Origin of the sequence: Vibrio hannami (assembly GCF_029589055.1) — a bacterium.
Classification (GTDB): Bacteria; Pseudomonadota; Gammaproteobacteria; order Enterobacterales; family Vibrionaceae; genus Vibrio; species Vibrio hannami.
In genome coordinates this window covers 576715-634385 of sequence record NZ_JARQZP010000006.1, presented here as the reverse complement: position 1 = coordinate 634385, position 57671 = coordinate 576715, and the positions used below count along the sequence as shown (strand labels likewise).

Genomic DNA, 57671 nt, shown 5'->3' with positions numbered 1-57671 from the left:
TTCATCTGGTGTCATAAGCATAGTCAGCAACATTTCGTGTTGTTCACTTTCAGCAGCTTTCTCCACCAAATCCAATACTTGTTGCCAATCATCATAGTCAGGCTTTAAAGACATAAACTAAGCTCGGTAATTAATCCTATCAGGCATTGTATACTCAACTTAGTCAGTTATGCGAGAGCCAGACACATTCAGCATCAGTATTTTGTTAACAGCTCATTTGATTTTAGAAACTCACCATCCACATCCATCAAATCTCGATAGTAGGTTTCAAACATCAAAATGTTTTGTACATATCCGCGGGTTTCCTTGAATGGAATCGCTTCAATAAATGCAAATGCATCTAGCTTGCCATCAGACCTTTCTCGCCAGGTTTTGACACGGTTTGGCCCGGCATTGTAGGCCGCAAAGGCAAAGATTCGATTGTTGTCGTACTGACTCAACAAACTATTCAGGTACTTACTGCCAATCTCGATATTCTTACCAACATCATAAAGCTGACCTGCGCCTTTGTAAGACAGCTTATATTTCTTAGCCGTATATTTTGCGGTGTTTGGCATGATCTGCATAATGCCCCTGGCTCCTACCGGAGAGCGAGCTTCAACGTCGAGAGCACTCTCCTGACGTGCAACCGACATCAGGGTAATCGGATTAACCTTATGCTTATCACCGTAGAAGTTAAACCACCATTGGTGTGCTACCGGGAATCTGAGCGCGGTATCGTCCCACATCTTAGCCTGTATCGTTGCTTTAACTGTTAGGTGGTGCCAGTCCTTCTCTGCAGCATAAACAGCAAGCGCCTTTTGCTCTTCTTTACCAACTTGCCAAAGCAACCAGTTCCATTCGCTTTTAGCCGCCTGGATTTTATCGACATCAATAAGTTCATTTATTCGGACAAGAGATTCATTATAAGGCTTCAGAAGCTCTGTATTGGCATGAGTTTTTTGTGTCTGATAATGAAACGGTTTATCCAGAGACTTAGCTGCCGCTACACTGTAGAAGTTTCGCTGTCCAAGAAGCCCCTGCATCCTCTTAATGCCTTGCTCTCTATCTCCCAGAGCAAGCTCAGATCTGGCTCGCCAATACTGCCATCGCATGGAATCCTGACTGGTCTGCGGTAGCAGCGTTATCCAGTAAGCCGTCATTGGCCAATCTGCCTGACGTATAGAAAGGCGAATTCGACTTTCAAGAGCTTTAACGTTCTCGCTGTCCATCAATACAGAATCGCGCCAGGCTGCAAGATAGTTTTCTTTTGTATTCATCAACCTAACAGCAATATACTCGGAAACTTTCTGAGCCTGTTCTTTTTGGAAGTTCTGAGCATCAAGCACTATTTCAAGATTACGCTGAGCAAGCTGAATATCTTTTCGGGCTAACTTCTTAAGCGCAATCTCTGACTGCCTGCGATTAAAATCGCTTGGTGGATACTTTTGCGAAAACTCGACAACATACCTAGGATCCCTCGCCAGTTTCTTCATCTCTTTTGCCTGAAGACGACTCTTGTTACTTTCTGTCATTTTGGCGAGATAGTTCACCATATTGTTACTACTACTTTCATAGCTCAGCAACATTCGGCGAAGCACCAAATCGTCGGTTCGCAAACCTGCATCCTTCCAGGCATCAAACAGTGGTGAACAGTTGTCCGATACACTTTTACCACTTAGCCAAAGCTTCTCTGCCCCTTTAAACGCTTCAGACGTATCCCCGTTTACGTATTTGGAGTAATAATAGCTACACTGATATTTCTCCATTTTGGGTTCATAGGTTTGGTATTGATAGAAGGTTTGCCATTTCTTCTGTTTGATCAGTGCATCCAGATATGCTGCGCGAACACGGTTAGAAAAAGGGAAAGAGTTGTGCTGCTCAATAAAAGCCGCCACCTCTTCAGGCGTACGATCTCCAATTCCGATCAGAAAAGTACGGTAATCTACATAAGGAGTTAAAGGATAATCCGCAATCTGATCGCGGATCTCCATGTATTCATCTACTTGCTTTTTATCCAAATAGTCTTGTGCTTTTTGGTAAATAACTCGCTGCTGTGCAAGAGACGCTGGTGCAGAATAAGCACCAGAAGAGATAGCCAATAATGGCAGAACAGCAGAAACAAGTTTAGCTAGCCTTTGCATTTGTATTGTTTCCAAATTTTAATTTTGTGTAACCTGAGCCACATCTTTACGCAATCGATTACTTCAATAAACACGCTACACTATATAGCCTATAAGATATTGCTGTATGTAAAACTAATGTTAGAAATATTCTGCATAAATTTTCAAGTTAAAATGCGATTAATTTGCATACCTGTCTCATGATGTGATGAGTATATGAGTGCAACTTGTGGTTAAAGTGCCAGTTATATAAAATGCAGCTTTCCCTTTTCTGAATACAGGAACGATCGGCAATGGCTGAATACGTCTATACCATGTCGCGGGTGAGCAAAATCGTGCCACCAAAGCGTCAAATTCTTAAGGACATCTCTCTAAGCTTTTCCCTGGCGCCAAAATTGGTGTTTTAGGTCTGAACGGTGCAGGTAAATCTACACTTCTTCGTATCATGGCTGGTATTGATACCGATATCGATGGTGAAGCACGCCCACAACCAGGTCTGAATGTTGGTTACCTTCCACAGGAACCACAGCTTGATGAATCTAAAACAGTTCGTGAAGTTGTTGAAGAAGCTGTTGCAGATGTTGCTGACGCACTTAAGCGACTGGATGCGGTATACGCAGCTTATGCCGAAGAAGATGCAGACTTCGATGCGCTTGCTAAAGAACAAGGTGAACTGGAAGCTCTGATTCAGGCAAAAGATGGTCACAATCTGGAAAACTCCCTAGAGCGTGCTGCTGACGCACTTCGCCTTCCTGAGTGGGATCAGAAGATTGAACACCTTTCTGGTGGTGAGCGTCGTCGTGTTGCTATCTGTCGTCTTCTTCTGGAAAAACCAGATATGCTACTTCTCGACGAACCAACCAACCACCTGGATGCAGAATCTGTAGCCTGGCTGGAACGCTTCCTTGTCGATTACACAGGTACTGTTGTGGCGATTACCCACGACCGTTACTTCCTGGATAACGCTGCAGGCTGGATTCTGGAACTGGACCGTGGTGAAGGTATCCCATGGGAAGGTAACTATACTTCATGGCTTGAGCAGAAAGATGCTCGTCTTAAGCAGGAAGCTGCTCAAGAGAAAGCTCGCCAGAAGACTATCGAGAAAGAACTTGAGTGGGTTCGCCAGAATCCAAAAGGTCGTCAGGCGAAATCAAAAGCTCGTATGGCTCGCTTTGAAGAGCTTAACAACTCCGATCACCAGAAGCGTAACGAAACCAATGAACTGTTCATCCCGCCAGGTGAGCGTCTAGGTGACAAGGTTATTGAAGTAAATAACCTGACTAAATCGTTTGGTGACCGCGTTCTTATCGATGATCTATCGTTCACCATGCCTAAGGGTGCGATCGTTGGTATTATCGGTGCTAACGGTGCAGGTAAATCAACACTATTCAAGATGCTAAGCGGCACAGAGCAACCAGACTCAGGTACTATTGATCTGGGCGATACTGTTCAGCTAGCTTCTGTTGATCAGTTCCGTGACAGCATGGATGACAGTAAAACTGTATTCCAGGAGATCTCTGAAGGCGCTGATATCATCAAGATCAACAACTTCGAAATCCCTGCTCGCGCATATTGTTCACGCTTTAACTTTAAAGGCGTTGATCAACAGAAGATCATCGGTGAGCTTTCTGGTGGTGAGCGTAACCGTGTACACCTTGCTAAGCTTCTTAAAGCTGGCGGTAACGTACTGTTACTCGATGAACCAACCAACGACCTGGACGTAGAAACACTTCGTGCACTTGAAGAAGCGCTTCTTGAGTTCCCTGGCTGTGCAATGGTTATCTCGCACGACCGTTGGTTCCTGGACCGTATCGCAACTCATATTCTTGATTACCGCGACGAAGGTCAGGTGAACTTCTACGAAGGCAACTATACTGAGTATACAGAGTGGTTAAAACAGACTCTTGGCGCTCAGGCTGCAGAGCCTCATCGTATCAAGTACAAGCGAATCGCTAAGTAAAGCCTTTTGCGAATGTTAAGAGCCGCTAAGTTCAGCGGCTCTATTATTCCCGAAGTGAGAGCATTCCTGCAATTTCGGTGACCGAGCCTCAAGATAACCTTCTGTTTATACTTAAACTGATGTAAATCTAGCTTTAGGCTATCAACGAAACTGTAAGTGAGGAAACATGAGTGAACGACGTAGATTTTCGCGAATCCTTTATCAAGCTCCGGCAGAACTGCATCAAGGTTCAGTGAAAGCCACATGTACGATTAAGGATCTGTCGTTGCACGGCTTGCTACTCTCTTCTCCAAGCGAAACATTAGACATTAACCGTCCTACCGATGTTTTTTCCATATTCCGGAAAGTGACATCATTATTTCGCTTCAGGCCGAGATAGTGGAATCCACGGACTCATTATTGCGTGTAAAAATCCAGCATATTGATATCGACAGCATCAGCCACTTAAAACGTTTGGTAGAATTAAACGTTGGTGATGAACAGTTGTTACATAGAGAAATTGAGCAACTGTCGGATCTAGAAATAAACTCTTAAGCTATATATGTCCAAAATTACAATTACAATTCCTTCTTCCGAGGGGGATAAGCACTTTTTTGTTGGCCGAAAAACAGTATTAGCGACACTCACTACATTGGTAGTGTCGCCATTAGTCGCAGGCTACTTCGTTTATCAGAATCAGGCTCAGCAAACTCAGTCGCAAGAAACGTTTTCCCATTTGATGGCCGAGTTAGGCGATAAAGAAAACTCAATAGTTCAACTCAACTCCAACATTGAACAGTTATCTACCGACAAGCTGCATCTAAACAGAGAATTAGAAGCAAGAGATAGCCAACTTCTTGTGCTTAATAAACGCGTTTATGATGTTGAAAAGGTATTAGGCATATCCGATATGAATCCAGAACATAGTTCGGTTAGTACGGAAGAGAAACAGCTGGAAGAACGGGTTGATGCTGCGGCTATTAACTCTGCTGTTCGTGCAACTATGTTTCGGCTAATTCCGAATGATGCTCCACTTTCCTACAACAGAGTATCTTCATCGTTTGGTCGCAGACTGAACCCGATTACTAATAAACGCCACTTCCATACAGGTATCGATTTAACCTGCAAGAAGGGTGAGCCAATTTATGCACCGGCAGACGGAGTGATTGAAACCGTTCGACCAAGTAAAAAAGGTTTTGGCAACTTCTTGATTGTCAGGCACTCATTTGGTTTCTCAACCTCTTACGCTCACCTTCATGGCTTCAAAGCAAAACAAGGACAGTTTGTAACAAAAGGCGATGAAATAGCTACATGTGGCAATTCAGGTAATTCAACCGGAGCTCATCTTCATTATGAAATTCGCTTTCTGGGTCGCTACCTGAATCCAAAAACATTGATGGACTGGACACCTGAAAATTTCGAAAAAGTGTTTGAAAAAGAAAAGAAAGTAAAGTGGGCTAGTCTGGTAAATGTTATTGATAACGTGGTTCGTCTACAGGTTAATCTGACTAACAATCCGTATGTCGATACCTCAATAAGCACCGCTAGCTCAACCGGGCTTGAAGAAGAGTCTAAAGCTCAATAGCCTTGACAGTATTGATTCCCACGAGACACCGTGGGAATCAAATCTTCGTTTAACTACTCGTTTCTTCCACTAACTCCGGCGCTTTGCTCTTTCTCCCTAACATCAGCAGGCAAGGAGTCAGAACCAGGGTTAACATGGTAGCAAAAGCCAATCCACCAGCTACTGCGGTTGCCAACTGTGACCACCATTGAGTACTAGGTGCTCCAAATTCTATCTTCTGGTTCATCAGATCGATATTCATCTCCAGCACCATTGGCAACAAACCAAGAATTGTGGTCACTGTGGTTAACAGAACCGGACGCAAACGCTGAACCCCAGTTCTTAGAATTGCCTCTTCCTTACTCATCCCACGTTGAACAAGCTGGTTAAAGGTATCAATCAAAACAATATTGTTGTTTACGACAATACCGGCCAGAGAAATAACACCAATACCAGACATAACAATACCAAAAGGCTTCTGGAAAATAAGCAGACCAGCAAATACACCGACCGTAGAGAATAGCACTGCACTTAAGATCAGGAATGCCTGGTAGAAGCTATTGAACTGAGTAATCAGAATTAGCCCCATCACTGCCAGAGCAACCAGGAATGCGTTACCGAGGAAAGCTGAAGATTTCTCCTGATCCTCGTTTTTTCCTCTTAGAGTAAACTCTATTCCATCCAATCCAAGAGCCTTGAGCTCCGCTTCTACTTTAGGTAGTTCCAGTGCCAGGTTGTAGCCTTCCTTCATATCAGCCATAACTTGAATGACGCGCTTCCCATCAATCCGATGGATGGTATCCTGCTTCGGCTCTGGTTTAATGCTAGCGAAGTTAGTAATAGGTACAAGGCCTGCAGCTGTTTTCACTCGTAGCTCATCGAAGCGACCAATATCCCTCTGTTCCTCTGGGAATCGAACCAATATATCGACCTCTTCGGACGCATCATCAGGCAGGTAGTCTCCAATTTTTAATCCATTGGTAACGAATTGCACCGTGTTACCAACCAATGTTGCATCTGCTCCAAACCGTCCAGCATCATCACGCTTAATATCTATTTGCCAATCAATACCTGGCTTGCTGGAGTTATCACTAAGGTTGGTAAAGGCTGGATAACTATCAGCCCAATGCCGAACATACTTAGCGGCATCGTCAAGCTTGCTTGCATCTCTGGATGACAACTCGATAATCATGTCATGATCTATCGGAGGACCCGCTTCTGGCTTTTTAAACTCAATTTCAACACCAGCAAATCCGTCTAACTTGCCTTGAAGTTCTTCGATTATCTCTTTCACAGAACGGCGATACTGCCAGTCCACAGGGGTTACCTGTATTTGACCGATTGTGTCATCGCCACCTGTTCTGGTATAGACACTTTCAAACTCATCACCACCAAGCACAACGGATTCAATATCACGCATGATGTTATCTTTCTCATTAATCGAAAGATCCCCATACGAACGAACCTTAATAGTAAAAGATGGCGGATCAACTTCAGGGAAAAACTCCATACCCAATCCAGCTTTTACATAAGCAAAGCCAACACCTACTGACAGCAATACTGCTGCAATGAAAATCTTCAGTGGATGTTTTATCGCAAAAGAAAGTGTGGAGAAATAAAGCTTAGTTATACCTGAAGCTTTTGAAAAATCACCATTCTGGAGAGCGACCATCTCAGCTCTGTATTCTGGTTTTATATATTGCTCTTTACCGATCAAGCTCCCCAGAACAGGGACAAATATCAAAGCCATAAGAAGAGATGCACTCAGAGTCGCGATCAAAGTCATTGGCAGATATTTCATAAACTCGCCAGTAACATCTGGCCAGAATAGGAGTGGAGCAAAAGCAGCCAACGTAGTAGCCGTTGAAGCAGTTATTGGCCATGCCATTCGTTTGGCTGCGTCCTGATACGCCTGTCGACGTCCCATCCCTTCATGCATCCGCCTGTCGGCAAACTCTGTGACAACTATTGCACCATCGACCAGCATGCCTACCGCCATGATTAGGGCAAACAGAACGATGATGTTAACGGTCAATCCAAACACAGAGAGTACGAGCAAGCCCGTAAGAAATGATCCTGGAATAGAAATACCGACAAGAAGCGCGGTTCTTACCCCCAATATAGCGATAATGACAATCACAACCAGAATGATCGCTGACAGAATATTGTTCTGAAGATCATTCAGCATCATTTTTACGTCTTCGGATTCATCCCAGGTGTATTTCACCATCAGGTTATTTGGCCACTCTTCTGTTTTCTGAGCTTCTGCCATTACCGCTCTGACGAGATCTACCGTTTCAATGATGTTTTCACCAGCGCGTTTTTTAACGTCAAGCACTACAGCTGATTCACCATCGAGCCTGGCGTAACTCTCAGGATCTCTGAATGAACGTCTTACTGTGGCTATATCTCCAAAGGTGATAACCTGCTTGCCATCTACCTTAATTGGCATTTCAAGCACATCTTTAAGAGACTCAAAAACAGATGGGACTTTTACTGAAAAACGTCCATACCCTGTATCAACAAACCCGGCAGCTACCACACGATTGTTAAGCGAGATCAGGTTATATATATCGCCCTGATCTAGGTTGTAGCTCTCCATAAGAAGAGGATCGACAAGAATTTCTACGATGTCTTCCCGATCACCAGCAATATCAACTTCAAGAACCTGTTTATAGCTTTCAAGCTTATCTCTTAGTTCTCTGGCAACCTGTACAATAGTCCTCTCAGGAACCGTACCATAAAGCACGACAGAGAGGACTGGCTGGAAGGATGCTAATGTTACTTCGTGTACCGCGGGCTCATCACTATCGGCAGGAAGCTTAGGCTTTGCCTGATCGACGGCATCCCGCACATCGGCCATCGCCTTGTCGAGATCCACACCAACATTAAACTCAAGTGTGACTGAAGCATGGCCTTCCGCAGCCGTTGCCGTCATCTCTTTCACACCTTCAATTGAACGTAACTCTTGTTCAATCGGGCGAGCCAATAAACGCTCTGCATCTCCGGGCGAAATTCCCTCATGACCGACGCTGACATAGATTACAGGAATAGTAATATCCGGGCTGGACTCTTTAGGGATAGCGACATATGTCAAAGCTCCGGCAACCAAGATTAGCACCAGCAGCGTCATCATGGTTCTTGAACGAGAGAGCGCCGCATCAATAATTGCAAACATATCTGCCTCCCAATTATTGCGCTTCTGAGTCGCGTTTCAACGCCACAACTGTATCACCATCACGCACAAAACCTTGTCCAACCGTAATAATATCCACTGAGTCTTTGAAACCGGATAGCCAGACGCCATCTTGTTCTGCTTTCACCAGTTTAATCGGCACAAAACGGACAATATTATCTTCAAGTGTTTTAACCCCAAGGTTGCCAGCTTCATCTAATGCTAGCATTGCTGGTGTTACCTTAATTGCCGTGGTGCTTTCTAGTTCAAGTTCTACTTCAGCACTAATACCAGCAGGTACCTTGCCTTCAATATTCTCGATTTCGATTTCTATTGGAAAAGTATTAGTAGAAGCAGAAGAGACCCGGGAAATGTACCGAAGTGTTCCCTGAACAGTCTCACCATTAATGAGACGAATTTTTGCTTGCTGGTTAACTTGCAGCGCCTGAACATGCCTTTCACTCACGTCAGCTTCAATAACCAGCTTTTTGAGGTCGATAAATTCTGCAACCGGATCGCCAACGCCAATAAAATCACCAAGGTCGACAATGATATCGTCAACAATGCCATCAAATGGTGCTTTTACCAGAGAGTTTCGTAGCGCTGTCTGAGCATCTTTGACTGCAGCTTTTGCCTCTGTCAGAGCGGTCTGAGCCTGAGTGTATGCAACTTCTCCCTGAAGACCTCTACTCTTCAGAGATTGAGCAGCTTTATACTCTTTCTCTCTCAGTTTAAGAGCTGCTTTAGCCCTTTCAAGCTGTGTTTCAAGGCTTGTTTTATCTATCTGGACAATGCCCTGCCCCTTTTTGACAAAGTCGCCTTTTTTAACGATTAGCCTGGTAATTTTTCCTGCAACCTCTGCACCAAGATTAGCCTGGCGATCAGGGGCTGTTCTGCCATAAAGATCAACCTTTTTAGCAGTGGGCTGAGAAAGAAATGTTTCGTACACCACTTTAGCTATTGGTGCGTCAACTGTTTCACTCTTATGAGTATCAACAGGGCCTTCTTGCGCCTTCAACATTCCCATACCTAACCAGGTAGAGAGTGCCACAATAATAATCAGCGATATAAGCCAGGGACGATGAGAAAAAAAGGCCAGAGGCCGAACTCTTGGCATAACTAAATCCTTGTATATATAAAAAGCCTTGCATAACAACAAGTAATGCAAGGCTCTAATTTTATCTCATCCGGATTTTTAGTGACGTATTAAATGCCACATTTCTCAACTATTAATCAAACACTGAAAGATGCGCCGCATCCACATGTTGTTGTTGCATTCGGGTTATTCACAAAAAGCGAGATCCCTCTAAACCATCCGTAAAATCGACGACACCGCCCACAAGATACTGTAGGCTCATTGGATCAACCACCAGAGTCACACCACTGTTCTCTACTGTCGTATCACCATCATTTACTTTCTCATCGAAGGTGAAACCATACTGAAAGCCACTACAACCACCACCCGTAATATACACGCGTAGCTTTAGCTCTGGATTTTCTTCTTCTGCAATCAGCGTTTTTACTCTCAATGCAGCAGCATCAGAAAATGTAATTGGTACGTTTAATTCGCTCACAAGGGCCTCTCTAAAATTGCAGTGCGGACAGAATCTTTCTTATATTTACGCACATGTCTGCCTTTATATTGTCCTGATTATCTAATACCTGAGTGAATCGTTCAAGTATTCAAAACAATTCAAAGATGCCCCCACATGTTTTATCTCTCTTTTTTAGACATTTAGAGAAAAAAACCGCACAGCATCTGATGCAAAAAAAACACTACTGGTTACAATGCCTCTACTTGGTCCAGGTAACATAACGAGGATGATTTAATGACCAAATCAGCGGAACTTTATCAAAAGGCTCAGGAAAAAATTCCAGGTGGTGTTAACTCACCAGTACGGGCATTTAACGGTGTTGGCGGTTCGCCTATCTTTATCGAGAAAGCCGATGGCCCACTGATTACCGATGCCGATGGTAAAGAGTACATCGACTATGTTGGTTCCTGGGGACCGATGATTCTGGGCCATAACCATCCAGCTATTCGTGATGCTGTTATCGAAGCAGCACACCGAGGCCTAAGCTTTGGAGCTCCAACAGCAATGGAGATCGAGATGGCAGAGCTGGTTTCAGAGCTAGTACCATCAATGGAACAAGTCAGGATGGTAAGTTCTGGAACAGAAGCGACCATGAGTGCAATTCGCCTGGCTCGTGGTTTTACTGGTCGCGATAAACTACTGAAGTTTGAAGGTTGTTATCATGGTCATGCTGACAGCCTCCTGGTTAAAGCTGGCTCAGGTGCTCTAACTCTTGGTCAACCAAGCTCTCCAGGTGTACCAGCAGACTTTGCGAAACACACTTTAACAGCAACATTTAATGATCTGGAATCTGTGCAAGCTCTTTTCGATGCAAATAAAGGCGATATCGCATGTATTATCGTTGAGCCTGTTGCTGGCAACATGAACTGTATTCCACCAGTTGATGGCTTCCTTGAAGGGCTGCGCGAGATTTGTGACAAAGAAGGCGCGCTTCTAATTTTTGATGAAGTAATGACTGGTTTCCGTGTTGCTCAGGGTTGTGCTCAGGCTTATTACAACATCAAACCTGATCTGACCACTCTAGGTAAAGTCATTGGTGGCGGTATGCCAGTAGGTGCTTTCGGTGGCCGTAAAGATGTAATGCAGTACATCGCTCCAACAGGTCCGGTATATCAGGCAGGCACATTATCTGGTAACCCGATTGCTATGGCTGCTGGATTTGCATGTCTGAATGAACTGAAAAAAGAGGGCAACGAAGCTCGTCTGGCGGAAATTACCAAAAGGCTAGCAGAAGGCTTCAAAGCAAATGCTGATAAACATGGTATTCCACTTCTTGTTAGCCAGGTTGGTGGTATGTTTGGTTTCTTCTTTACTGAACAGGACAAAGTGACCACATTTGCTGAAGTAAGCCAGTGTGATATCGAGCGCTTTAAGAAGTTCTTCCACTATATGATTGAAGAAGGCGTATACCTAGCACCTTCCGCATTTGAAGCTAGCTTTACCTCTTTGGCTCATACTGATGAGCATATCGCGAAGACACTTGAAGCTGCGAATAAGTGTTTTGCGAGACTTGCGGCGGAGTAATAGGAACCTTACATATTTAGATACAAATAACTGGCGATAGCGTTATCGCCAGTTAACAAGCACCAGAATCAAAAGTCCCGCCAGCATTAATCTAAACCATGGAATCTTCTGAGAAAAAGCTCTCTTGCCACTGGCTTTCTTGCTGACACAATTTTGATTGTCATTGCAGCATCCCATACATCCCCCTAAAAATTATTACATTAGATTGATAACACATGAATTTAACGCCATCATACTAAGCGACAATTTTGCAGACCGAAAAGGATCCTCTTGTGTCAATTAAATTGAAGGTGTCTTCCAGCCACTGGGTATTAATTATAGCATTGCTAGCAGCTGCATATGCTTGCTACCTGCTTGTTCAACCTTATGTCAATTCCATCGTAATGGCATTTATCATCTCTATGCTGATGTTTCCCATACATGAGAGAATTCAAAGCAAAATGCCTACACATAAAAACTTTGCTTCGTTTCTCTCTTGCCTGGTTCTTACCTTCATCATTGTTATTCCGCTTTTAACAGTATTCGGAGCCATTGTTCAACAAGGCTCGGTCGCTTCACAAGGTGTTTTTCACTGGGTTACAAATGGCGGTATCCAGCAACTATTTGATCTGCCATGGGTTGTAAAAATCGTTTCTCTGGCAAATGAGTACCTGCCATTTGATGAAATTAACCCTCAGGATATTGCACAAAAAATTGGGCAGTTTGCTACCTCATTTGGTACTAACCTTGTTGCGATAAGTGCGAAGATATTAGGAGATGCAACCAACTTCCTGATGGATTTCTTCCTGATGCTGTTTGTTCTGTTCTTTTTGCTTCGAGATAACGAAAAGATCATCAAGGCTCTACGTCATATCCTTCCTCTGTCCCGAAGTCAGGAAGACAAGCTATTAAGCGAAGTAGAAAAAGTTTCTAAATCAGCGGTATTAGGTTCGTTTCTTACTGCTATCGCGCAGGGTCTCGCTGGCGGTATAGGCATGTGGATTGTCGGATTCCCAGGATTATTCTGGGGTACCATGTTCGGATTTGCATCATTCATTCCGGTTGTAGGCACAGCGCTAATCTGGATTCCTACAACCCTATACCTCATCATTATTGGCGATATCAACTGGGCAATCTTCCTGGCTGTCTGGAGTGCCGTTGTTGTAGGTTCGATTGATAACGTATTGAGACCTCTGCTGATGCAGGGAAGTGCTGGCATGAATACACTGATGATATTCTTCTCACTTCTTGGTGGTATTCAATTGTTTGGTTTGATAGGACTTATCTACGGACCTCTTATTTTCGCAGTCACGATTGTTCTGTTTAACATCTATGAAGAGGAGTTTCATAACTTCCTGCATGATCAGGACAATAGTTAAAAGCGCTTCTTAATTACAAACAAACCACTTCATGAGTTGGGCAGATTGTGCGAAAATCTGCCCACTTTTTTTATCAGAGTATACCCATGTCTACGTATATCGCTCCAAGCCAAATTGCACAGCGTCAACTAGCCTACTTTGAAGGCAAAAATGTCCTCGTTGCAGGTGAAGCTGAAGACCTATTTCCTGTTGAGCTGGCAAAGCACTGTAATTCAGTCACTGTCTTCACTACTAACTACAGCTATTTCAGGCAACTGGAAAGATATTCTGAGATAAAACGTATATTCGATGTAGAGCTATCTGAAGAGACTGGTTCTGACATGATTCTGCTCTACTGGCCAAAAGCCAAGGCAGAGGCCGAGTACCTACTAACAATGTTACTGAGCAAACTAGGCAAAGATACCGAAATTTGTGTTGTGGGTGAAAATCGTTCTGGTGTTAAGAGCATCGAAAAGATGTTCAAACCTTTTGGCCCTATCAACAAATATGACTCTGCTCGTCGTTGTTCTTTCTATTGGGGGCAAGCAACTTCAGAAGCACCTGAATTTAACCTTAATGACTGGTACAAGACCTATTCCTTGAATATCTCAGGCAATGAGTTAACCATCAAGAGCCTTCCAGGTGTATTTAGCCACGGACAACTGGACGTTGGTAGCCAATTACTAATAGATTCATTACCTTCTCTAAAGGGCAAGGTACTCGATTTTGGTTGTGGAGCAGGTGTGCTTGGCGCTGTTATGGCAACTCAGAACCCTAACATTGAGCTGGAGATGTGCGACATAAGTGCGTTTGCTATCGCCTCAAGCAGAGAGACACTTAAAGCAAATGGTTTACAGGGCAATGTATTTGCATCTGACATCTACTCTGATACCAATGATGATTATGATTTCATCGTTAGCAACCCACCGTTTCATTCCGGATTAGATACAAGTTATGTTGCTGCAGAGACTTTGTTAGACAAAGCACCAAAGCACCTAAAGAGAACTGGCGAATTATACATCGTAGCGAATAGCTTCCTGAAATATCAGCCAATACTGCAAACCGCATTTTCTGATTACAACACGATAAATAAGACCAATAAATTCGCCATTTATCATGCACAAAAGTAGTTAAATCCAATATTCACACCCACGTAACCGTATGATAGTCGGATAAAATTTATTTATCTGACTATTTTTTGCGCTCGCATCCACGGAACATAAAAAACTTTCTTGTCGAAACGAAATAAGATAGTACATTTATATTATCCGTAAGTTGTCAGCGTAGAAGAATGCTAAAGAAACATTTCCCATTCAAACGCCTCCGTAACACATTAATGGTGGCATTTCTGATTTTGAGCCTGGTGCCGCTCACCGTTATTGCGCTCTTTTTTCTGCATTCTCACAGTAAAGACCTGCAAGAACAGAGCCACTCTTATCTGATTTCGGTAAGAGATACCAAGCGACAACAATTACAAGATTACGTTAACGCTAAAGAATCTGAAGTGATTGGCTTTGTTCGCTCCGAACTAGCATATGCCAGTGGTGGTCGGTTTTATGGACTAGTGAATGCCTTCCGAAGCTTAGGACTAAATATTGAAGACGCTCGAAAAAATGCTCAAGATCGATATGTTGAGGGCTCGGGGAACAAGATTAAAAACTTGATTGCTCGTGACTCTGATGACTATGTGGGCAGTGAACGATACCGTCTGCTTCATAAACGTTATCACAGAACCTATGTCGAGCTACTGAAACGCTCCGACTTTGATGATGTGCTCCTTGTGGATAGGGAAGGTAATGTCACCTATTCAGTCCTGAAGAACGGCTACTATGGAACAAATCTACTCGACGGGAGATATAAGGATACTAACCTTGGGAAAACATTTCATTACATCAAGCAGCAGCTAAGCTCACAACAGTACGAACCCGACGCCCCCATTCCAGTTGAGATATCGGACTTCGCTCAAGAAGGCGATAACCTATATGCCTGGTTAGCAGCTCCAATTATGCAGCAAGGTTTCCTTCATAGTTATGCTCTACTTCGCCTACCGATTGATGGAGTATCAAAGCTGATTGAAGACAACAATACGTCTGCACAAATACTGCTTGTTGGCCCAGATATGACCCCCCGCTCTTTGAACCTTACACAAGAGGTCATCGATAGCAACGCCAGCATATTAAAGTCAGCAGTTGACGGCCTTACCGAAGTTGAAAACTACGAAAACCAGAGCGGTCAACATATCATTGCAGCAATAACTCCGGTTCCTTTGAACGGCGTGCACTGGGGCCTTTCAGTACAACTGGCTGAAGATGTGGCACATGCACGTATTCATAATTTAGAGAAGGTCTTTGTACTTGCGATGCTATTTGCATCAGCCCTGGTGATCATCGCTTCTCACATATTCTCGAATTTCATCACAGCTCCATTATTAAAGCTTACCTGGGCGGCAGAAAAGGTCTCAGCAGGAGACCTTGATGAATCGGTTATCAATACAAATCGAAAAGATGAAATTGGCAGACTTGCCGTCAGTTTTGAAAGGATGCAACGCTCCATTAGAGAAAAAATCCTGACCATTCGAAAACAAAATGAGGAGCTTGAAAACAACCTTCAAATCATTCAGCAACAAAATAACGAGTTGCAGCTAACTGATAAACTGAAAGATGAGTTTCTGGCAACCACCTCCCACGAATTGCGTACCCCTCTGCATGGCATGATTGGTATTGCAGAAGCACTTGGTGCTGGCGCAAGTGGAACAATTCCAGCAAATCAAAAGTATCAGCTGGATATCATTATCAATAGCGGACAAAGATTGGCTAATCTAGTCGACGATCTTCTCGATTACCATAAGATGCGATACGGCAATCTTAAGATTAGTAAAAAAGCAACGGATCTGTTTCACGCTACCAGTATCGTTCTGCAGCTTTCAACCCACCTTCTGGGCAAAAAAAGAATACGAATTATCAACCAGATACCTATTGATATGCCCCTTGTAGTTTCCGATCCACAACGACTAGAGCAGGTTCTTTACAACCTGATTGGTAACGCAATTAAATATACCGACGAAGGAAAAATCATTATCTCAGCTGAAAATTTGCAGAATCAGATGAGAGTGCAGATCGTCGATACTGGACAGGGGATTCCAGCTGAGTTTCTTGAACATATATTCGAGCCACTAGTACAGGGCAACGGAAAAAGTGTTCGCTATAAACAAGGTGCCGGACTAGGGCTCTCAATCAGCAGACAGTTAATTGAGTTAATGGGCGGTTCATTATATGTCAGCAGTCAGCAAGACGTAGGTACTACGTTCAGTTTTACTCTGCCTTTAGCTAAAGAAGACATTGAGAAATATGAACCTGTAGAGGCTGATTATAGCTATCAGTTATCACCTGTGCAGGAGTTACCTGATATCGATACATTGTCAGTTAATGAGAATTTTGACGGACCATTAGTTATAGCCGCAGATGATGAATCCGTGAATCTTAGTGTTTTGAAAAATTTCCTTGCGATGGAAGGATTCCGGGTAAAAACAGCGACGGAAGGCACTGAAGTACTCCAGTTAGTTGAAGAAGAAAAACCGGACATTATTTTGCTAGATATAATGATGCCAGGACTAAACGGATATGAGGTCTGTCGTTCCATAAGAACCGACTACACTCAAACTGAACTGCCAATCATAATGTTAACAGCACTAAACCAGGCAGAAGACAGGCTGGAAGGCTTTAACTCAGGCGCGAATGACTACCTGAGCAAACCATTTAACAGGCAAGAGCTCGCAGCCAGAATACGCGTTCATATTTCTGCGAGTCAAAATGAGCAGCAAAAAGAGCAAAACCAAAAACTCATTGTCGAGATAGAAAAGCGAACTAAGGCCGAGAATGAGCTACTTGCTACTCAAAAACGTCTTATTGAACAATTAGATGGCGCCCCAGAAGCCATACTTTGCCTGAATAACGCGCTGCAGGTTAGGTTTGCGAATGAAGCCGCATCAGTACTTTTCAGAAGAACAGTCGATCAACTCAAACGTTCAAATGCCGACGAAATCATCGCCACAAAGTACCTAAACTCAGACCAGGAACATTATTGTGGCGAAATAGATATATTCTCGGGAACACAGCGTTTAAAAGTGACTGGCGACATCATCAAACTGCCAGAGAGCTCAGGAATAAACTCAATGTTTATCTTCGATATAGACGGAGAAGTTAACACCAATCGAGTTCGGAAGCTGGAAACAGCCGTGGATGCGCTTTCCAACTACGCATTTAAGGGGGAGAAGAGAACCTGGACAAACTGAAGCAACTCGGCGATGAGTTTAAAGGCATTGTCGATAAAGCCTCTGGTAGCACCAAAGATAAACAAACTCTTCTACGAGAAACTTTGGTTGCAGCCATGACAACTGCACTCTCCTACTGGGAACATACTACGGGAAAGACCAAGTTCAATTTCGCAGAAGAAAGTGGATTATGGAAAGTTTATCTGGACAGGAGCACTCTACAAACAAGAACCTTAGATAAATACCTTAGAGTAGAAACGGTACCCAAAACCCCTAGGTGGCGAACAGTGCTAAGTTCTGTAGAGTTTATTCTAGAGCACTGCCACGAACAAACAGAGCTAAGAAAAGAACTGGAAGCGATAAAGCAACGTCTCAACAGACTAGTCAGCGCTTAATTTTACCTCCCCTACATTCAAGCCTTACTGACTCTCAGTAAGGCTTTTTTCTGCCATTTCCCGGTTATTTGTCACTTGTAGGCACAGTAGCAACAACAACTAGCAAATCCTCATAGGTTGGTTGCAATACACATATTTCGCTCTTAAAAACAACATACAAATAAGGCTGTGGAATTCAAAAGAATGAGCGTATATTTCATCGATAATTAGCTTGTTGTTTATTTTTTTATCAGTATTGAGACATGAATCACGACGAATCGTCAGTTTTATTTGTGACCAAAAAATAACATAACATTTCTTAGGGTGATTAATATCACCATATAGAAACAAAACAACAAAACCCTTAATAATAAAAACACATAAGAATAGTAAGCACTCACACAAACACTATAAAACAGACAAAAGTAGTATTAGATCACACTAAGATAATCGTTCTTTTTTATGGTTTAGCGTTCTTTTTTTACGTTTTTCACGTTAATTATCGCGGTTTTGACGTTTTTAACGATACGGGAAATTGACGAAAAGAAGGGATAAGTGTTTTCTTACTCATGAATTAACGCTACAGGCCATCCACTTCCTCTGGGAACTGGGGTAGCAATTCAAGCAAGTTCGTTTAAGCAGAAGACCTGCTTTTAACTGAATCAAATAAATAGTAAGGAACAGCTATGCTTACCAATATTAAAAAGACGATCGTTGCATCCGCAGTAATCGCTGCTGCAGCTACAAGCGTCTCAGCTCAGGCATCTGCCAGAAGTGAGCTAACTATTGTACCCGACTTCTATCCAACCATGGTTAGAAACTTTAACCCTTATCTTGCGACTAACCTGAGAACAACAACAGACTTCATCTACGAACCTCTTGTTGTTTTTAATGAAATGCATGGTAATACGCCGGTAATGCGTCTGGCTGAAAACTATTATATGTCTGATGACCTTCTAACCGTTACATTTGAACTACGTGACGGCGTTAAATGGTCAGACGGGGAAACATTTAACGCAGATGACGTTGTTTACACATACAACCTACTGCGTGATAAGCCTGAACTAGACCAGCGTGGCATCAACAAGTGGGTTAAAAGCGTTAAGAAAGTAGACGATAAGAAAGTTGTCTTCTCTTTAACAGAAGCAAACTCAAACGTACCGTACGAAATTTCTCTTATTCCAATCGTTGCTGAGCACGTATGGAAAGATGTAAAAGACCCAACAACGTTCACTAACGAAAACCCAGTTGGTACAGGTCCGTTTACAGAGATCGACACCTTTACTCCACAGCTCTATATCCAATGTCGTAACCCTGAGTATTGGGATAATGACAACCTGGAAGTTGACTGTCTTCGTGTACCTCAGATCGCAAACAACGACCAGCTACTTGGTAAAATTGTAAACTCTGAACTGGACTGGACTTCTTCTTTCGTACCAGATATTGACCGTACTTACGCAGCTGCTAGCCCTAATCACCATTACTGGTACCCTGCATCAGGTACACAAGCGTTTGTTGTGAACTTTAAAAACAAAGATGCAGCTAAAGCAGAAGCCCTTTCTAACGTAGATTTCCGTCGTGCATTCTCTATGGCTCTGGATCGTCAGACTATCATTGATATCGCGTTCTACGGTGGTGGTACTGTGAACGACTTCGCATCAGGCCTTGGCTACGCATTTGAGTCATGGTCAGATGAAGCAACCCATAAGAAGTACCAGAAGTTCAACTCTTACGACCCTGAAGGTGCTCAAGCACTTTTGGCAAAAGCAGGATTCAAAGACACTAACAAAGATGGTTTTGTAGAGACTCCATCAGGTAAGTCTTTCGAACTTCTGATTCAATCTCCAAACGGTTGGACTGACTTCAACAATACCGTTCAGCTAGCCGTAGAGCAGCTAAATGAAATTGGTATCAAAGCACGTGCACGTACTCCTGAGTTTGCGGTATACAACCAGGCTATGCTAGAAGCAAACTACGACGTTGCATACACCAACTACTTCCACGGTGCAGATCCACACTTGTATTGGAACAGTGCTTATAACTCAGCACTGCAAGCAGGTGAAGGTATGCCTCGCTTTGCTATGCACTTCTATAAGAATGAGAAGCTAGATAGCCTACTAGACAGCTTCTACAAGACTGCGGATAAAGATGAGCAGCTATCTATCGCTCACGGTATCCAGAAGATCATCGCAAACGATCAGGTAACAATCCCTGTAATGTCTGGTGCTTACATGTATCAATACAATACAACTCGATTCACTGGTTGGTGGAGCGAAGACAACGCTAAAGGCCGTCCAAACATTTGGGCAGGTATCCCAGAGCGTCTACTTCACGTACTAGACCTGAAACCAGTTAAGTAATAGTAACACTCCCGGCAGCGCGCTAACCGCGCGCTGCTCCTAAACCCCCCTACTCTAATTAAACATATGGCGCTTGTCGTCAGGGGATAGTTCGTCCTTTTTTCAGGATGTCTGAAACCAGAATCAGGTAAAAAAACTGGACAATGCAAGGTGTAAGTTATGGGTTATTTTTTAAGACGATTGTCGTTCTATATGATTGCGCTGTTAGTTGCAGCGACACTCAACTTTATTATTCCTCGGGCAATGCCGGGTGATCCGGTCACAATGATGTTTGCTAATGCGACCACTCAGGTAACTCCTGAACGAATCGAAGCGATGAAGCAACTACTTGGCTTCGTTGATGGTCCATTATGGGTGCAGTATCTAACTTATATTAAGAGCATCCTTAGCTGGGAACTTGGCACATCTATCAAATTCTACCCGCTAAGTGTTAATGAGCTGCTTGGCGGCGCATTTGGCTGGTCTCTATTTTTAGCCGGTACAGCTGTTCTTTTATCTTTCTCTCTTGGCTCGATACTGGGTATTTTTGCAGCCTGGAAACGAGGCAGTAAGTACGATGCAATGATCACTCCAGGCATGCTAATTGTTCAGGCAGTACCGCAAGTCGTTATTGCAATGATTGCTGTATTTACTTTTGCAATCGGTCTTAAGTGGTTCCCGACTGGATACGCTTATACAGCAGGTACAACACCAGATTGGACAAGCTGGGCATTTATAAAAGATGTCGCTTACCACGCAGCATTGCCGTTGTTCTGTGCCTCAATCGTTCAGGTGGGTGGCTTCCTGGTTAACATGCGTAACAACATGATTAACCTGCTAGCGGAAGACTACATCACCATGGCGAAGGGTAAGGGTCTTAGCGAAAACCGTGTGGTATTCAACTACGCAGCACGCAACGCAATGCTACCAAGTGTGACAGCTCTTTCTATGTCTCTTGGTATGGCTATCGGTGGTCAGCTTATCATCGAAATTATCTTCAACTATCCGGGGCTGGGTACGGTTCTTTTCAATGCTATTCACGCTCGAGATTATCAGGTTCTTCAGGGACAGCTTCTTATCATGACGCTATTTATGCTGTTCTTTAACTTACTTGCAGACATGCTTTATGTCGTGCTTGATCCTCGCCTGCGTAAGGGAGGTAAATAATCATGAAAAACTTTATCAAACTAATTTTGGGCAACCGCATGGCACTGATTGGTGTCACTATCCTGAGCACTTTTATCTTTGTCGCGCTGTTTGCCCCACTTTTAACCAAGCACGCACCAGATAAGAGAACAGGTAATCCACATGAATATCCTGGTTTCGTTGTAACCTCAGCTAAAGCCAACCCAGATGGCTGGGTAGCTGAAAACCTGGCTACTGACAGACGCACAATGCACCTGTCTAAAAAAGCAGACCATGTAATGGGTACATCCCGTATGGGACGTGATATCTGGGCACAGGTTGCTTACGGAGCACGAGTATCTCTTGCTGTAGGCTTTGGTGCAGGTCTTACTGTTTGCTTCCTTGCAACTGTAATTGGCGTGTCAGCAGGTTACTTCGGTGGCCGTGTCGACGATATCCTGACAGCCTGTATGAACATAATGCTGGTTATTCCGCAGTTCCCGCTGCTATTTGTTGTGGCAGCCTTTATCGGTGAGGCTGGGCCACTCACCATCGCGCTCATAATAGGCTGTACTTCCTGGGCCTGGGGTGCCCGAGTCGTCCGCTCACAGACACTTGCTCTTAGAGAGAAAGAGTTTGTAAAAGCGGCAGAGGTACTGGGTGAGTCTTCATGGCGAATCATCTTTGTAGAGATTCTGCCAAACCTTATTTCAATCGTCGGAGCAAGCTTCATCGGCTCAGTGATGTACGCAATCATGATGGAAGCGACTATCTCCTTCCTTGGTCTTGGCGACCCGAACACCATTAGCTGGGGCATCATGCTTTACAACGTACAGACTTCTTCATCAATGCTAATCGGCGCTTGGTGGGAGCTATTGGCACCTTGTATCGCACTGACTGTACTGGTTACCGGACTTGCTCTTCTTAACTTCGCAGTCGATGAAATCGCAAACCCACAGCTTCGCTCTCATAAAGGCATGAAGCGCTGGAAGAAGATGGCAAAACAAGACGAAAAGTCTCGCCAGGAAGTAGTACCTGAACAAAAAGCATTATGGACTGGAGAGTAACAATATGACTAATCCATTGATTTCAATTCGCAATCTATGCGTGGACTATATTACCGACGCCGGAGACGTTCGTGCATGTAATAACGTAAGTTTCGACATCGCTAAAGGTGAAGTATTTGGTCTGGCTGGTGAATCTGGCTGTGGTAAATCAACCGTTGCTTTCTCTCTGATGCGTTTGCATAAGCCACCAGCATTTATTAGTGGCGGTGAGGTTATCTTTAATGGTGAAGATATTCTTAAATACAGTGACAGCCGCATGCAAGGCTTCCGCTGGAGCGAGATGTCTATGGTATTCCAGAGTGCGATGAACGCTCTGAATCCTGTACTGACCATGGAAGAGCAGTTCTGTGACGTAATTATGCGTCACACCAACATGACTCGCCAGCAGGCAAAAGTGCGAGCAGAAGGCCTGCTTGAGATTGTTGATATTCACCCAAGTCGTCTGACGGACTACCCACACCAGTTCTCTGGTGGTATGAGACAGCGTCTGGTTATTGCAATCGCACTGGCACTAAATCCTAAGATGATCATTATGGATGAGCCAACCACAGCACTTGATGTGGTGGTTCAGCGTGAAATTCTGCAAAAGATCTACGCACTAAAAGAAGAGTTTGGATTCTCTATCTTATTTATTACCCATGATTTGTCACTGATGGTGGAGTTCTCGGATCGCATCGGGATTATGTACTCAGGTGAACTAATAGAAGTCGCTCCATCGAATGAGATTCTGGAGAACCCATATCACCCATATACCAAAGGGCTGGGTAGCTCATTCCCTCCTCTTACAGGTCCTAAACCCAAGCTGGCAGGTATTCCTGGTAACCCGCTAAACCTGCTTGAAATACCACAAGGTTGCCGATTCCAGGCACGTTGTGACCGTGTTGAAGAGAGATGTCGACGAGATCAGACAATACTTCGACAAATTGAGGCTAGCCGCTTCTCTAACTGCCACCTGTATGGTGAGCCGATTGTTCAGGTTCCGGCTTAACAGTCTGGATATAGGTTAGAAGTCAGGAATAAGAGCAGGAATTAATTATGAGTAACAATTTTGGACAATTACTGGTTGAAGGCAACAACCTGGTAAAAGATTTCCCAATTAGCAGTAATGCACTTAATCAGCCAATGATGCGCGCAATTAACGATGTGTCATTCAAGATGTACAAAAGCCGTGGTTTGTCTGTTGTAGGTGAGTCGGGGTCCGGTAAGTCAACGACCGCGAAGATGATAGCAAAGATGTACGCACCTACAGATGGCGTTATCGAGTATAAAGGTCGCGATATTCAGACAATCAAGAAAAGAGCAGACCTGATGGAGTACCGCGAAGGTATTCAGATGGTTTGGCAGGATCCGTTTGGTTCCCTAAACCCAACACATACTATCTTCCATCATATTGCGCGCCCTCTTCTTATTCATAAGAAGGTAACAAAAGGCAATAAGAAAGAGTTGGAAGAGCGCGTTTACGACCTGCTTGAGCAAGTTGGTCTGATCCCGCCAAAAGAAACCGCAGCCAAATACCCCCACCAGCTTTCTGGTGGTCAGCGTCAGCGTGTAAACCTTGCCCGGAATATTGCCGTTGGCGCTGAAGTGGTATTGGCCGATGAGCCAACTTCCATGCTAGACGTTTCTATCCGCGCAGGTGTTCTTAACCTGATGGAAGAAATGAAGTTCGAAAAACAGATGTCACTGCTTTACATCACTCACGATATCGCGACAGCGCGTTATATCGCTGAGGATCTGGCGGTGATGTATGTAGGACACATGGTTGAGTGGGGTGACACTGAAGAGATCATCCACGATCCACAGCATCCGTATACCCAACTTTTAGTTTCAGCAGTACCGGATCCTAAGAAGTCGATCCACGAAAAGCTGAAGGGGAACAAGGGCGAGATCCCGCTATGGACACCAACATCAACAGGCTGTCCTTTCGCCGGCCGATGCTCTCACGCAACACCTCGTTGTAAGGAACAACTACCCGCAGTGACTCAGCTTTCTGAGAACCACTTTGTTCGTTGTTATTTGCACGAGAGTTGATTGGGGAAAGGCTGATATGCATTCCCACGGAGACCGTGGGAACGAGAACAAAAAGCGCGTCATTCCTGCGAAGGCAGGAATCTATTCGAGCTATATACCGTTAACAAGATTCCCGCCTTCGCGGGAATGACGATGGAAAAGTCGCGAAATGACGACTAAAGGTCTCGGAAACGACGATGAGAAAATTAAACCGGAGAACGAAATGCAGTTGCTAACTAACCACATTGGCTATGAGTTAACGGGAGAGAAACAGGCAGTATTAATGACAGATAGTGAGCTAAAACTTCCCTTATCTGTAAAACTGTTTGACAGTGAAACGGACACTTTTATCAAAGAGTTTCCGCTTTACTCTCATGGCTCAGTGGCAAACTGGTATTGTGGTCTTTTCTATAGCATCAATTTCACCAGCTTCTCTCAAAGCGGCTCGTATTATTTGCAACTGGAAGAGACCCGTTCTCACGTGTTTAAGATTGAAGAAGGTCTGCTGTTTAATCAAACCTTCTCAGATCTTCTTCATTACTTTAAGTCTCAGCGCTGCGGAGGCATATTTGAGCAGAAAGACAAATCAGTCCAACTACTCGGCAGCAATAAAACTGTTGATGTCAGTGGCGGATGGTACGACGCATCTGGTGACGTAAGTAAATACCTGAGCCACCTTTCCTATGCGAACTACCTCAACCCACAACAGACACCAATGGTTGTCTGGAACATGCTTAAAGGGTTAGAACTTCTTGAATCAAAAGAAGATGTACCGTCCTTTTTGAAAGTACGTCTTATCGAAGAAGCGCTTCACGGTGCAGACTTCCTTGTCAGAATGCAAAGCCCGGATGGCTACTTCTACATGACTGTATTCGACAAGTGGAGTAAGGATACTGAGCAACGCGAAATTTGTGCCTACTCAACACAAGAGGGCATAAAGTCTCAGGATTTTCAGAGTGGATTTCGTCAAGGGGCTGGCATTACCATTGCAGCGTTAGCGGCTGCAGCCCGCCTAGAACATCATGGTGAATTTAATCAGCCTCAATATTTAGAATGTGCGATTGTCGGATACCGCCATTTATTAGAGCGCAATCTTAACTACCTCCCTGACGGTACCGAAAATATTATCGACGAGTATTGTGCGCTTCTTGCTGCAATAGAACTATATAGGACAACGGGTGAAAATCTCTACCTGAACGAGTCTCGCCTTTGGGCTCACAGATTGTGCTCTCGACAAAAGTCAGATACTAATTTTGCTAATTACTGGTCAGCCGACAACAGCGGAAACAGACCATATTTCCATGCATCAGAGGCAGGGTTGCCTGTTATCGCATTGTGTGAATATCTTTCTGTTGAACCAGATTCAGAGAGAAAAAAATCAATAAAATCAACAGTCGGGTTTGCCATGATCTTTGAGCTCATGATAACCCAAAAGGTTACAAACCCGTTTGGTTATCCAAGGCAATATGTTAAGTCCGTATCGGGCGAATATCAGGGTGAAAAGCGCGATGCATTCTTTGTCGCAAAAGATAATGAATCCGGTTACTGGTGGCAGGGAGAGAACGCTCGTCTGGGCTCATTGGCTTGTGCTGCCTACTTATCTCGAGAGCATATCGAGATCAATTCCATCGCAAAACAGATGGAAAAATACGCTCAGGATTCTCTCAACTGGATTGCAGGTTTGAATCCATTCGATACCTGCATGATGGATGGTCACGGGCACAACAATCCGGACTACTTACCGGAGCTTGGATTCTCAAACGCTAAAGGTGGCATCTGTAACGGTGTTACAGCAGGGTTTGAGGATGAGCAGGACATTGCATTTATTCCAGAAAAACAGAAAAACGACATGCTGCAAAACTGGCGCTGGGGAGAACAGTGGATACCTCATGCAGCCTGGTTCCTATTGGCTGTAATTAGTCAGTACACCGCAACCAGCCCTGATAAAGCAGCGGGGGAGAAAGAATAATGACGAACTATTACGTAGGCATCGACGGTGGAGGAACATCTTGTCGTGCCCGTATCCGAAATGAACTTGGTCAGCTTATTGGCGAAGGGAAAAGTGGCAGTGCCAATATTTTATTGGGTGTTGAGTTAGCGATGGACTCAATTATTTCTGCCATTGAAGAAGCAGTGGAGCAAGGTGGATTATCAAAGAGTACCTTTGAAAATATGCATGTTGGGCTGGCACTTGCTGGTGCTGAACAAAAATCGGCATGGAAAGCATTTATGGCGCAACCCCACCCTTTTGCCAGCATCACATTAAATACAGATGCTTACGGTGCATGTATCGGCGCACACAATGGCGATGACGGCGCAATTATGATATCTGGAACCGGTTCTTGCGGCATTTTTATTCGCGGAAATGAACAATTTGTCGTTGGCGGAAGAGAGTTTCCAATTTCCGATCAGGGAAGTGGTGCGGTTATGGGGTTACGGCTTATCCAGCAAGTATTACTTGCTCACGATGGCATTCGTACAATGACTCCGCTAGCAACCTTTGTACTGAATCATTTTGATAACTGCATTGACTCAATAGTTGAGTGGTCTAAAACCGCTAAGCCCAGAGATTACGGTCAGTTTTCACCGCAAATATTCCAGTTTGCCCAGCAAGGTGATGAGTTAGCTATCAGCTTACTAAAGCAAACCGCCGAAGATATCGAAATGTTCTTAGTTGCCCTTAATAAACGAGGAGCAACAAGAATCGCACTTATGGGTGGTATCGCTGAACGCATAAAAGACTGGCTGTCACCTCCGGTTCAAAGCTGGATAGTCGAACCTCACTCCGACGCTATTGAGGGAGCAATTATGTTCGCTGGCAAAGCCGAACATAACCTTTACACTCTGGATCAGGAGTAACAGTTATGGAAATGCGAGACAGAGGCTTCTACGTTGAACAAGCGGTGGTATCTGAGAAGGAAAAAACATCTCAGTTGCAGATAACACTGTTCAACAATACTGAGCAGACCATCAGAGACTGGAAACTAAACTTCAGCTTTACTCTGGTCATTCATCCGGATTCAGTGACTAACGGCTCACTGGAACAGGTAGGTACATACTGCCTTTTCTCACCGGAGCAAGATAAGTCTCTTGAGCCGGGCGAACGCTTCGAATTTCACTTCAATATGAGCGCACTGGTTATGCGTAATCAAACCTGGGGAGTTCAGGAAGCGAATGTCGTGGTGAATAACAAATACTACAGCGCTCAATTATCCTCACTATCCGTTCTAAATAGGTATGAACAGGATTCCGGCAGGTATGAGAACGTAGAGCTATCACCTTACTCAATTATCCCACGCCCTAATAAGCTTTCGACAGATGGTTGTAAGGTTGCATTAAGCAAAGAGCTGACATTCTCTTTAGACACAGAATTAGCCCTTCCTGCGCTTAAATGGCTAAGAGATGAGTTAACAAAACATACCGACATATCTCTTCGGGATACTACCAGCGGAAAGCTTAGCTTTTCGTTCAATAAGCAGCTATCAGATGATGCGTACAAACTGGAAGTTCGTGAACGTCACATCCTATTGCAGGCAGGAGGAAAGTTAGGCTTTATTCATGGCTGCTCTACCATTTTGCAACTCGTTTTGGCTGATCCTTCAAGTATGTTCCTCCCATGTATTACAGTGGAGGATCAGCCGCGTTATAAATATCGTGGAATGATGCTGGACTGTGCCAGACACTTCCACTCAATCGACGCAGTCAAAGGCATACTGAACCAACTCGCCTATTACAAATACAACGTATTTCATTGGCACCTAACAGATGATGAAGGCTGGCGTATTGAAATTGACGCTTATCCAGAACTGACTGAAATTGGCGCATGGAGAGGCCCGGAACTCACACTTGAGGGGCAGTACACGCACCTTTCCGAGATCTATGGCGGTTACTACACAAAGACCGAGATCAAAGAGATCATCCTTTACGCAGAAGAGCGAGGCATCACCGTAATTCCGGAAATTGATATTCCGGGTCATTGCCGGGCAGCAATTAAATCTCTGCCAGAGCTTCTTGTGGATTCAAAAGATAACTCTAGCTATCAAAGTGTTCAGGGCTACAAAGACAATATCCTAGATCCTAGTTTGAATGGCACTTATAAGTTTATTGACACTGTTTTGGAGGAAGTTTGTGATCTTTTCCCGTCCCCCTATGTCCACATAGGTGGCGATGAAGTACCTGAGGGTGTTTGGCAAGGCAGTGAGCACTGCACTCAATTGATGAATCGTTCTGGCTACTGTGAACCAGGTGAGTTGCAAGGACACATTCTCAGACATGCTGAGAACAAGTTGAAATCTCTTGGCAAAAGAATGCTGGGCTGGGAAGAAGCCCATCATGGAGAAAAAGTCAGCACCGACACCGTTATCTATTCATGGCTAAGTGAAGAGGCTGCTATCAAATGTGCCCGTAAAGGATTTGATGTTGTACTCCAGCCAGCTCAATACCTGTATTTCGATATGGCTCAGAGTAATAACCCTGACGAACAAGGCGTCGACTGGTCAAACCCTATTTCGTTAGAAAAAACATATTGCTATGAGCCTCTGTCGGAACTGGAACCATCACATGAGATTCACTCCAGAGTTCTGGGAATTCAGTGTGCAATTTGGAGCGAGTTTATACCAAACAATCAACGCCTCGAGTACATGCTTTATCCGAGGTTATTAGCCAGCGCAGAAGCCGCCTGGACAAACAGTGAAAACAGAGACTGGAAAGAGTTCCTTTCCCGACTAAAAGGACAATTAACCCATATGGATAAGCTGAAAATTCACTATCGGAATCCATGGGAAGTTTAATCAGATCAACTTAGAAGCTCTCATAAGAGAAGAGTAAATTTAAAGGAAAGTTTCAATGCAATACGGTTACTTTGACAACGACAATCGCGAGTATGTCATCACACGTCCAGACACCCCTGCTCCATGGACCAACTACCTGGGAACAGAGAAGTTCTGTACGGTTATTTCTCACAACGCTGGTGGATACTCTTTTTATAACTCTCCTGAGTACAATCGTGTAACCAAATTCCGCCCGAACGCTACGTTTGATCGCCCAGGACATTATGTCTACTTGCGTGATGATGAAACTGGTGATTACTGGTCAATCTCATGGCAGCCAGTGGCAAAAAGCCTGGATGAGGCAAACTACGAAGTCCGTCATGGCCTTTCGTATTCCAAATTTAAGTGTGAGTACAACGGCATTACTGCAACCAAGACATTGTTTGTGCCAAAAGGCGAAGACGCTGAAATCTGGGATGTTGTGATCCGAAATGACTCAGACAAACCAAGAACAGTTAGTGCATTCTCATTTGTAGAGTTCTCATTCAGCCATATCGCTTCAGATAACCAGAACCATCAGATGTCCCTATACTCTGCGGGTACAGAATATCGTGAAGGCGTAATCGAATATGACCTTTACTACAACACCAACGACTTCGAAGGCTTCTACTACCTTGCATCAACATTTGCACCAGATAGCTACGATGGCCAACGCGATAACTTCCTTGGTTTATACCGTGACGAATCCAACCCTATTGCAGTAGAAAAAGGGATTTGTTCAAACAAAACTCAAACCTGCTACAACCATTGCGGTTCACTGCACAAGCAGTTTGTTATTCAGCCAGGTGAAGAAGTTCGTTTCGCCTTTATCCTTGGTCTAGGCAAAGGCAACGGTGACAAGCTAAGAGAGAAGTACCAGAACGTAGAGAACGTTGATGCAGCATTTGCAGAGATAATTGCTCACTGGGATGAACGCTGCCGTAAGTTCCAGGTAAGTTCACCGAACAAAGGCCTGGATACCATGATTAACACATGGACACTCTATCAGGCTGAAACTTGTGTAGTGTGGTCTCGCTTTGCTTCATTTATCGAAGTGGGTGGAAGAACTGGTCTTGGCTACCGCGACACAGCTCAGGACGCCATGGCGGTTCCGCATTCAAACCCTCATATGACGAAGAAACGTATCGTTGATCTTCTTCGTGGTCAGGTTAAAGAAGGTTACGGTCTGCATCTGTTTGATCCAGATTGGTTCGATCCTGAAAAAGCCGATGTTGAGCCATCTAAATCACCGACTGTTGTTCCGACACCAAGTGACGAAGATAAGATCCACGGTTTGGACGATACCTGCTCAGATGATCATCTGTGGCTGGTACCAACGATCTGTCGTTATGTAATGGAAACAGGCGAAACCGGGTTCTTTGATGAAGTGATCCCATACGCTGATGGTGGTGATGCAACCGTTTACGAGCATATGAAAGCCGCTCTGGATTTCACTGAGAAACACGTTGGTGAAACTGGAATTGCCAAAGGCCTTCGTGCTGACTGGAACGACTGTCTGAACCTTGGTGGTGGTGAGTCATCTATGGTGGCATTCCTTCACTACTGGTCTATCAACGAGTTTGTGGAGCTGGCGAAATTCCTTGATCGTCAGGAAGATGTTGTCCGCTATCAGGCAATGGCCGACAAGGTTAAGGATGCCTGTGAAACGAACCTTTGGGATGATGAAGGTGGCTGGTATATCCGTGGCATTACTAAGCATGGCGATAAAGTGGGTACTAACCAACAAACTGAAGGTAAGGTACACCTTGAATCCAATACCTGGGCTGTTGTATCTGGCGCGGTTTCAGAAGAACGCGGTAAAAAAGCGATGGACGCGGTAGATAACTACCTGTATTCCGACTATGGCTTGCACCTGAATGCTCCATCGTTTGCTACGCCTAACGATGATATCGGCTTTGTTACCCGTGTTTATCAAGGCGTAAAAGAGAATGGCGCAATCTTCTCTCATCCAAACCCTTGGGCGTGGGTAGCAGAAGCTCAACTTGGCCGTGGTGACCGTGCAATGAAGTTCTACGATGCACTAAACCCGTACAACCAGAATGACATGATCGAAACACGAATCACGGAACCATACTCATACGTACAGTTCATTATGGGTCGCGATCATCAGGATCATGGCCGCGCTAACCACCCATGGTTAACTGGTACTTCCGGCTGGGCTTATGTAGCAGCAACAAACCATATCCTGGGTGTGAGACTTGGCTTCGATGGCCTGATTGTAGATCCATGTATTCCAGCTGAGTGGCCAGGCTTTGAAGTAACACGTGAATGGAGAGATGCAACGTACCAGATCAAGGTAGAGAACCCGAACGGGGTAAGTAAAGGCGTGGCTAAGGTGACTCTGAATGGTGAAGTCATTGAAGGAGCAGTTCCTGCTCAGGCTGCTGGTTCAGTGAATGAAGTTTTGGTGGTAATGGGTTAAATCTCCTCGTTCCCACGGGGATCGTGGGAACTAGAAAAGCACTCTACTCGTTCCCACGCTCTGCGTTGGGAATGCAGACCAGAGTAAATGGTATCTGAGCAGTTAGATTAGTAGCGCTGTATTTGCTCAGTGAGGTATGAATTCCCACGGGGACCGTGGGAACTAGAAAAGCACTCTACTCGTTCCCACGCTCTGCGTGGGAATGCAGACCAGAGTAAATAGTAACTGAGCAGTTAGATTAGTAGCGCTGTATTTGTTCCGTGAGGTATGAATTCCCACGGGGACCGTGGGAACTAGAAAAGCACTCTACTCGTTCCTACGCTCTGCGTTGGAATGCAGACCAGAGTAAATAGTAACTGAGCAGTTAGATTAGTAGCGCTGTATTTGTTCCGTGAGGTATGAATTCCCACGGGGACCGTGGGAACTAGAAAAGCACTCTACTCGTTCCCACGCTCTGCGTGGGAATGCAGACCAGAGTAAATAGTAACTGAGCAGTTAGATTAGTAGCGCTGTATTTGTTCCGTGAGATATGAGTTCCCACGGGGACCGTGGGAACTAGAAAAAGGTTAGTGAGGCAGTTAGAAGATGATTAAATTCGGTACCGGTGGCTGGCGAGCCTTTATTGGTGAAGAGTTCACCAAAGATAACGTACGTATTGTTGCCCAGGCGGTGGCTAACATCATCAACAATGAGAAAGTCGCTGATCGTGGTTTTATAATTGGTTATGACAGGCGTTTCTTATCGGATAAAGCTGCAAAATGGTTTGCGGAAGTACTGGCAGAGAATGGCGTTCCAGTAAGTTTTATCGACAAGTACGTCCCTACGCCAATTGTTATGTTTAAAGCAAAGCAGATGGGATGTGCATATTCAGCGTGTATTACTGCTTCTCACAACCCGGCTGATTACAATGGTATCAAAGTCTTTATTGAAGGTGGTCGTGATGCCGATGAAATCATCACGGAGAAAATCGAACAACAGGTCGCTGTAATCCAACATTCGGATGTTCGTAGCACAGACTTTGATACAGCTGTAAAAAAGGGACTGATCAAAATAATCAATCCGATGAACGAGTTTGTAGACTCGATCATCGACTTCATTGATATCGATGCGATCAAGCAGGCAAACCTGCGAGTACTGATCGATCCAATGTTTGGTGTGGCAAAAAATGCCCTGCAGACGGTTTTGATCAATGGTCGTTGCGATGTGGATGTGATCAATGATGGCGAAAACCCGGCGTTCGGCGGCTTAATGCCATCACCAAGTGCAGCTACGCTATATCGCCTGAAGCATATGGTAACTCACGAAGGATACGATATCGGTATTGGCACCGATGGCGATGCAGATCGACTCGGGATCATCGATGAAAATGGTGACTTCATTCACCCGAATGAAGTTCTGATCCTTCTCTACTACTACCTGCTGGAGTATAAGCAGTGGAAAGGATCTGTTGTTCGCAACATCGCAACCACTCATATTCTCGATAAGATCGCTGCCGACTATGGTGAGAAGAGCTTTGAGGTTCCGGTAGGCTTTAAGCATATCAGTTCCCAAATGGAAGCAGATGATTCACTCATCGGTGGTGAAAGCTCTGGTGGCTTAACGATACGTGGCCATATCAAGGGTAAGGATGGTGTATTTGCATCCAGCCTACTCGTCGAAATGATCAGCGTAACCGGTAAGAAGCTGTCTGAGCTACTTGAAGAGATCTACAGCAAATACGGTTATGCCTATACCGCAGAAGGCGATTGTACTTTTAAGCCTTCTGAAAAAGAATCTCTGTATAACAAGCTCTATGTAGAGAAGCTTCTGCCAGAGTTTGAGTATGAGATAGAAAACGTAAGCTATGCCGATGGGCTGAAGGTTTACTTTAGAAACGGTGGCTGGGTCATCGCCCGGTTCTCAGGCACCGAACCACTGCTAAGAATTTTCGCAGAGATGGAAGATAAACCAACTGCAGAGAAGATTCTGAGCCAAATGAAGGCGTTTTTGTCTTTATCCTAATTAATCTCTGAACCTACCCTATAGGCAGAGCGTTTGCCCGGCCGCTGTACCGCCGGGCTTTTTTTGCTTTCAGTTAAGAAAATGCCAATATCCCTTCCTGATCCAGCTCTATCGATATTTTATCCCCGACTGAAAGTGGATCATATGAGGTAGCAATTAACTTACTTCCACCTACCTCAATAACATATCTACAGTGATCTCCCATAAATTGCAGTTCCAACACTTTGATCTCGCTATTTTCATCAGGGCGGATGATCACATGTTGTGGTCTCAGCAGCAGGGTACACTCTTGTCCGGAAACAAGTTCAACTCTTGGTTGTGCTAGTACTTCACCAAGCACGGTTTTAAACTTGCTATCAGACACCATCGTCGCTGCAAGGTAGCTCCCTCCTCCAAGGAAGTCTGCTACAAACTTGCTTGATGGCTGATAATAGAGCTCACTAGCCGTACCAAACTGCTCTATCACACCATGATTCATCACTGCCATTTTATCAGCAAAAGCAAAAGCTTCTTCTCGGCTGTGGGTAACAAAGATAGCAGTAACACCCTGGCTCTTAAATATTTTACGGATCTCCCGAATAAGATCGTGTCTTACCTGAGTATCTATATTGGAAAACGGTTCATCCAATAACAGAAGATCTGGCTGATATGCCAAAGATCGTGCAATTGCAACTCTCTGCTGTTGACCTCCGGATAACTGATGTGGATAACGCTCGCCGTAACCGTTCAAGTGAACCAGAGAAAGCATCTCCTCTACCTTATTCTGCTTTTCAGAACTCGACGCACCTTTCAGACCAAAAGCAATGTTTTCGGAGACCGTCAAATGAGGAAATAGTGCGTAGTCCTGAAAAATCATTCCTATATTGCGTTTTTCTGGTGGTACCCACAGCTTTCCATCATCAAGCAACTGATCGTTTAGGCTCATCTTTCCTTCACTCAGAGGAATAAGCCCGGCGATAGCTTTAAGTAACGTTGTTTTACCACATCCACTCGCACCCAGGAGACATACGATTTCACCCTTTTCAACGTTTAGGTTTAGAGACTCTAATACAACCTGTTTCTCGTACTGACAGGTTAATTTATTAATCGAAAGAGTACTGCTCATTAATGTGTCTGCTCCAGAGAACGGTTTACAACAATAAGGGGGATAAGCCCCACAAGAATTAACAGAACCGCAGGTAAGCCCGCCAGCTCAAGGTGCTCATCAGATGCAAAATTGTAGACGTAGGTTGCCAGCGTTTCGAAGTTGAAAGGGCGCAGTAGTAATGCTGCGTTTAGCTCTTTCATTGATTCGATAAAGACAAGTAATCCCGCAACTAATACTCCTCTCCTAACCAAAGGAAGATGAACACGCTTTAACATCTGATTGGCATTGCATCCCATTGTCCTACTAGCCATATCCATTGAAGGAGATATTTTGTTCATACTGCTCTCTACGCTACCAATCGCAACTGCAGAGAACCGAACAACCATAGCAAATATAATAGCGAACATAGAGCCAGAAAGAATAAGCCCCGGCCTTCCCCACTCCATAAACTTTGCAACATCATTTATCCAATGATCCATAGTTAGCACTGGCGCCATAACACCAATCGCTAAAACAGTACCTGGAACCGCATAGCCTAGAGATGCTACTCGCATAAAACCTAGTGTTACCTTTGTACTCTCTACTCTGTTAGCAAAATTTACAACAAGCGCGATGATTACCGCTATAACTGCAGCAGAGAATGAGACTTTCAGGCTATTGATAGCATATCGCTGAAACTCGGCAGTCCAGCTTTGGGCAAAATACTCAATAGCATAGTAGCTCAACTGCATTAGCGGCAGGATAAATGCCGCAGCAACCAATCCCCAGCACCAAACCAGAGCTAGCCACTTTTTGGTTCCAGTCAGCTCATAGCGGATATTTTCACGCGAACTAAAACTGGTTTGGAATAGCTTTTGTTTTCGACGGCTATAACGCTCACCACTGAGTAAAAGAACTACCACCACCAGCATAATCGCAGATATCTTTGCTGCCGCATTCAGGTTAGAGTACCCCAGCCAGGTATCGTAAACCGCAGTAGTCAATGTATTCACCGCAAAGTAACTTACTGTACCAAAGTCACCGATAGCTTCCATCGCAACTAACGATAGCCCAACGGCAATAGAGGGCCTGGCAAGAGGTAATGAAATTCTTTTAAAACTTTCCCACGGTGAACACTTCAATAACCTCGCGGAGTGAAGCAAACTTACACTCTGCTCCATAAATGCAGCTCTCGCCATCAGGTATACATAGGGGTAAAACACCATAGCCAGAATAAGCGTAGCACCAGGGAGTGTTCTTAAATCAGGAAACCAGTACTCCCCAGCTCCCCAGCCCGTAACATCCCGAAGTAATACCTGGACAGGACCAGCAAAGTCAAACCAGTCGGTATAAATATATCCAACAATATAACCAGGCATTGCCAGCGGAAGCACTAATGCCCACTGAAGTATTTTCTCACCGGGTAATCGGCACATCGCCATTAGCCATGCGGAAGGCACACCAAAGATTAGTGCAAGAAACATGACACCAGTAACAAGTGCAATCGTATTGAAGGTATATGTCGGCAGAACGGTGCCAAACAGGTGAGCAAAAAGATCGTCTGTTTCACCAAGCGATAAATAGAAGATTGCCAGAATTGGCAAAACCAGCAGCAGGGCTATTGCCCCACTGCTGGTTTTTATTATTTTATGTGTTTCCATTAAAGGTCGAACTTAACTTCATCCAGTAGCTTAACTGCTGTGCTGTGGTACTTCGCAATATCTTCCAGCTTAACATCGTCAGCTTTAAAGTCACCCCATGAAGCCACAAGTTCTGAACGCTTAACACCTTCTTTAACCGGGTACTCATAGTTAACTTCAGCATACATCTGCTGAGCTTTCTCACCAGTCAGGAACTCCATAAGCTTCTGAGCATTCTCTTTATTTGGAGAGAATTTAGCCAGAGCCATACCACTTACATTAACGTGAGTACCTGTTGATTCCTGGTTCGGGAAGTTGATATACACAGAGTCAGCCCAAGCTTTCTGGTTTTCATCATTCACCATTTTACCTAGGTAGTAGCTGTTACCCAAAGAGACATCACAAAGGCCTTCTTTAATCGCTTTAACCTGAGCGCGATCATTACCTTGTGGTTTACGAGCCAGGTTAGCTTTTACGCCTTCAAGCCACTGCTTAGTCTCTGCCTCACCTTTGTGAGCGATCATTGAAGAGATAAGTGAGACGTTGTAAGGGTGCTTACCGGAACGAGTACAGATCTTGCCTTTAAACTCAGGACTTGTCAGATCTGCGTAGTTGAAGTCGATACCTAGTTTGCCAACACGGTCACGAGATGAGTATACGTTGCGAGTTCTTAGGGTTAGTGCAAACCACTCATCATCAGTCGAGCGGTATTGAGCCGGAATATTTGATTCAATAACCTTGCTATCTAATGGCTGAACCACTTTTTTATCAACCAGTTCAACCAGGCGGCTAATATCTGTAGTTAAGATAACATCAGCTGGGCTGTATTCACCTTCCTGTACTAACTTCTCAGCTAAGCCTTTTTTAGCAAACTTAACATTAACTTTGATGCCAGTTTCTTTGGTGAACTCGTTGAACATAGGTTCAACAAGGAAAGGTTGGCGATAAGAGTAAACGTTAACTTCTTCTGCTGCGATAGCTGAAAAACTAGAAGCACCAATTACAGCTGCTAGTAGTGATAGAGATTTTTTCATTGAATATACCTAATGCACTTAATGTAGATGGTAATAATAATGGTTATCAGTTGCGTTATTATATTCAGTTTAATTTATGGAAACAATGATCTCAAACAAAAAAATGGCCCGCATTACTGCGAGCCATTTATCACACTGTAAATATTTATTACTTAAGAGATACGAACTCTGGGTAAGCAACTACGCCACAGTCTTGCATATCCATACCTTCCATCTCTTCGTCTTCAGATACTCGGATACCTACTGTTGCCTTCAGGATAGCCCATACTGCAAGGCTTGCTGCGAATACCCAACCGAAGATAACTGCTGCACCAAGAAGCTGAGCACCAAAGCTAGCGTCACCGTTGCTTAGAGGTACAATCATGATACCGAAGAAGCCACAAACACCATGTACTGAGATAGCACCTACAGGATCATCAATCTTAACCTTGTCCATACCGATGATGCTGAATACTACTAGCGCACCTGCTACCACACCGATAATTACAGAAGCAATTGGTGATGGAGATAGAGGGTCAGCTGTGATTGCAACAAGACCTGCCAGAGCACCGTTCAGAATCATAGTCAGGTCTGCTTTACCCCACATAGTCTTACATACAAGCATTGCTGCGATTGCACCTGCTGCTGCTGCTGCGTTCGTGTTCAGGAAGATCTGACCAACTGCTGTCGCGTTTTCGAAATCAGAAACCATTAGCTGAGAACCGCCGTTGAAGCCGAACCAACCTAACCACAGGATAAATGTACCTAGTGTAGCAAGAGGCATGTTTGAGCCTGGGATTGGGTGAACTTCACCGTTTTTGCCGTACTTACCTTTACGAGCACCTAGTAGTAGAACACCTGCAAGTGCTGCTGCCGCACCAGCCATATGAACGATACCAGAACCTGCAAAGTCACTGAAGCCAGCTTCAGACAGGAAGCCACCACCCCAGGTCCAGTAACCTTCGATTGGGTAAATAACACCTGTTAGTACTACTGAGAACAGTAGGAAAGCCCAAAGCTTCATACGTTCAGCTACTGCGCCAGATACTACAGACATTGCTGTTGCAACGAATACTACCTGGAAGAAGAAGTCTGATTCCAGAGAGTGGTCTGCGCCTTCACCCTGAGTACCGATTAGGGCACCAATTGAAGGAATAAAGCCACCTTCCGCGTTATCAACATACATGATGTTGTAACCGATTAGCAGGTACATAGTACAAGCGATAGCATATAGAGCGAAGTTCTTAGTTAGAATTTCAGTTGTGTTCTTTGAACGTACCAGACCTGCTTCCAGCATCGCAAAACCTGCTGCCATCCACATTACCAGCGCACCTGAAATGAGGAAGAAAAAAGTGTCCAGTGCGTATCGTAATTCAGTTACTGTTGTTGCTAATTCCATTATAAAGTCTCCAATCCCTTAAAGTGCTTCTCTGTCCATTTCGCCCGTACGAATACGCACTACCTGGCTCAGGTCGTAAATAAAAATCTTACCGTCACCAATTTTTCCTGTGTGCGCTGCTTTTGAAACTGCTTCTACAACGCGGTCAACATTTTCAGCCTGTGTTGCAATTTCAAGCTTTACCTTAGGCAGGAAATCCACCTGATATTCAGCACCACGATAAAGTTCAGTGTGACCTTTCTGACGACCAAAACCTTTTACTTCTGATACCGTCATCCCTTCGATACCAACATCAGACAACGCTTCACGTACATCATCTAACTTGAATGGTTTGATTATTGCGTTAATAAGTTTCATTGCATCCCCTCTGAGCATTAAGTCCTATAACAGGGATATAACAATCAAGAGGTATGCCAAGTTTTTAAACTATTGTTTTTATTGAACTTGAATGAAAAATGTTAAGAAAGATAAATTCAACTGCACCATTACAGTGCATGTGGATCACCTTTTTGATGCGAAATTTAATTACGCCCCAAGCTTGTGCACTCAAATTAAGGAAGGTAAAGGGAGGGAGGAAAAGGGACTGTTAAGAAATAAATTCGAGAAGGGATTTTAACAGGTCTTCAAAGTCTTCCAGACCACAGGCAGAAGTACTTTCACTGTCATAGAAGTCAAACTCACTATCTGCTTCCATCTCTTCTCCATATGCCAGTACATTTTCCTGAATTACCACTTCTTCAGTGGTCAGGTATGCAGAAATCTCCGTACCACGGATAGTTAGTTCCTGAATATCCCCAGACTTCAGTTCACCGACAGAGACTAACAGTTCGGTGACCTTTTGCTTATTTGTCGTTAGCTCTTCTTCTAGCCAACGCGCGACCACCTCATGCCCCATGCTGCATTTGATATGAAGGCCGCCGGTAAGGCTGTTTTTAGTAAATTGGAATTCCATAGGAGTTACGGGTTACGGGTTACGGGTTACGGGTTACGGGTTACGGGTTACGGGTTACGGGTTACGGGTCAGATTAACAAAAAGAGCTCCCAGCAAATGGGAGCTCTTCAAAGTCTAATTAAAGTTAATAAGTATTAAGCTAAATAGCTTTATTCTTATTGACCTTTAACTTCTTTAAGACCGTTGTAAGGTGCTTTCTCACCTAGAGCTTCTTCGATACGAATTAGCTGGTTGTACTTAGCAACACGGTCAGAACGGCTCATAGAACCAGTCTTGATTTGGCCAGCAGCAGTACCTACCGCTAGGTCAGCGATAGTTGCGTCTTCAGTTTCACCAGAACGGTGAGAGATTACTGCAGTGTAACCAGCATCTTTAGCCATCTTGATAGCTGCTAGAGTTTCAGTTAGAGAACCGATCTGGTTGAACTTGATAAGGATAGAGTTAGCGATGCCTTTCTCAATACCTTCAGCAAGGATCTTAGTGTTAGTTACGAATGAGATCGTCACCAACTAGCTGGATCTTGTCACCTAGTAGTTTAGTCTGGTGTGCGAAACCATCCCAGTCAGACTCGTCTAGACCATCTTCGATAGATACGATTGGGTAGTCTTCAACTAGACCAGCAAGGTAGTGGTTGAACTCTTCAGAAGTGAAGATTTTTCCTTCACCCTTCATGTTGTAGTTACCAGCTTCTTTGTCGTAGAACTCAGATGCAGCACAATCCATAGCTAGAGTTACGTCTTTACCTAGCTCGTAGCCTGCTAGCTCAACAGCTTCTTTGATTGCAGCTAGAGCAGCAGCGTTAGACTCAAGGTTAGGAGCGAAACCACCTTCGTCACCTACAGCAGTGCTCATGCCTTTACCTTTAAGTACTTTAGCAAGGTTGTGGAATACTTCAGCACCGATACGTAGACCTTCTTTAAGAGTCTTAGCACCAACTGGCTGGATCATGAATTCCTGGATATCAACGTTGTTGTCAGCGTGCTCACCACCGTTGATGATGTTCATCATTGGTAGAGGCATAGAGAACTGACCAGCAGTACCGTTTAGCTCAGCGATGTGCTCGTATAGAGGCATGCCTTTAGCTGCAGCAGCAGCTTTTGCGTTTGCTAGAGATACAGCTAGGATTGCGTTTGCACCGAAGTTAGATTTGTTTTCAGTGCCGTCTAGGTCGATCATTACCTGGTCGATGTCAGCTTGAGCTTTTGCGTCCTTGCCAACTAGTGCTTCAGCGATTGCGCCATTTACAGCTTCAACTGCTTTAAGAACACCTTTACCTAGGAAACGTGCTTTGTCACCGTCACGTAGCTCAAGAGCTTCGCGAGAACCAGTAGATGCGCCAGATGGAGCTGCCGCCATACCTACGAAACCGCCTTCTAGGTGTACTTCAGCTTCTACAGTTGGGTTACCACGTGAGTCGATGATTTCACGACCTAGAACTTTAACGATCTTAGACATTATGTTTCCTCTCGTTTCAATTTAAATGTCATAACTAATGAGCAGCAGCACTACCAATCTCTACTGCCCGTATCCTTACTTACTTATCAAATTCACCGCGCTGGTATTCACCAGCTGCTTTTACGAAACCTGCAAATAGTGGATGACCATCGCGAGGCGTCGAGGTAAATTCTGGGTGGAATTGAGCTGCAACAAACCAAGGGTGTGCTGGATTCTCAATTACCTCAACAAGCTTCTTATCTGCAGACAGACCCGACACTTTAAGACCTGCTTTTTCAATTTGCGGACGAAGGTTGTTGTTTACTTCATAACGGTGACGATGACGCTCATGGATCTTAGCGTTTCCATATAGCTCATACGCTTTAGTCCCTTTCTCAAGATGACATAATTGAGAACCAAGGCGCATTGTGCCACCAAGGTCAGACTGCTCGGTACGTTCTTCAACTTTACCTTCGCCGTCTACCCACTCTGTGATCAAGCCTACCACAGGGTATTTAGTATCTTTATTAAATTCTGTTGAATGTGCGCCATCAAGACCTGCTACGTTACGCGCGTATTCAATAAGAGCAACCTGCATACCCAGACAGATACCAAGATAAGGCACATTGTTTTCACGAGCATACTGAGCTGCTCGAATTTTACCTTCTACACCACGGTCGCCGAAGCCACCAGGTACTAGAATCGCATCAAGACCTTCAAGTGCTTCTTCACCTTTAGTCTCAACGTCTTCTGAATCTACATACTTAATGGTAACGTTAAGACGGTTTTTCAAGCCTGCATGCTTAAGTGCTTCGTTAACTGATTTATAAGCATCCGGCAGTTGGATGTACTTACCAACCATACCGATAACAACATCCCCTGTTGGGTTTGCTTCTTCGTAGATTACCTGTTCCCACTCAGAAAGGTCTGCTTCAGGTGCATTAATACCAAAACGCTGACAAACCAGATCATCAAGACCCTGAGCTTTAATAAGCTGTGGAATTTTGTAGATAGAATCTACATCTTTCATTGAGATAACCGCTTTCTCAGGAACGTTACAGAATAGTGCAATCTTCTTACGTTCGTTTGCTGGGATCATGCGATCGCTACGACAAACAAGAATATCTGGCTGGATACCGATAGAAAGCAGCTCTTTTACAGAGTGCTGAGTAGGTTTTGTTTTAACTTCACCAGCTGCTGCTAGGTAAGGAACAAGAGTCAGGTGCATAAACATAGCACGCTCACGACCTAGCTCTACTGCTAGCTGACGAATCGCTTCCATAAATGGTAGTGATTCGATATCGCCTACCGTACCACCAACTTCAACGATAGCAACATCGTGACCTTCAGAACCTGCAATTACACGGTCTTTAATCGCGTTTGTGATATGAGGGATTACCTGAATAGTAGCACCAAGGTAGTCGCCACGACGCTCTTTTCGAAGTACGTCAGCGTATACACGACCTGCTGTAAAGTTGTTACGCTTAGTCATCTTGGTGCGAATGAAACGCTCATAGTGACCAAGGTCTAGATCGGTTTCTGCGCCATCTTCCGTGACGAACACTTCACCGTGCTGAATCGGGCTCATAGTACCCGGGTCAACGTTGATGTAAGGGTCAAGCTTCATCATGGTCACTTTTAGACCACGAGCTTCTAAAATAGCCGCTAGAGATGCTGCTGCAATACCTTTACCTAGTGAGGAAACAACCCCGCCAGTAACAAAAATGTAATTTGTCGTCATGTTTAACCTGAAATTGGTTGAATGAGGGAAATGAGTACTTTCTGGACGGGACGTAAATATACCAGAAGCCCTTTACCACCACAACGTGAAACTTATCACACCCAGTTATTTAATTTCTTGCTTCAAATCAAATCAGGATTTGTAGGAATATTACGTAAGTTTTCATACAAATCTATCAATAGTGGTTATTTGGAGTCCTTTTTGACCTTATCCCAGAAAGCATCAAGTTCCTCTAGAGAATAGTCCTCTAATGTTTTTCCTTCTGCTCTGACCAGATTTTCGACACCTTTAAAGCGCTTAGAAAACTTAATATTTGCTTTTGTTAATGCCACTTCTGGATTTTTCCCAAGATGTCTCACCAGATTAACAGTCGCAAACAGAAGATCGCCAAGTTCTTCTTCTACTTTCTCTTCATCAGGTGTTACCTGAAGCGCTTCGTCGAGAACTTCGTCTACTTCTTCTCTGACTTTATCGACAACAGGCCCGATAGATTTCCAGTCAAAGCCGAACTTGGCACAACGTTTTTGAATCTTATTGGCTTTTGATAATGCAGGAAGTGAGTCGGGAATAGAATCTAGAATGCTCTCTTCACTTTTCCCCTGCTCCGCTTTCTCTTTTGTTTTTTCCAGTTCCCAGTTGGCGTTGATTTCTTCATCTGAAGCAAATTCAGCATCAGAAAAAACGTGGGGATGGCGTCGAATCAATTTCTCGTTTACCGTTTCAACCACATCATTAAAATCAAACAGCTCCTGCTCTTTAGCCATCTGGCTATAGAAGATAACCTGAAACAACAAGTCGCCTAGCTCTTCCTGAAGATTACTCCAGTCTCGCTTCTGGATAGCGTCAACCACTTCGTAAGTTTCTTCGATGGTGTGGGGAACAATGGTGTCGAAGCTCTGCTTTAGATCCCACGGGCAACCTTTTTCAGGGTCGCGCAGGGTAGACATTATTTCGAGTAACTGATCGATTGATTGGGTCATGGTAGAAATTCTTAATTTGTATGGCTCTTGAAGGTTAATGATACCCGCAGATGAGCAGGTATCGAACGCAGACACGCGTAAACCCATCCATGGAGGCTCCGATGCGGCGTCCCTGCCGCAAAGGGTCTGCTTATCGATACCTGCACACCTGCCTAATTCAGATTCAGTAAAATGCTTAGCTTAGTCTCTTAACAGAGACGACATCCTTAATCTGCTCGATACGGCTTTGAATACGTCCTAGTATCTCAACATTCTTCACTTCGATATCAAAGTCCATCACTGAGATCTGACGCTTAAAGTCGGTGCGGCTCTTCATTCCTGATACTTTCAACTTCTCGTTTGCAAGAAGTGTGGTGATATCTTTAAGAAGACCTCCGCGCTCTAACGCTTCAACACGCAGCGTCAAAATATAGGAGCCAACAAAACCGCCACCCCATACCGTATCAATAATACGTTCTGAAGCATGAATTCTAAGCTCAGCAAGTTGCTCACAGTCAGCACGGTGAACCGAGATTCCACGTCCCTGAGTGATATATCCGGCAATGTTATCACCTGGTATAGGCTGACAGCAGCGAGCAAGGTGAGTCATCAGATTGTCAACACCTTCAACCACAACTGCATCTTTATGAGGTCGACTCTGAGCAGGCGCTTTTGCTTCGCTTTCCTGCAGTTTTTCCAAAGCCTGCTGATCTTCTTCTTCCGCAGTCGGTTTATTGACTAACGCATTGATGTGATTGACTACCTGATTGATTTTCAGGTCACCACTACCAATACCAATATATAGCTCATCCGGAGTATTAACGTTAAAGCGTTTTAGAGCATACTCACTGGCATCTTTTAGCGTCGCACCGATTTTGTTTAACTCTGTTTCCAGAATCTCCCGACCCGCTTCGAGGTTCTTCTCCCGGCTCTGCTTACGGAACCAGGCATTAATCTTGGCACGGGCACGACCAGAGAGGACAAATCCAAGCGACGGGTTTAACCAGTCACGGGATGGGTTAGGCTCTTTCTGAGTAATGATTTCAACCTGATCGCCCATCTCCAGCTTATGGGTAAACGGAACGATTCTTCCCGCTACTTTCGCACCAATACAACGGTGCCCTACCTCAGAGTGAATATGGTAGGCAAAGTCCAGTGGCGTTGCCCCCATAGGAAGGTCAACAACGTCCCCGCGTGGTGTAAAGGCGTAAACCCGGTCATCAAAGACCTGACTACGAAGTTCATCAAGCATCTCACCAGAGTCTGACATCTCTTCCTGCCAGTCTAAAAGCTTACGCAACCAGGTGATTTTTTCATCGTAACCACTACGGCCACCGCTTCCACCTTCTTTGTATTTCCAGTGCGCGGCAACACCAAGTTCAGAATCTTCGTGCATCTGCTTGGTACGAATCTGAATCTCTATGGTTTTGCCTTCTGGCCCAAGAATAACGGTATGGATCGACTGATAGCCATTTGGTTTTGGATTCGCGACATAGTCGTCGAACTCACTTGGAAGGTGCTTGTATTTGGTATGAACCACACCCAGTGCGGCGTAACAGTCCTGCAGGCGCTCTGCAATAATACGTACGGCGCGAACATCGAAAAGCTCATCAAAGGCGAGGCTCTTCTTCTGCATTTTGCGCCAGATACTATAGATATGTTTTGGTCGACCGCTGACTTCCGCCCGGATATCAGAAGACTTCATTTCATCTTCCAGATCGGTAACAAAATCTTCGATATATTGTTCGCGGTCAATTCGACGTTCGGAAAGCTGTTTCGCGATTTGCTTATAGGTCGTAGAGTGCTGATAACGGAAAGCGTAGTCTTCAATTTCCCACTTTAGCTGACCAATACCAAGTCGGTTTGCCAGCGGCGCATAGATGTTGGCACACTCTTTCGCTGCTGCCTGACGAATTTCGTCAGACTCATCTTTAACTTCACGAAGGTTACAGATACGCTCAGCCAGTTTAATAATCACGCAACGGAAGTCATCTACCATCGCGAGCAACATACGTCTTACATTATCCACCTGCCCGGATGCAGCACTGCCTTCTAGCGTTACGTTTAACTGACCGATGGCTGCCATCTCTTCGACACCATCAATCAGCTTTATAATTTCCTTACCGTAATCCTCTTCCAGTTCTTCTCTGTCATAGTAGCCAGCAGAAACAACCGGGAACAACTGAGCTGCTACGAGTGTTGCGCGATCCATAGAGAGAGTTATCAAAATCTCAATCATCTCACGACCGCGCCACAACAACAGTTGAGCCTCTTCTTTGCCTTCAAGCAGCACTTCACACTGCTGATAAACCTTGGTCAGCTTATTACTGGTTTTCTTTTCCTGTTCCAGACTGGCAATCCATGATTCCAACTCGAACTTTTCATCTGCATTTAAATGCGCACCGCGTACTGCGACCATTTTCTTTCCTAGCGTTTTTATTCTTCCGTGACGTTGTTTGTCACTAATTACGAGTCACGTAGATCAACCAAAAACTAACCGGGTGTGCTGTAGCAAACATTCAAGGGCATGGATGCCCTTGTTTAAGCGCTCAGGGACGACTTGCAGCGGTTTGCGGAAGCATACCCAGTTGGTTTACCCAACTACGATCTTTCAAATAAAGCCATCGACTCCAAATGAGCGGTATGAGGGAACATATCCAACATACCCAGCTTAACTAACTTGAACCCTTGATTTAGCAAGCTCTGGCTATCTCTGGCTAGAGTAGCAGGATTACAGGAAACGTAAACTACACGCTTTGTATCAAATCGAGAAAGTTGATCTACAACGCCTGCCGCACCTGCTCTCGCCGGATCTAACAACACCTTATCAAACTTAGATTGAGCCCAGCGCTTCTCGGTTAAATCCTCTTCCAGATTAGCCTGATAAAACTCAACATTACTGATTCCATTTACTTTAGCGTTTTCCGTTGCCTGATCCACCATCTCCTGAACACCTTCAACACCAACAACAGTTTTAACCTGCTGTGCCATTGGCAGGCTGAAGTTACCCAAACCACAGAACAGATCCAGCACTCTATCTTCGGGAGTTAACTCGAGCCATGATAAAGCACGCTCGACCATCTGCTTGTTTACACCGCCGTTAACCTGAATAAAGTTTGTGGGCAGGAATGGAATGGTGACACCAACTTCATCATAGAACGGCACATCACCACAAACACGTTCCAATAATTCATCAGACTGCAAATATAAGGTTACCGAATTTCGCTCTGCCCAACTTTGCAGACTGCTTCTATCCGTTTCATGAAGAGAGCGAACATAGTGCAGCAGAACCACTAGAGAACCAGGACCTGCCACCAACTCAAGGTGCCCTAAATTAGCAATATTTTTCAGACCAGAAAGCAACTCTTTTAGTTCCGGCAACAATACATTTAATTCAGGTTGCAAAACCGGACAATCAGTAACAACAGCTATCTGTTTACTCTGCTTTTTACGGAAACCAAATAGCAGCTTTCCGCTCTTTTTATCCTTAAACAGGCTAACTCTGGCTCTTCTTCGGTAACCTTTTTCGTCACCAACAATTGGCGACTCTAACTCAATAGACTCGCCAGCAAATTTGTTAAACAACTGAGCTAATGAATCACTCTTATAGGCAATCTGTTCGTTGTGTGGCAAATGCTGCATATTACAGCCACCACACTCCCCATAATATTTACAAAATGGTTCTACACGTTGCGGGCTTTGCTTCTGAATCTTAATTAAATTACCCCGAGCATATTTGCTTTTGCTCTCGGTTAATTGAGTAAGTACTTCCTCACCAGGAAGCGCTCCATCAATAAATACTGGCTTCTTGCCCAAATAGCCTATCCCTGCTCCGTGATGATCAAGCCTTTCTATCTTTATAAGCTGATGTTTTTTCTCTATCTGAGTTTTCTTTTTTGGTTGAAAGAAACGAGCCATGTAATTGTTCCAATTTTTATATCACTGAACATCACTATTCTGGTTAGCAATGTTGGTAGAAATTCAATGCTTTGATACTATTTTCCCACATCCAGATTCCATTGTAATCATCGAACATGACCAGATACGGCTTACGCGCCCGCGTAATCACTTTAACTCTTGCTCCAACGCTTATTGTTGGTCTCTTATTGAGTGCATTCTTCACTTCAAATCGATATAACGATCTGGAAACCCAACTCGTTTCTTCAGGAACCAGCATTTTGGAGCCACTGGCTATTGCCAGCGAATTTGGCATGACATCTCAGAGTCGTGAAGCTGTCAGGCGACTCATCAGCTATGCACACAGAAAAAACTCAGACATAGTCCGAAGTATTGCGGTATTTGATAGCAACCACCAGCTATTCGTAACATCGAATTTCCACCCTGACTTTGAGAAACTCACCTTCCCGAAAGGGATGCCGATACCTTTACTAACTAACATTGAAAGGCAAGATACGCGGTTAATTCTTCGGGCACCAATCGTTGTGGAAGGACAGTTCTCTTTACAAGACGGTACGCAAACAGAACCGAATCAGCCGCTGGGTTATATTGCGATGGAGCTGGATATGTCTCCACTTCGCTTACAGCAATATCAGGAAATTTTTGCCGCTCTGTTAGTTCTGGTTCTTGGTGTTGGACTATCTGGCATCTTCGCTTACAGCCTGATGCATGACGTAACCCAGCCAATCACCAACATGAAAAGAACCGTAGACAGAATTCGTCGTGGTCATCTGGACTCCCGAATCGAAGGTAAAATGCATGGTGAACTGGACTCGTTGAAAAATGGTATTAACGCCATGGCGGTATCACTGTCTGAATACCATGTAGAGATGCAAAATAGCATCGATCAAGCCACATCTGATTTAAGAGAAACACTGGAGCAGCTTGAGATTCAGAACGTGGAACTGGATATTGCGAAAAAGCGTGCTCAGGAAGCCGCTCGTGTTAAGTCAGAGTTTCTGGCGAATATGTCCCATGAACTGAGAACACCGCTAAATGGTGTTATTGGTTTTACCCGTCAGATGTTGAAGACACAACTTTCTTCAAGTCAGACGGACTACCTTCAAACCATTGAACGTTCCGCGAACAACTTGTTAAGTATCATTAATGACATTCTAGACTTCTCTAAACTAGAAGCCGGTAAGCTGCTTCTGGAAAATATTCCATTCGAGTTCCAGGAAAGCCTCGAAGAAGTGGTTGCTCTACAGGCCACCAGCGCCCATGAAAAAGGGCTGGAGCTCACCCTTAAGATTGATCCTAAGATACCAGCTGGTGTGGTTGGTGACCCGTTACGTATTCAGCAAATTCTCACCAACCTTGTCGGTAACTCAATTAAGTTTACTGAACGCGGCAACATCGATATCAGTGTCGAGTTAAGAACACAAAAAGATGATTCTGTAGAGCTACAATTTATGGTTCGCGATACAGGTATCGGTATCTCAGAGCGCCAACAATCTCAGTTATTCCAGGCATTCAGTCAGGCAGACGCAAGTATCTCTCGTCGTTATGGTGGTACGGGTCTTGGTCTGGTTATCACACAGAAACTGGTTGCCCAAATGGGTGGCGAAATAAGCCTAACCAGCCGTCTGCATCAGGGGTCGACTTTCTGGTTTACGCTCCGGTTGGATAAAACCGATCTTCCAATGGGTGCCAAGCCAGAGTCTCAATATCTGGTTAACAGAAGAGTGTTAATCATCGAGCCAAATATGCAGGCGGGCTCGGTGATCCAACAGCAATTGATTCAGGAAGGTCTAAGCGTTACTTACCAAACCAGCACACCGGATCAATTTGAAAGGCAAGACAGCGTTCTTCTCTGCTTACCTCCTAAGAGCAGATATACGATCGAAGAAGTTGCCGGGCATCTTGATAAGATCCGTCAATATTCTGATCAAATTCTGGTTGGCGTTCCAAGTACAGAATTGGCTCTTGCTGAACAACTGATTAATGACTTTGGTGTTCAGTGCATGACGAAGCCACTTTCACGAAGGAAACTACTGAACATACTTGCTGTTCAACATCAGGACAGCGGGCCAGTTGAGGTTGTTGAGCCGCAGGCAACTCAGACTAACATTACCAGGCTGCCACTCACTGTTATGGCAGTAGATGATAATCCTGCAAACCTGAAGCTTATTGCAGCACTGCTTCAGGAGCGAGTTGAAAATGTAATTACCTGTACTAACGGTAAAGACGCGGTTAAGGAAGCAACTGACCGTAAATTCGATATGGTGTTGATGGATATTCAGATGCCTCATATGGATGGGGTAACGGCATGTCGCTACATTAAACAGACTGATCTTAATGAATCAACGCCAGTGATTGCGGTTACCGCACATGCAATGAGCGGCGAAAGAGATCGCTTGTTAAATGCCGGAATGGATGACTACTTAACTAAGCCTATTGAAGAGCATATTCTTCAACAGGTTTTGGTTCACTGGAACCCTAATACAAGCAGCGAAGAGGTGGACAAGTTGGATCTACCATCTACAGAACCAGAGCCGGACAACAAAAACACCAGCGTCATCGTAGACTGGCAGGCTGCATTAAAGCAGGCTGCAAACAAAGAAGATCTAGCGAAAGAGATGCTTCAGATGCTGATCGATTTTATTGCTGAAGTAAGTGAGATAGTGGAACAGGCACTAGAGCAGGACGACTACCCTATCGATGATCTGATTCACCATATCCATAAGCTTCACGGAAGTTGCTCGTACAGTGGCGTTCCTAAACTAAAAGCGATCTGTGCTTTGATTGAAAAATCTTTGCGCTCAGGGATGAGTGTTATGGATATTGAACCAGAGCTATTTGAACTTCAGGATGAAATGGAGAAAGTGCAGGAAACGGCAAAGTTGTATTTATAAGTTACAGGTGACACGTGACACGTGACACGTGACGCTATTTTTCCATAACAACAGTTGCTACTGCATAGTTTCTTTCATCTGAAATTGAAAGATGGATACTGTTAGCACCCATTAACTCTGAGATTTCTTTGGCTTTGTTGTTTAAGGTAAGAATGGGTTTTCCATTTTCATCGTTGCTAACGACAAAGTCATGGAAGGTCACACCATGAGCGATACCTGTACCTAACGCTTTTGAAGCAGCTTCTTTGGCAGCAAAGCGTTTAGCCAGAAAGCGGCCTTTCTGTTTGAGGGAGTGAAATATCTCCAGTTCAGAGTCAGATAAAATGCGGGCAGCAAATGCCTCTCCACTTCGAGAAAGTGCTTTTTCAATTCGCTCTATTTCAGCGATATCTGTACCTAAACCTATAATTGCCACGTCTGCTCTCTTTAATCCAATCGAATCGTCATCCCTGATGAGCCTATGCGAAGTCAGGGATCTGCTTTCAGCTTACCGCAAAGTTAAATACTCACTTCAAAACTATAAGTGCGCTGGAATCAGATTCCGTACTACGTTTGTTCCTCACTATACGGAATGACGAAGTTCCTGAGTTTCTTAAACATCCGCAATAATCTCGTTCCCACGCTCCGCGTGGTAATGCATACCGTAGCCAAACGACCAGATATGGCAATACAGCAGGAACGAGGAAAAACGCTTACGAGCGACCTGCAACCATAGCCGCTTTCATATCAGCAACCGCTTTGCTTAGCCCGTCAAATACCGCACGACCAATAATTGAGTGCCCAATATTAAGCTCATAGATTTCAGGCAGTGCCGCAATAGGACCAACGTTGTGGTAAGTCAGACCATGACCTGCGTTTACTGTGATACCAAGATCGTCTGCGTAGCTCGCTGCCGCAGCAATTTTCTTAATCTCATCCTGCTGATCCTGCTCAGTTTCAGCATCTGCGTAGTGACCAGTGTGCAGCTCAATAAATGGCGCTTCACACGCTTTAGCAGCATCGATTTGCTCTCTGTCTGCGTCGATAAACAGAGATACTTTAATACCTGCTTCTGTCAGAGTTTTAGTTGCTGCTTTTACTTTTTCAAGCTGGCCTTTAACATCCAGCCCGCCTTCTGTCGTCAGCTCCTCACGCTTCTCTGGTACCAGACAAACAAACTCGGGCTTAGTCTTAACTGCGATTTCAACCATTTCATCAGTTACTGCCATCTCCAGATTCATACGCGTCTGGATAGTTTCTCTAAGAATGCGAACATCTCTGTCCAGGATATGACGGCGGTCTTCACGAAGGTGAATGGTGATACCGTCTGCTCCTGCACGCTCTGCAATTTCAGCAGCGTGTACAGGATCTGGATACTTAGTTCCACGGGCATTACGTAGTGTAGCGATATGGTCAATATTGACGCCAAGAAGGATAGAGCTCATCTTTTTTATACTCCGTGCTCTGGGATAATTAATTCTGTTTACGCGTTCGGTTGGCAAACAGTTCCCGACTTTTTAAAGGTTTGCCGCCAAGATAAGGCTTAAGGGCTATTCGTGTAAAGCGTTTTGCTGCGATTAGCTGCTCTTTTGTCATAAATCGCCTTTCTGCTATGGCGATCAATTCGTTACCGAGAAAAGTAAGATTATCTCGGCGCACGCTGGCGATAAAACCTTTCTGTTCCCGGTATCGGTATGTCATATCAGGATCAACGGATTCACCAGTACCTGCGCAGTGAAGAAAGTCGACTCCATACCCCATCGCAGACAACAAGGCTAACTCGAAGCGTCTTAATGCAGGTTCAGGGTTATCTGACTGTGCCAACTCGGTAAGCACCTGAAGGTAATCATGAAACAGCGCAGGATATGGGGTTTCACTTTCCAATACTCTGCCAAGCAGCTCATTCACGTACATTGCTGAATATAAGTTAACGCCGGTAAGAGGAAGTCCTAAGCTGATCGGTTCAGCCTGACGCAGTGTCTTCATCGAGCCACCGCCCGACCATTTCATAAGAAGAGGAGTAAAGGGTTGTAAGGCTCCCTTTAAGTTTGAACGCTTACTGCGGGAACCTTTAGACATGATTGAAAGCCGGCCATACTCTTCACTAAATACATCCAGGATAAGGCTGCTTTCACTATACGGACGGCGGTGGAGAACAAAACAACGTTGAAGTTCAGAACCTTCACTCATGCTTCCCCCCCATAAGTCTAAAACGACTCGTTCCCACGGTCCCCGTGGGAACGCATATCAAACGAAAACCTCAGACCTTAGTATGCATTACCACGCTGGAGCGTTGTAACGAGGTTTAACGTTTTTCGCAATGACAAGGCTACTTATTCTCCAGCTCGTCGATATAGCCTAGAGAACGCAGTGCACGCTCATCATCAGCCCAGCCAGATTTAACCTTAACCCAGGTTTCCAGGTAAACCTTACGCTCAAACAGCTCTTCCATATCCAGGCGGGCTTCACGACCGATAGTCTTGATTTTCTCGCCACCCTTACCGATAACCATCTTCTTCTGACCATTTCGTTCTACCAGAATCAGGGCATTGATATGAAAGCCATCGGTTTCAGGGTTGTAGTCGAAACGTTCAATCTCAACCGTTACTGAATAAGGAAGCTCTTCACCAGTAAAGCGCATCAGCTTTTCACGAACAATTTCCGACGCCATAAAGCGCTGAGAGCGGTCAGTCACATACTCTTCCGGGAAGTGGTGCTCAGCTTTAGGAAGGTGCTCACGAACATGCTTACGAAGAACATCTGTGTTCTTACCATGCTTTGCCGAGATTGGCACCACATCAACAAAATCCATCTTCTTAGACAGTTCCAGCATATGAAGCATCACATCATTTCTGTCTTTAACGTTATCCACTTTGTTTACACAAAGCACAACCGGGAAGTTGGATTTTTGAAGCTTGGTCAGCACCATTTCATCATCTGCAGTCCAGTGCGTACCATCAACAAGGAAAAACACTAGGTTGACGTCACTCAGAGAGCTGTTAGCCGCACGGTTCATCAGGCGGTTAATTGCGCGCTTCTCTTCGATATGAAGCCCTGGAGTGTCCACGTAGATAGCCTGATAGTCACCATCGGTATCAACACCCATAATACGGTGACGGGTGGTTTGTGGCTTTCTTGAGGTGATCGAAATCTTCTGACCAAGGATGTGGTTCAGAAGCGTAGACTTACCTACATTCGGACGACCTACAATTGCGATAAAACCACAGTGCTGGTTTTCAGACGATGTGCTTTCGCTACCGTGCGTTGCAAAGTATGCATCCAAATCGAATTCGTTGTTATCTTCACTCATTAGTCAGTTGCTCTAGTGCTAATTCCGCAGCCGCTTGTTCTGCCTTGCGGCGGCTAGTGCCTTTACCAATAACAGGCTTATCCGCACCTGCTACATTGCACGAAACCGTAAATTCCTGGTTATGTGCTTCACCTTTAATATTAGTCACTGTATACACAGGTAGTGGTTTTTTACGCCCTTGCAGGAATTCCTGCAAACGTGTCTTAGGATCTTTCTGCGATACACCCGGTTGAATTGAATCTAAACGGCTTTGATACCAGCTCAGGATAATCACCCGAACCTTCTCAATATCACTATCCAGATAGATCGCACCGATGATCGCTTCTACTGCGTCAGCCAGAATCGAATCACGACGGAAACCACCACTTTTGAGCTCACCTGGACCTAATTTTAAGTACTCTCCAAGATCGAATTCACGACCTAACTCAGCAAGGGTGTTACCTCTTACCAGTGTTGCACGCATACGGCTCATGTCACCTTCGTTTACCTTAGGGAAACGGTGGTACAGGTCATCTGCAATGACAAAACTTAAAATTGAATCGCCCAGAAACTCAAGACGCTCATTATGTTTACTGTTGGCGCTGCGGTGAGTCAGCGCCAGATTGATAAGCTCGATATCATTAAATTGATAACCGAGCTTTTTTTCTAGTCTTGTTAACGGAGAATTCATGCTCTCTCAACTAATTAATGCCACCGATGCGATTGAAACGCACACCAGTAGGAATCCAAGAAGGCAGCACACTATCTGCGCCACGTTCAAACTCAAAGCTAATCCAGATACCTGTTGCTTTGCCAACTAAGTTCGCTTCCGGGACAAAGCCCCAGTAACGACTGTCTGCACTGTTGTCACGGTTATCGCCCATAACAAAGTACTGACCTTTTGGAACAACCCATTCATTCACACCCGGACGAGGCTGATACATAGCTACGTTGTCCGTTTGCAGGGGATGAACCAGAATTTGGTGCTCAACTTCACCCAGCTTTTCATTAAGCTGAATCAGCGGAACACCACGCTGTATAAACTCGCTTTCAACCACATTTGACAGCCCCACTGGCTTACATGTGCTTTCACCTTGTGGCTTGATACAAATCTCTTTCTTAGGGCTATAACGAACCGTGTCTCCCGGCAGACCTACCACACGCTTGATGTAATCAATGTTTGGCTGAGGCGGATATTTAAATACCACGATATCACCACGTTCTGGCTTACCTGTTTCCACTAATTGCGAGCGAAATACCGGATCTTTAATGCCATAAGAGAACTTCTCTACCAGAATAAAGTCACCAACAAGCAGTGTCGGCATCATTGATCCTGATGGAATCTGGAACGGTTCATAGATAAAGGAACGAAGCACTAATACAAAGGCGATAACCGGAAAGATAGAGACACTATTCTCGATCCACCACGGTTGTGCGACAACTTTAGCAGCCACATCATCACTAAGCTCACTGGTTTGAGCCTGAACATCTGCCAGCTTTTGAGCACGCTTTTTAGCCCAAACCAGCTTCTCAAAAGCCCATACAATACCAGTTACCAGTGTAACCAGAACCAGAATGAGCGAGAATGTATTAGCCATTGCTTTTCCTTAATTTCTCTCGTCATCCCTGCGAAGGCAGGGATCTATTTCAGAGCACAAAGTCAAAGCCTATTGCTAGAAAACATGGAACTCTAAAAACAAGATTCCCGCCTGCGCGGGAATGACTTAGGTTATATTATTTCGGTGTTGATAACATCGTTTAGTCTTTACCAACATGAAGAATAGCCAGGAACGCTTCTTGTGGTAACTCAACGTTACCGATCTGCTTCATGCGCTTCTTACCTTCTTTCTGCTTCTTCAGTAGCTTCTTCTTACGGCTCACGTCACCACCGTAACACTTAGCGATTACGTTTTTACGTAGCTGCTTAACGGTAGAGCGCGCAATAATGTGGTTACCAATGGCTGCCTGAATAGCGATATCAAACATCTGGCGAGGAATGAACTCTTTCATCTTCTCAACAAGCAGACGACCACGAGACTGTGCCTGGTCTTTGTGAGTGATGATTGCCAGAGCATCCACTTTGTCACCGTTTAGAAGTACATCTACACGAACCATGTTAGATGCTTCAAAGCGCTGGAAGTTGTAATCCAGAGATGCGTAACCACGGGATGTTGATTTCAGACGGTCAAAGAAATCAAGAACAACTTCAGCCATCGGGATATCGTAAGTAACCGCAACCTGATTGCCGTGGTAAACCATATCTACCTGAACACCACGCTTCTCTACACAAAGAGTGATTACGTTACCAAGATAGTCTGAAGGAACCAGAATATTACAGCGAGCGATAGGCTCACGGATTTCTTCTAGATCATTCACAGCAGGAAGTTTCGCTGGGCTATCTACGTATAAAACGGTGCCATTGGTCTGTTCTACTTCATAAACTACAGTCGGAGCAGTTGTGATCAGATCCAGATCGTATTCACGCTCCAGACGCTCCTGAATGATCTCCATGTGTAGCATACCAAGGAAGCCACAGCGGAAACCAAAGCCAAGAGCCGCTGAGTTTTCTGGCTCGTAGAACAGAGATGCGTCGTTCAGGCTCAGTTTGCCCAGAGCATCACGGAAGCTCTCGTAGTCATCAGAAGATACAGGGAACAGACCTGCATATACCTGTGGTTTCACCTTCTGGAAACCTGGTAGTGCTTCTTCACAGCCGTGCTTAGCAAGAGTCAGGGTATCACCTACTGGTGCACCAAGGATGTCTTTAATACCACAAACTACCCAACCTACTTCGCCGGTATTAAGTTCAGTAGTATCGATCTGTTTTGGTGTAAAGATACCAAGGCGGTCTACACCCCAAATCTGACCGGTACTCATCACTTTGATCTTGTCGTTTTTCTTAAGTACGCCATTCTTAATACGCACAAGAGATACAACGCCAAGATAGTTATCAAACCATGAATCGATGATTAGAGCCTGAAGCGGTGCGTCAGGATCACCTTCAGGAGCAGGAATTGCTGTTACGATGTTTTCCAGAACGTCATCAACACCAAGACCAGTCTTAGCCGAGCAACGAGTTGCTTCTAGCGCATCAATACCAACGATCTCTTCAATTTCTTCGGATACACGCTCAGGATCAGCTGCCGGAAGGTCAATCTTGTTAAGGATTGGCACTACTTCCAGATCCATCTCGATCGCTGTGTAACAGTTCGCAAGAGTCTGAGCTTCAACACCCTGACCAGCATCAACCACCAGCAGAGCACCTTCACACGCAGCTAGTGAACGAGATACTTCATATGAGAAGTCTACGTGCCCCGGAGTGTCGATAAAGTTAAGCTGGTAAGTTTCACCATCTTTTGCTTTGTAATCTAGAGTCACACTCTGGGCTTTAATGGTAATACCACGCTCACGCTCAAGATCCATGGAGTCCAAGACCTGTGCGTCCATTTCACGTTCACTTAATCCACCACAAACTTGGATCAAGCGGTCTGAAAGGGTCGACTTACCGTGGTCGATATGGGCGATAATCGAAAAGTTACGAATGTGCTTCATAGGTTGGTGTGACTTAACTCTTGCTAAATAATGAATGGAAGAAATATCCGCCTAATGACGATATTTCGATCAAGTTGCGCGATTCTACCCAATTTCACGCCTTGCCGCTATCTTGAATTTGTTGGCTATACAGATTATTTAATCTCTATAGCTTCTCCGAGT

Annotated in this window: 37 protein-coding genes and 5 pseudogenes (2 of these 42 only partly in view); 18 read left to right on the top strand and 24 right to left on the bottom strand. The window is 44.6% G+C overall.

Annotation, left to right across the window (positions count from 1 at the left end):
- Window positions 1-114: the 5' end (the start) of a trp operon repressor gene (gene trpR / locus P7F88_RS14285; RefSeq protein ID WP_277825739.1), read on the bottom strand. 192 nt of this gene lie to the left of the window's left edge; the window shows 114 of its 306 coding nt (coding positions 1-114); the start codon lies at window positions 112-114; the stop codon falls past the left edge of the window.
- An 80-nt stretch (window positions 115-194) separates the two neighbouring features.
- Window positions 195-2123 (bottom strand): transglycosylase SLT domain-containing protein, encoded by a 1929-nt coding sequence (locus P7F88_RS14280; RefSeq protein WP_277825737.1) that lies wholly within the window; start codon window positions 2121-2123, stop codon window positions 195-197.
- Between the two features lie 272 nt (window positions 2124-2395).
- Here P7F88_RS14280 and ettA point away from each other — a divergent pair.
- The 3 genes and pseudogenes from ettA (at window position 2396) to P7F88_RS14265 (ending at window position 5626) form a co-directional block, all read left to right on the top strand.
- A pseudogene (ettA, locus tag P7F88_RS14275) lies at window positions 2396-4062 on the top strand (energy-dependent translational throttle protein EttA).
- Between the two features lie 166 nt (window positions 4063-4228).
- Window positions 4229-4596, top strand: a pseudogene (locus tag P7F88_RS14270) (PilZ domain-containing protein).
- A gap of 7 nt (window positions 4597-4603) precedes the next feature.
- Complete coding sequence (locus P7F88_RS14265; RefSeq protein ID WP_277825735.1) at window positions 4604-5626, top strand: peptidoglycan DD-metalloendopeptidase family protein; 1023 nt, start codon at window positions 4604-4606, stop codon at window positions 5624-5626.
- Between the two features lie 49 nt (window positions 5627-5675).
- Here P7F88_RS14265 and P7F88_RS14260 read toward each other — a convergent pair whose 3' ends face one another.
- The 3 genes and pseudogenes from P7F88_RS14260 to erpA all read right to left on the bottom strand — a co-directional run bounded on the left by P7F88_RS14260 (window position 5676) and on the right by erpA (window position 10354).
- Entirely contained in the window at window positions 5676-8783 is a 3108-nt protein-coding gene (locus tag P7F88_RS14260; protein WP_277825733.1) for an efflux RND transporter permease subunit, read from the bottom strand.
- Window positions 8784-8796: 13 nt separating this feature from the next.
- Window positions 8797-9897 carry an efflux RND transporter periplasmic adaptor subunit gene (locus P7F88_RS14255; RefSeq protein ID WP_277825731.1) on the bottom strand — a complete coding sequence of 367 codons (1101 nt, stop codon included), beginning with the start codon at window positions 9895-9897 and terminating at the stop codon, window positions 8797-8799.
- A gap of 116 nt (window positions 9898-10013) precedes the next feature.
- Window positions 10014-10354: pseudogene (erpA, locus tag P7F88_RS14250) on the bottom strand (iron-sulfur cluster insertion protein ErpA).
- 255 nt (window positions 10355-10609) lie between these two features.
- Between erpA and hemL the strand changes: the two are divergent.
- The 14 genes and pseudogenes from hemL (at window position 10610) to P7F88_RS14180 (ending at window position 33673) form a co-directional block, all read left to right on the top strand.
- Window positions 10610-11899 (top strand): glutamate-1-semialdehyde 2,1-aminomutase, encoded by a 1290-nt coding sequence (gene hemL, locus P7F88_RS14245; RefSeq protein ID WP_277825729.1) that lies wholly within the window; start codon window positions 10610-10612, stop codon window positions 11897-11899.
- Between the two features lie 272 nt (window positions 11900-12171).
- Window positions 12172-13257: an AI-2E family transporter gene (locus P7F88_RS14240; protein WP_277825727.1), complete on the top strand. Its 1086-nt coding sequence runs from the start codon at window positions 12172-12174 to the stop codon at window positions 13255-13257.
- Window positions 13258-13343: 86 nt separating this feature from the next.
- Complete coding sequence (gene rsmC, locus P7F88_RS14235; RefSeq protein WP_277825725.1) at window positions 13344-14366, top strand: 16S rRNA (guanine(1207)-N(2))-methyltransferase RsmC; 1023 nt, start codon at window positions 13344-13346, stop codon at window positions 14364-14366.
- A 161-nt stretch (window positions 14367-14527) separates the two neighbouring features.
- A pseudogene (locus P7F88_RS14230) lies at window positions 14528-17901 on the top strand (response regulator).
- A gap of 665 nt (window positions 17902-18566) precedes the next feature.
- Window positions 18567-20240: an ABC transporter substrate-binding protein gene (locus P7F88_RS14225; RefSeq protein WP_277825723.1), complete on the top strand. Its 1674-nt coding sequence runs from the start codon at window positions 18567-18569 to the stop codon at window positions 20238-20240.
- A 159-nt stretch (window positions 20241-20399) separates the two neighbouring features.
- The gene (locus P7F88_RS14220) at window positions 20400-21386 is read left to right on the top strand and encodes an ABC transporter permease (RefSeq protein ID WP_277825721.1); all 987 of its coding nucleotides are present in this window, start codon (window positions 20400-20402) and stop codon (window positions 21384-21386) included.
- Window positions 21387-21388: 2 nt separating this feature from the next.
- On the top strand, window positions 21389-22411 hold the full coding sequence (locus tag P7F88_RS14215; RefSeq protein ID WP_277825719.1) for an ABC transporter permease: 1023 nt from the start codon (window positions 21389-21391) through the stop codon (window positions 22409-22411).
- Window positions 22412-22415: 4 nt separating this feature from the next.
- Complete coding sequence (locus P7F88_RS14210; RefSeq protein WP_277825717.1) at window positions 22416-23399, top strand: ABC transporter ATP-binding protein; 984 nt, start codon at window positions 22416-22418, stop codon at window positions 23397-23399.
- Window positions 23400-23446: 47 nt separating this feature from the next.
- Window positions 23447-24442 (top strand): ABC transporter ATP-binding protein, encoded by a 996-nt coding sequence (locus P7F88_RS14205; protein ID WP_277825715.1) that lies wholly within the window; start codon window positions 23447-23449, stop codon window positions 24440-24442.
- Between the two features lie 202 nt (window positions 24443-24644).
- Complete coding sequence (locus tag P7F88_RS14200; RefSeq protein WP_277825790.1) at window positions 24645-26390, top strand: glycoside hydrolase family 9 protein; 1746 nt, start codon at window positions 24645-24647, stop codon at window positions 26388-26390.
- A complete protein-coding gene (locus P7F88_RS14195) occupies window positions 26390-27280 on the top strand; it encodes a glucosamine kinase nucleotide-binding domain-containing protein (protein WP_277825713.1) in 891 nt (296 codons plus the stop codon). Before P7F88_RS14200 ends, P7F88_RS14195 begins: the two co-directional genes overlap by 1 nt.
- 5 nt (window positions 27281-27285) lie before the next feature.
- Entirely contained in the window at window positions 27286-29211 is a 1926-nt protein-coding gene (locus P7F88_RS14190; protein ID WP_277825711.1) for a beta-N-acetylhexosaminidase, read from the top strand.
- A gap of 55 nt (window positions 29212-29266) precedes the next feature.
- The gene (locus P7F88_RS14185; RefSeq protein WP_277825709.1) at window positions 29267-31672 is read left to right on the top strand and encodes a glycoside hydrolase family 94 protein; all 2406 of its coding nucleotides are present in this window, start codon (window positions 29267-29269) and stop codon (window positions 31670-31672) included.
- A gap of 585 nt (window positions 31673-32257) precedes the next feature.
- Window positions 32258-33673 (top strand): phosphoglucomutase/phosphomannomutase family protein, encoded by a 1416-nt coding sequence (locus tag P7F88_RS14180; protein WP_277825707.1) that lies wholly within the window; start codon window positions 32258-32260, stop codon window positions 33671-33673.
- A gap of 73 nt (window positions 33674-33746) precedes the next feature.
- Here P7F88_RS14180 and P7F88_RS14175 read toward each other — a convergent pair whose 3' ends face one another.
- From P7F88_RS14175 to rlmD, 11 genes and pseudogenes are all read right to left on the bottom strand, one after another.
- Complete coding sequence (locus P7F88_RS14175) at window positions 33747-34778, bottom strand: ABC transporter ATP-binding protein (RefSeq protein ID WP_277825705.1); 1032 nt, start codon at window positions 34776-34778, stop codon at window positions 33747-33749.
- Window positions 34778-36400, bottom strand: coding sequence for an ABC transporter permease (locus P7F88_RS14170; RefSeq protein WP_277825703.1), 1623 nt, complete (start codon window positions 36398-36400; stop codon window positions 34778-34780). Before P7F88_RS14170 ends, P7F88_RS14175 begins: the two co-directional genes overlap by 1 nt.
- Window positions 36400-37413: a Fe(3+) ABC transporter substrate-binding protein gene (locus P7F88_RS14165; RefSeq protein WP_277825701.1), complete on the bottom strand. Its 1014-nt coding sequence runs from the start codon at window positions 37411-37413 to the stop codon at window positions 36400-36402. The genes P7F88_RS14170 and P7F88_RS14165 overlap by 1 nt, the downstream gene beginning before the upstream one ends.
- Window positions 37414-37561: 148 nt before the next feature.
- Entirely contained in the window at window positions 37562-38791 is a 1230-nt protein-coding gene (locus tag P7F88_RS14160) for an ammonium transporter (RefSeq protein ID WP_277825699.1), read from the bottom strand.
- 18 nt (window positions 38792-38809) lie between these two features.
- Window positions 38810-39148: a P-II family nitrogen regulator gene (gene glnK / locus P7F88_RS14155; RefSeq protein WP_277825697.1), complete on the bottom strand. Its 339-nt coding sequence runs from the start codon at window positions 39146-39148 to the stop codon at window positions 38810-38812.
- Window positions 39149-39377: 229 nt separating this feature from the next.
- Window positions 39378-39743, bottom strand: coding sequence for a YacL family protein (locus P7F88_RS14150; RefSeq protein WP_277825695.1), 366 nt, complete (start codon window positions 39741-39743; stop codon window positions 39378-39380).
- Window positions 39744-39898: 155 nt separating this feature from the next.
- Window positions 39899-41198: pseudogene (eno, locus tag P7F88_RS14145) on the bottom strand (phosphopyruvate hydratase).
- 79 nt (window positions 41199-41277) lie between these two features.
- A complete protein-coding gene (locus P7F88_RS14140; RefSeq protein ID WP_277825693.1) occupies window positions 41278-42918 on the bottom strand; it encodes a CTP synthase in 1641 nt (546 codons plus the stop codon).
- Window positions 42919-43103: 185 nt separating this feature from the next.
- Complete coding sequence (gene mazG / locus P7F88_RS14135; RefSeq protein ID WP_277825789.1) at window positions 43104-43898, bottom strand: nucleoside triphosphate pyrophosphohydrolase; 795 nt, start codon at window positions 43896-43898, stop codon at window positions 43104-43106.
- A 175-nt stretch (window positions 43899-44073) separates the two neighbouring features.
- Window positions 44074-46296 carry a GTP diphosphokinase gene (gene relA / locus P7F88_RS14130; protein WP_277825691.1) on the bottom strand — a complete coding sequence of 741 codons (2223 nt, stop codon included), beginning with the start codon at window positions 46294-46296 and terminating at the stop codon, window positions 44074-44076.
- 182 nt (window positions 46297-46478) lie between these two features.
- On the bottom strand, window positions 46479-47795 hold the full coding sequence (rlmD, locus tag P7F88_RS14125; RefSeq protein WP_277825689.1) for a 23S rRNA (uracil(1939)-C(5))-methyltransferase RlmD: 1317 nt from the start codon (window positions 47793-47795) through the stop codon (window positions 46479-46481).
- 116 nt (window positions 47796-47911) lie between these two features.
- Between rlmD and barA the strand changes: the two genes are divergently transcribed.
- On the top strand, window positions 47912-50689 hold the full coding sequence (gene barA, locus P7F88_RS14120) for a two-component sensor histidine kinase BarA (RefSeq protein WP_277825687.1): 2778 nt from the start codon (window positions 47912-47914) through the stop codon (window positions 50687-50689).
- Window positions 50690-50723: 34 nt separating this feature from the next.
- Here the strand turns inward: barA and acpS are convergent, their stop codons facing one another.
- The 8 genes from acpS to P7F88_RS14080 form a co-directional block, all read right to left on the bottom strand.
- Window positions 50724-51104: a holo-ACP synthase gene (acpS, locus tag P7F88_RS14115; RefSeq protein WP_277825685.1), complete on the bottom strand. Its 381-nt coding sequence runs from the start codon at window positions 51102-51104 to the stop codon at window positions 50724-50726.
- A 277-nt stretch (window positions 51105-51381) separates the two neighbouring features.
- A complete protein-coding gene (gene pdxJ / locus P7F88_RS14110) occupies window positions 51382-52113 on the bottom strand; it encodes a pyridoxine 5'-phosphate synthase (protein WP_277825787.1) in 732 nt (243 codons plus the stop codon).
- Window positions 52114-52141: 28 nt separating this feature from the next.
- Window positions 52142-52858, bottom strand: a complete 717-nt coding sequence (recO, locus tag P7F88_RS14105) for a DNA repair protein RecO (RefSeq protein WP_338405565.1) — start codon at window positions 52856-52858, stop codon at window positions 52142-52144.
- Window positions 52859-52997: 139 nt separating this feature from the next.
- Window positions 52998-53978 carry a GTPase Era gene (gene era, locus P7F88_RS14100; protein WP_277825683.1) on the bottom strand — a complete coding sequence of 327 codons (981 nt, stop codon included), beginning with the start codon at window positions 53976-53978 and terminating at the stop codon, window positions 52998-53000.
- Window positions 53971-54648: a ribonuclease III gene (gene rnc / locus P7F88_RS14095; RefSeq protein WP_277825681.1), complete on the bottom strand. Its 678-nt coding sequence runs from the start codon at window positions 54646-54648 to the stop codon at window positions 53971-53973. The genes era and rnc overlap by 8 nt, the downstream gene beginning before the upstream one ends.
- 10 nt (window positions 54649-54658) lie before the next feature.
- Window positions 54659-55555 (bottom strand): signal peptidase I, encoded by an 897-nt coding sequence (gene lepB, locus P7F88_RS14090; RefSeq protein WP_277825680.1) that lies wholly within the window; start codon window positions 55553-55555, stop codon window positions 54659-54661.
- A 160-nt stretch (window positions 55556-55715) separates the two neighbouring features.
- Window positions 55716-57509: a translation elongation factor 4 gene (gene lepA, locus P7F88_RS14085; protein ID WP_277825678.1), complete on the bottom strand. Its 1794-nt coding sequence runs from the start codon at window positions 57507-57509 to the stop codon at window positions 55716-55718.
- 134 nt (window positions 57510-57643) lie between these two features.
- Window positions 57644-57671, bottom strand: the 3' portion of a protein-coding gene (locus tag P7F88_RS14080; RefSeq protein WP_277825677.1) for a SoxR reducing system RseC family protein. 449 nt of this gene lie beyond the right edge of the window; 28 of the gene's 477 nt are visible here — the last part of the coding sequence; its start codon lies off the right edge, out of view — the gene reads right to left on this strand; the stop codon is at window positions 57644-57646.

Excerpts from the sequence above, each read along its gene's own strand:
- P7F88_RS14160 (WP_277825699.1), bottom strand. The coding sequence starts at position 38,791 with ATGGAATTAGCAACAACAGTAACTGAATTACGATACGCACTGGACACT.
- era (WP_277825683.1), bottom strand. The coding sequence starts at position 53,978 with ATGAGTGAAGATAACAACGAATTCGATTTGGATGCATACTTTGCAACG.
- glnK (WP_277825697.1), bottom strand. The coding sequence starts at position 39,148 with ATGAAACTTATTAACGCAATAATCAAACCATTCAAGTTAGATGATGTA.
- P7F88_RS14150 (WP_277825695.1), bottom strand. The coding sequence starts at position 39,743 with ATGGAATTCCAATTTACTAAAAACAGCCTTACCGGCGGCCTTCATATC.
- recO (WP_338405565.1), bottom strand. The coding sequence starts at position 52,858 with ATGAGTGAAGGTTCTGAACTTCAACGTTGTTTTGTTCTCCACCGCCGT.
- P7F88_RS14200 (WP_277825790.1), top strand. The coding sequence starts at position 24,645 with ATGCAGTTGCTAACTAACCACATTGGCTATGAGTTAACGGGAGAGAAA.
- barA (WP_277825687.1), top strand. The coding sequence starts at position 47,912 with ATGACCAGATACGGCTTACGCGCCCGCGTAATCACTTTAACTCTTGCT.
- P7F88_RS14210 (WP_277825717.1), top strand. The coding sequence starts at position 22,416 with ATGACTAATCCATTGATTTCAATTCGCAATCTATGCGTGGACTATATT.
- rsmC (WP_277825725.1), top strand. The coding sequence starts at position 13,344 with ATGTCTACGTATATCGCTCCAAGCCAAATTGCACAGCGTCAACTAGCC.
- P7F88_RS14215 (WP_277825719.1), top strand. The coding sequence starts at position 21,389 with ATGAAAAACTTTATCAAACTAATTTTGGGCAACCGCATGGCACTGATT.
- P7F88_RS14140 (WP_277825693.1), bottom strand. The coding sequence starts at position 42,918 with ATGACGACAAATTACATTTTTGTTACTGGCGGGGTTGTTTCCTCACTA.
- lepB (WP_277825680.1), bottom strand. The coding sequence starts at position 55,555 with ATGGCTAATACATTCTCGCTCATTCTGGTTCTGGTTACACTGGTAACT.
- P7F88_RS14225 (WP_277825723.1), top strand. The coding sequence starts at position 18,567 with ATGCTTACCAATATTAAAAAGACGATCGTTGCATCCGCAGTAATCGCT.
- pdxJ (WP_277825787.1), bottom strand. The coding sequence starts at position 52,113 with ATGAGCTCTATCCTTCTTGGCGTCAATATTGACCATATCGCTACACTA.
- P7F88_RS14260 (WP_277825733.1), bottom strand. The coding sequence starts at position 8,783 with ATGTTTGCAATTATTGATGCGGCGCTCTCTCGTTCAAGAACCATGATG.
- lepA (WP_277825678.1), bottom strand. The coding sequence starts at position 57,509 with ATGAAGCACATTCGTAACTTTTCGATTATCGCCCATATCGACCACGGT.
- P7F88_RS14170 (WP_277825703.1), bottom strand. The coding sequence starts at position 36,400 with ATGGAAACACATAAAATAATAAAAACCAGCAGTGGGGCAATAGCCCTG.
- hemL (WP_277825729.1), top strand. The coding sequence starts at position 10,610 with ATGACCAAATCAGCGGAACTTTATCAAAAGGCTCAGGAAAAAATTCCA.
- P7F88_RS14180 (WP_277825707.1), top strand. The coding sequence starts at position 32,258 with ATGATTAAATTCGGTACCGGTGGCTGGCGAGCCTTTATTGGTGAAGAG.
- P7F88_RS14255 (WP_277825731.1), bottom strand. The coding sequence starts at position 9,897 with ATGCCAAGAGTTCGGCCTCTGGCCTTTTTTTCTCATCGTCCCTGGCTT.
- P7F88_RS14265 (WP_277825735.1), top strand. The coding sequence starts at position 4,604 with ATGTCCAAAATTACAATTACAATTCCTTCTTCCGAGGGGGATAAGCAC.
- P7F88_RS14190 (WP_277825711.1), top strand. The coding sequence starts at position 27,286 with ATGGAAATGCGAGACAGAGGCTTCTACGTTGAACAAGCGGTGGTATCT.
- P7F88_RS14280 (WP_277825737.1), bottom strand. The coding sequence starts at position 2,123 with ATGCAAAGGCTAGCTAAACTTGTTTCTGCTGTTCTGCCATTATTGGCT.
- P7F88_RS14205 (WP_277825715.1), top strand. The coding sequence starts at position 23,447 with ATGAGTAACAATTTTGGACAATTACTGGTTGAAGGCAACAACCTGGTA.
- rnc (WP_277825681.1), bottom strand. The coding sequence starts at position 54,648 with ATGAATTCTCCGTTAACAAGACTAGAAAAAAAGCTCGGTTATCAATTT.
- P7F88_RS14165 (WP_277825701.1), bottom strand. The coding sequence starts at position 37,413 with ATGAAAAAATCTCTATCACTACTAGCAGCTGTAATTGGTGCTTCTAGT.
- P7F88_RS14185 (WP_277825709.1), top strand. The coding sequence starts at position 29,267 with ATGCAATACGGTTACTTTGACAACGACAATCGCGAGTATGTCATCACA.
- P7F88_RS14175 (WP_277825705.1), bottom strand. The coding sequence starts at position 34,778 with ATGAGCAGTACTCTTTCGATTAATAAATTAACCTGTCAGTACGAGAAA.
- P7F88_RS14195 (WP_277825713.1), top strand. The coding sequence starts at position 26,390 with ATGACGAACTATTACGTAGGCATCGACGGTGGAGGAACATCTTGTCGT.
- relA (WP_277825691.1), bottom strand. The coding sequence starts at position 46,296 with ATGGTCGCAGTACGCGGTGCGCATTTAAATGCAGATGAAAAGTTCGAG.
- P7F88_RS14220 (WP_277825721.1), top strand. The coding sequence starts at position 20,400 with ATGGGTTATTTTTTAAGACGATTGTCGTTCTATATGATTGCGCTGTTA.
- mazG (WP_277825789.1), bottom strand. The coding sequence starts at position 43,898 with ATGACCCAATCAATCGATCAGTTACTCGAAATAATGTCTACCCTGCGC.
- rlmD (WP_277825689.1), bottom strand. The coding sequence starts at position 47,795 with ATGGCTCGTTTCTTTCAACCAAAAAAGAAAACTCAGATAGAGAAAAAA.